Source organism: Streptomyces sp. CB01580, from assembly GCF_001905795.1.
GTDB lineage: Bacteria > Actinomycetota > Actinomycetes > Streptomycetales > Streptomycetaceae > Streptomyces.
Genome location: NZ_LIXJ01000007.1, coordinates 229,250 through 285,369, shown reverse-complemented (window position 1 = coordinate 285,369; position 56,120 = coordinate 229,250). Strand labels below are relative to the sequence as shown.

The 56,120-nt window shown below is 71.2% G+C and carries 53 protein-coding genes and 1 pseudogene (1 of these 54 cut by a window edge); 11 read left to right on the top strand and 43 right to left on the bottom strand.

All coding sequences use genetic code 11. The features are described 5' to 3' along the window. Positions 1-536: 536 nt before the first annotated feature. The gene (locus AMK22_RS14100) at positions 537-1,223 is read right to left on the bottom strand and encodes an HAD family hydrolase (RefSeq protein WP_073784921.1); all 687 of its coding nucleotides are present in this window, start codon (positions 1,221-1,223) and stop codon (positions 537-539) included. Next, positions 1,220-2,068, bottom strand: coding sequence for a winged helix-turn-helix domain-containing protein (locus AMK22_RS14095; protein ID WP_073784919.1), 849 nt, complete (start codon positions 2,066-2,068; stop codon positions 1,220-1,222). Before AMK22_RS14095 ends, AMK22_RS14100 begins: the two co-directional genes overlap by 4 nt. Positions 2,069-2,275: 207 nt before the next feature. Between AMK22_RS14095 and AMK22_RS14090 the strand changes: the two genes are divergently transcribed. From AMK22_RS14090 to AMK22_RS14070, 4 genes are all read left to right on the top strand, one after another. Continuing rightward, complete coding sequence (locus AMK22_RS14090; RefSeq protein ID WP_143203559.1) at positions 2,276-3,073, top strand: hypothetical protein; 798 nt, start codon at positions 2,276-2,278, stop codon at positions 3,071-3,073. Continuing rightward, positions 3,070-3,909, top strand: coding sequence for a hypothetical protein (locus AMK22_RS14085; RefSeq protein WP_242433968.1), 840 nt, complete (start codon positions 3,070-3,072; stop codon positions 3,907-3,909). The genes AMK22_RS14090 and AMK22_RS14085 overlap by 4 nt, the downstream gene beginning before the upstream one ends. 418 nt (positions 3,910-4,327) lie before the next feature. Continuing rightward, positions 4,328-4,561 (top strand): helix-turn-helix domain-containing protein, encoded by a 234-nt coding sequence (locus tag AMK22_RS14075; RefSeq protein ID WP_073784913.1) that lies wholly within the window; start codon positions 4,328-4,330, stop codon positions 4,559-4,561. A gap of 652 nt (positions 4,562-5,213) precedes the next feature. Further along, the gene (locus AMK22_RS14070) at positions 5,214-6,473 is read left to right on the top strand and encodes a tyrosine-type recombinase/integrase (protein WP_073784911.1); all 1,260 of its coding nucleotides are present in this window, start codon (positions 5,214-5,216) and stop codon (positions 6,471-6,473) included. A gap of 193 nt (positions 6,474-6,666) precedes the next feature. Here AMK22_RS14070 and AMK22_RS14065 read toward each other — a convergent pair whose 3' ends face one another. The 5 genes from AMK22_RS14065 to rpsB form a co-directional block, all read right to left on the bottom strand. Beyond that, the gene (locus AMK22_RS14065) at positions 6,667-7,752 is read right to left on the bottom strand and encodes a phosphatidate cytidylyltransferase (protein ID WP_073784909.1); all 1,086 of its coding nucleotides are present in this window, start codon (positions 7,750-7,752) and stop codon (positions 6,667-6,669) included. After that, positions 7,752-8,309 (bottom strand): ribosome recycling factor, encoded by a 558-nt coding sequence (frr, locus tag AMK22_RS14060; RefSeq protein WP_073784958.1) that lies wholly within the window; start codon positions 8,307-8,309, stop codon positions 7,752-7,754. Before frr ends, AMK22_RS14065 begins: the two co-directional genes overlap by 1 nt. Before the next feature lie 180 nt (positions 8,310-8,489). Continuing rightward, a complete protein-coding gene (gene pyrH, locus AMK22_RS14055) occupies positions 8,490-9,266 on the bottom strand; it encodes a UMP kinase (RefSeq protein WP_073784907.1) in 777 nt (258 codons plus the stop codon). 160 nt (positions 9,267-9,426) lie between these two features. Next, entirely contained in the window at positions 9,427-10,263 is an 837-nt protein-coding gene (gene tsf / locus AMK22_RS14050) for a translation elongation factor Ts (protein WP_073784905.1), read from the bottom strand. A gap of 99 nt (positions 10,264-10,362) precedes the next feature. Further along, entirely contained in the window at positions 10,363-11,274 is a 912-nt protein-coding gene (rpsB, locus tag AMK22_RS14045) for a 30S ribosomal protein S2 (RefSeq protein WP_073784904.1), read from the bottom strand. A 355-nt stretch (positions 11,275-11,629) separates the two neighbouring features. On the opposite strand from rpsB, the pseudogene AMK22_RS14040 reads away from it, so the two are divergent. Continuing rightward, a pseudogene (locus AMK22_RS14040) lies at positions 11,630-12,262 on the top strand (peptidoglycan DD-metalloendopeptidase family protein); the annotation flags it as partial. 103 nt (positions 12,263-12,365) lie between these two features. Here AMK22_RS14040 and AMK22_RS14035 read toward each other — a convergent pair. From AMK22_RS14035 to AMK22_RS13955, 17 genes are all read right to left on the bottom strand, one after another. Beyond that, positions 12,366-12,932: a TetR/AcrR family transcriptional regulator gene (locus AMK22_RS14035; RefSeq protein ID WP_073784902.1), complete on the bottom strand. Its 567-nt coding sequence runs from the start codon at positions 12,930-12,932 to the stop codon at positions 12,366-12,368. Positions 12,933-13,048: 116 nt separating this feature from the next. Further along, the gene (whiG, locus tag AMK22_RS14030; protein ID WP_073784900.1) at positions 13,049-13,885 is read right to left on the bottom strand and encodes an RNA polymerase sigma factor WhiG; all 837 of its coding nucleotides are present in this window, start codon (positions 13,883-13,885) and stop codon (positions 13,049-13,051) included. 248 nt (positions 13,886-14,133) lie between these two features. Continuing rightward, complete coding sequence (gene dprA / locus AMK22_RS14025; protein WP_242433967.1) at positions 14,134-15,291, bottom strand: DNA-processing protein DprA; 1,158 nt, start codon at positions 15,289-15,291, stop codon at positions 14,134-14,136. A gap of 83 nt (positions 15,292-15,374) precedes the next feature. Continuing rightward, complete coding sequence (locus AMK22_RS14020) at positions 15,375-17,000, bottom strand: YifB family Mg chelatase-like AAA ATPase (protein WP_073784896.1); 1,626 nt, start codon at positions 16,998-17,000, stop codon at positions 15,375-15,377. Then, positions 17,000-17,356: a YraN family protein gene (locus tag AMK22_RS14015; RefSeq protein WP_073784894.1), complete on the bottom strand. Its 357-nt coding sequence runs from the start codon at positions 17,354-17,356 to the stop codon at positions 17,000-17,002. The genes AMK22_RS14020 and AMK22_RS14015 overlap by 1 nt, the downstream gene beginning before the upstream one ends. Before the next feature lie 292 nt (positions 17,357-17,648). Next, on the bottom strand, positions 17,649-17,957 hold the full coding sequence (locus AMK22_RS14010; RefSeq protein ID WP_043444228.1) for a DUF2469 domain-containing protein: 309 nt from the start codon (positions 17,955-17,957) through the stop codon (positions 17,649-17,651). A gap of 63 nt (positions 17,958-18,020) precedes the next feature. Continuing rightward, on the bottom strand, positions 18,021-18,509 hold the full coding sequence (locus AMK22_RS14005) for an NUDIX hydrolase (RefSeq protein ID WP_073784892.1): 489 nt from the start codon (positions 18,507-18,509) through the stop codon (positions 18,021-18,023). After that, positions 18,499-19,317 carry a signal peptidase I gene (gene lepB, locus AMK22_RS14000; protein WP_079186137.1) on the bottom strand — a complete coding sequence of 273 codons (819 nt, stop codon included), beginning with the start codon at positions 19,315-19,317 and terminating at the stop codon, positions 18,499-18,501. The genes AMK22_RS14005 and lepB (AMK22_RS14000) overlap by 11 nt, the downstream gene beginning before the upstream one ends. A gap of 52 nt (positions 19,318-19,369) precedes the next feature. Then, the gene (gene lepB, locus AMK22_RS13995) at positions 19,370-20,275 is read right to left on the bottom strand and encodes a signal peptidase I (RefSeq protein ID WP_073784890.1); all 906 of its coding nucleotides are present in this window, start codon (positions 20,273-20,275) and stop codon (positions 19,370-19,372) included. Next, positions 20,175-21,248 carry a signal peptidase I gene (gene lepB / locus AMK22_RS13990; RefSeq protein ID WP_073784888.1) on the bottom strand — a complete coding sequence of 358 codons (1,074 nt, stop codon included), beginning with the start codon at positions 21,246-21,248 and terminating at the stop codon, positions 20,175-20,177. The genes lepB (AMK22_RS13995) and lepB (AMK22_RS13990) overlap by 101 nt, the downstream gene beginning before the upstream one ends. Then, positions 21,241-22,011: a signal peptidase I gene (lepB, locus tag AMK22_RS13985; protein ID WP_073784886.1), complete on the bottom strand. Its 771-nt coding sequence runs from the start codon at positions 22,009-22,011 to the stop codon at positions 21,241-21,243. Before lepB (AMK22_RS13985) ends, lepB (AMK22_RS13990) begins: the two co-directional genes overlap by 8 nt. 45 nt (positions 22,012-22,056) lie before the next feature. Continuing rightward, positions 22,057-22,407, bottom strand: coding sequence for a 50S ribosomal protein L19 (gene rplS / locus AMK22_RS13980; protein WP_073784884.1), 351 nt, complete (start codon positions 22,405-22,407; stop codon positions 22,057-22,059). A gap of 162 nt (positions 22,408-22,569) precedes the next feature. Beyond that, positions 22,570-23,391, bottom strand: coding sequence for a tRNA (guanosine(37)-N1)-methyltransferase TrmD (trmD, locus tag AMK22_RS13975; protein WP_073784882.1), 822 nt, complete (start codon positions 23,389-23,391; stop codon positions 22,570-22,572). Continuing rightward, positions 23,391-24,008, bottom strand: coding sequence for a ribosome maturation factor RimM (rimM, locus tag AMK22_RS13970; protein WP_073784880.1), 618 nt, complete (start codon positions 24,006-24,008; stop codon positions 23,391-23,393). The genes trmD and rimM overlap by 1 nt, the downstream gene beginning before the upstream one ends. A gap of 131 nt (positions 24,009-24,139) precedes the next feature. After that, entirely contained in the window at positions 24,140-24,379 is a 240-nt protein-coding gene (locus AMK22_RS13965; protein ID WP_005311361.1) for an RNA-binding protein, read from the bottom strand. A gap of 2 nt (positions 24,380-24,381) precedes the next feature. Further along, positions 24,382-24,819: a 30S ribosomal protein S16 gene (gene rpsP, locus AMK22_RS13960; RefSeq protein WP_073784878.1), complete on the bottom strand. Its 438-nt coding sequence runs from the start codon at positions 24,817-24,819 to the stop codon at positions 24,382-24,384. Positions 24,820-24,975: 156 nt separating this feature from the next. Further along, positions 24,976-25,569, bottom strand: a complete 594-nt coding sequence (locus AMK22_RS13955) for a hypothetical protein (protein ID WP_073784876.1) — start codon at positions 25,567-25,569, stop codon at positions 24,976-24,978. A 629-nt stretch (positions 25,570-26,198) separates the two neighbouring features. Between AMK22_RS13955 and AMK22_RS13950 the strand changes: the two genes are divergently transcribed. Further along, a complete protein-coding gene (locus AMK22_RS13950) occupies positions 26,199-27,059 on the top strand; it encodes a class I SAM-dependent methyltransferase (RefSeq protein ID WP_073784874.1) in 861 nt (286 codons plus the stop codon). A gap of 200 nt (positions 27,060-27,259) precedes the next feature. Here the strand turns inward: AMK22_RS13950 and ftsH are convergent, their stop codons facing one another. From ftsH to nsdA, 6 genes are all read right to left on the bottom strand, one after another. After that, positions 27,260-29,173, bottom strand: a complete 1,914-nt coding sequence (ftsH, locus tag AMK22_RS13945; RefSeq protein WP_199883210.1) for an ATP-dependent zinc metalloprotease FtsH — start codon at positions 29,171-29,173, stop codon at positions 27,260-27,262. A gap of 319 nt (positions 29,174-29,492) precedes the next feature. Beyond that, entirely contained in the window at positions 29,493-31,040 is a 1,548-nt protein-coding gene (gene ffh, locus AMK22_RS13940) for a signal recognition particle protein (RefSeq protein WP_073784870.1), read from the bottom strand. Positions 31,041-31,351: 311 nt separating this feature from the next. Continuing rightward, positions 31,352-33,934, bottom strand: a complete 2,583-nt coding sequence (locus AMK22_RS13935; RefSeq protein ID WP_073784868.1) for a [protein-PII] uridylyltransferase — start codon at positions 33,932-33,934, stop codon at positions 31,352-31,354. Between the two features lie 138 nt (positions 33,935-34,072). Next, positions 34,073-34,411: a P-II family nitrogen regulator gene (locus AMK22_RS13930; RefSeq protein WP_073784866.1), complete on the bottom strand. Its 339-nt coding sequence runs from the start codon at positions 34,409-34,411 to the stop codon at positions 34,073-34,075. Further along, positions 34,408-35,766, bottom strand: coding sequence for an ammonium transporter (locus tag AMK22_RS13925; RefSeq protein ID WP_073784864.1), 1,359 nt, complete (start codon positions 35,764-35,766; stop codon positions 34,408-34,410). The genes AMK22_RS13930 and AMK22_RS13925 overlap by 4 nt, the downstream gene beginning before the upstream one ends. Before the next feature lie 505 nt (positions 35,767-36,271). Continuing rightward, the gene (gene nsdA, locus AMK22_RS13920; protein WP_073784862.1) at positions 36,272-37,747 is read right to left on the bottom strand and encodes a transcriptional repressor NsdA; all 1,476 of its coding nucleotides are present in this window, start codon (positions 37,745-37,747) and stop codon (positions 36,272-36,274) included. 444 nt (positions 37,748-38,191) lie between these two features. Between nsdA and AMK22_RS13915 the strand changes: the two genes are divergently transcribed. Further along, positions 38,192-38,851: a bifunctional DNA primase/polymerase gene (locus AMK22_RS13915; protein WP_073784860.1), complete on the top strand. Its 660-nt coding sequence runs from the start codon at positions 38,192-38,194 to the stop codon at positions 38,849-38,851. A 179-nt stretch (positions 38,852-39,030) separates the two neighbouring features. On the opposite strand, the gene ftsY is transcribed toward AMK22_RS13915, so the two are convergent. Continuing rightward, positions 39,031-40,242, bottom strand: coding sequence for a signal recognition particle-docking protein FtsY (gene ftsY / locus AMK22_RS13910; RefSeq protein ID WP_073784858.1), 1,212 nt, complete (start codon positions 40,240-40,242; stop codon positions 39,031-39,033). 145 nt (positions 40,243-40,387) lie between these two features. Between ftsY and AMK22_RS42040 the strand changes: the two genes are divergently transcribed. The 3 genes from AMK22_RS42040 to AMK22_RS13895 are packed head-to-tail and all read left to right on the top strand — an operon-like array spanning position 40,388 to position 42,300. Next, complete coding sequence (locus tag AMK22_RS42040; RefSeq protein WP_073784857.1) at positions 40,388-40,936, top strand: cytosine permease; 549 nt, start codon at positions 40,388-40,390, stop codon at positions 40,934-40,936. Positions 40,937-40,946: 10 nt separating this feature from the next. Then, complete coding sequence (locus AMK22_RS42035; protein WP_073784855.1) at positions 40,947-41,273, top strand: hypothetical protein; 327 nt, start codon at positions 40,947-40,949, stop codon at positions 41,271-41,273. A 58-nt stretch (positions 41,274-41,331) separates the two neighbouring features. Beyond that, positions 41,332-42,300 (top strand): LLM class flavin-dependent oxidoreductase, encoded by a 969-nt coding sequence (locus tag AMK22_RS13895; protein ID WP_073784854.1) that lies wholly within the window; start codon positions 41,332-41,334, stop codon positions 42,298-42,300. Between the two features lie 54 nt (positions 42,301-42,354). Here AMK22_RS13895 and AMK22_RS13890 read toward each other — a convergent pair whose 3' ends face one another. The 4 genes from AMK22_RS13890 to AMK22_RS13870 all read right to left on the bottom strand — a co-directional run bounded on the left by AMK22_RS13890 (position 42,355) and on the right by AMK22_RS13870 (position 49,019). Continuing rightward, positions 42,355-43,773 (bottom strand): sugar porter family MFS transporter, encoded by a 1,419-nt coding sequence (locus tag AMK22_RS13890; protein WP_073784852.1) that lies wholly within the window; start codon positions 43,771-43,773, stop codon positions 42,355-42,357. A gap of 248 nt (positions 43,774-44,021) precedes the next feature. Beyond that, entirely contained in the window at positions 44,022-47,618 is a 3,597-nt protein-coding gene (gene smc / locus AMK22_RS13885; RefSeq protein WP_073784851.1) for a chromosome segregation protein SMC, read from the bottom strand. A gap of 466 nt (positions 47,619-48,084) precedes the next feature. Further along, a complete protein-coding gene (locus AMK22_RS13880; protein WP_073784849.1) occupies positions 48,085-48,297 on the bottom strand; it encodes a hypothetical protein in 213 nt (70 codons plus the stop codon). Between the two features lie 440 nt (positions 48,298-48,737). Continuing rightward, positions 48,738-49,019 carry an acylphosphatase gene (locus AMK22_RS13870; protein WP_073784847.1) on the bottom strand — a complete coding sequence of 94 codons (282 nt, stop codon included), beginning with the start codon at positions 49,017-49,019 and terminating at the stop codon, positions 48,738-48,740. 168 nt (positions 49,020-49,187) lie between these two features. On the opposite strand from AMK22_RS13870, the gene AMK22_RS13865 reads away from it, so the two are divergent. Beyond that, a complete protein-coding gene (locus tag AMK22_RS13865) occupies positions 49,188-50,129 on the top strand; it encodes a CAP domain-containing protein (RefSeq protein ID WP_073784845.1) in 942 nt (313 codons plus the stop codon). A 49-nt stretch (positions 50,130-50,178) separates the two neighbouring features. Here AMK22_RS13865 and mutM read toward each other — a convergent pair whose 3' ends face one another. The 8 genes from mutM to recG all read right to left on the bottom strand — a co-directional run. Beyond that, positions 50,179-51,039 carry a bifunctional DNA-formamidopyrimidine glycosylase/DNA-(apurinic or apyrimidinic site) lyase gene (gene mutM, locus AMK22_RS13860; RefSeq protein WP_073784843.1) on the bottom strand — a complete coding sequence of 287 codons (861 nt, stop codon included), beginning with the start codon at positions 51,037-51,039 and terminating at the stop codon, positions 50,179-50,181. Positions 51,040-51,120: 81 nt separating this feature from the next. Beyond that, entirely contained in the window at positions 51,121-51,939 is an 819-nt protein-coding gene (rnc, locus tag AMK22_RS13855; protein WP_073784841.1) for a ribonuclease III, read from the bottom strand. A 19-nt stretch (positions 51,940-51,958) separates the two neighbouring features. After that, the gene (gene rpmF / locus AMK22_RS13850) at positions 51,959-52,132 is read right to left on the bottom strand and encodes a 50S ribosomal protein L32 (RefSeq protein WP_003965982.1); all 174 of its coding nucleotides are present in this window, start codon (positions 52,130-52,132) and stop codon (positions 51,959-51,961) included. A 2-nt stretch (positions 52,133-52,134) separates the two neighbouring features. Then, positions 52,135-52,806, bottom strand: coding sequence for a YceD family protein (locus AMK22_RS13845; RefSeq protein WP_073784839.1), 672 nt, complete (start codon positions 52,804-52,806; stop codon positions 52,135-52,137). A gap of 184 nt (positions 52,807-52,990) precedes the next feature. After that, positions 52,991-54,079, bottom strand: coding sequence for an ATP synthase F0 subunit B (locus AMK22_RS13840; RefSeq protein ID WP_073784837.1), 1,089 nt, complete (start codon positions 54,077-54,079; stop codon positions 52,991-52,993). Positions 54,080-54,177: 98 nt separating this feature from the next. Further along, positions 54,178-54,657, bottom strand: a complete 480-nt coding sequence (coaD, locus tag AMK22_RS13835) for a pantetheine-phosphate adenylyltransferase (protein WP_199883214.1) — start codon at positions 54,655-54,657, stop codon at positions 54,178-54,180. Positions 54,658-54,683: 26 nt separating this feature from the next. Further along, positions 54,684-55,268, bottom strand: a complete 585-nt coding sequence (gene rsmD / locus AMK22_RS13830) for a 16S rRNA (guanine(966)-N(2))-methyltransferase RsmD (RefSeq protein WP_073784833.1) — start codon at positions 55,266-55,268, stop codon at positions 54,684-54,686. A 170-nt stretch (positions 55,269-55,438) separates the two neighbouring features. After that, positions 55,439-56,120, bottom strand: partial view of an ATP-dependent DNA helicase RecG gene (gene recG / locus AMK22_RS13825; protein WP_199883209.1) — the final stretch only. It continues 1,571 nt past the right edge of the window; only the last 682 of its 2,253 coding nucleotides appear in the window; its start codon lies off the right edge, out of view; it ends in the stop codon at positions 55,439-55,441.

The window sequence follows — 56,120 nt, the reverse complement described above, 5'->3', positions numbered from 1 at the left end:
TCAGTGCAGGTCAGAGGGGGTGTATCTGGGACGGGCGTCGCGACTCAACGCGGCTCACATCGCGACTCAGGGCGATGCCGAACCCGCTGAGCGCCCGGCCGCCCCGGCTGCGCGGCGGTCTGATGAAGAGACCACCCGTGCCCGGGGCCGAGTGGTCTCTTCTGCCAGCAGGCGACTGCGGGGGGCGTGAGTCGCGACGTGAGTCAGACGGATACCCCCTCTGACCTGCACTGAGACGCTTGAGTCGCGATGTTCTGAAATGTAGGGCGAACTTGTACCGAAGTCTCGATTTAAGAGCCGTCTGTCGAAGCTGCGGCCCAAGGTCGCCCGGCGGCTGGGCCCCGGACGAGCCTGGCGCGCCGAAGTCGTCCGCCCCGCAGGCGGTCCTTTCAGCTCTTCCGCTCTGACCCGCGCCCACCCCGAAAGGGGGCCCATCTGCCCAGAAAACTAGACAGCCCACACGCTGTCCTGCTGCTGAACCAGCGTTGCTCTGAGCCGTGATGAGCCACGCCTCAGGGCAACGCTGGTTGCGCCTGCTAGCCGTCGGTGAGAGCTTCCGCCAGGTCACCCATGCTGCTGATCACTGCTGTAGCACCCGCATTGGCCAGTCGGGCGCGCTTGCCGTCCTTGTTGGCGTAGCCCACGGGCCGCACCCCGGCACCTATCGCAGCTTGAACGTCAGAGGGCGAGTCACCAACCAGCACAGCCTCTTCCGGGCGGGCCCCGAGCTGTTGGAGGGCTTGCCTCACAGGGAAGGGGTCCGGCTTCATCAGCGCGACGTTTGAGGAACGCCCGATGACGGGCGTCACGAGGTCAGCCACGCCGTGGCGTTGCAGGAAACGACGTACTGCCTCTTCGCCGTTGTTGCTGACGATGCTGACCGTTCTGCCGGACCTCTGGCATGCTGCGATCGCCTGAAGAGCGCCGGGCGTCAGCTCTGCGGTTTCGACTGCCCGCAGTTCAGCCGCAGTCAGCGCGTCGGCAAGCATCCGTAGGTGCGGGTCGTCGTTCTGGCCGGCGGCCTGCACCACCTCCAAGGGGTCGCCATGACTGGAGACGTGCCACGGGAACGCCGCTCCTGCGCGCTCTTGGTAGAGCTGGTTCAACTCCTGAGCAACGCGCGGCGCGGGCAGGGCAGCGAACACGTGGCATACGGGGCCGTCGAAGTCGAGCAGTACGTGCTGGACGCCTGACAACGCCCCGCGCAGAACCGAGACGCTCATGGCGTGAGCTCCTCGCCCAGCATGGTCCATACGCTGTCGTACCACTTCCGGGCCTGTTCCACGAAAAGGCCGCCAGGGGCCCCTTGCCCGTCGGTAGTGGCGAACGGGAAGAGCGTGGCGTCCAGCCCGAAGACGTCCACGATGTCGACCGCTTCGCCCTGAACGGCCACCGTGTTGGAGCCGAGCGGGTAGAAGCCGAAGAACACTTCGGCCCCATTGAGGACATACAGCTTGAACGACGGCGTGATGCCGTGAGTGCGGACCTCTACGCGGGCCTCTTTGACGAGCCCCAGTGTCTTGAGTTCCTCCACCAGGCGCTTTATGCCACGAGAGTGGGAGAGCATGATGTCCCGTGCGCGCTCGGTCACCCGCGGGTCATGGGCGCGGCCGTCGACCAGAACGGGCACCGCCTGAGAGTCGGCCATGTTCGGCACCAAGAGGCGCACGATGATGCTCTCCGGCGTGAGGCGACCGTCGCGGATCTTGTCGACAGGTTCTTGTAGGGCCGCGTAAAGCGTCTCCCCGGAGAATCCTGCGAAATCGATCGTCACGCGCGGCTGCTCAAATGCCCGCTCAATGTGCGTGCGCACCCCTACCGGCCGCTCGGTGCGGCTGCGGACGAACACGCCGCTGCCCTGCCGAGCGACTAGCAGGCCTTCGTCTTGGAGGTCCCGCAGCGCCCGCTGCACGGTCGCGCGGGAAACGTCATATCGCTTCGTCAGTTCGCTCTGAGAGGGCAACCGCTCTCCAGGCTGCAGCTTCTTGGTGAGGATCGCCGCCCGCAGCGCGTTCGTGATCTGCATGTAGGGCGGGCGGGGGTCATCTGGGTCCAGAGGAAAGCTCATGCAGCCATGCTAGCCGAGTCGGTCATGTTAGACATCTACGCCGACACGATTGACATGGCTAGCCATGTTGCCTATGTTGGTCGTGTCGGGCCGCAGGGAACGCGCCGACAGAAAAAGCCCTGGTCAATGCCAGGGCTCCGCCGGGGAGCGGCCTCCTACCGCCAAGCAGCCGACCGCTCCCCAGACCCACGAAGGGGTGTACCCATCATGCCTGGAACCATTGCTGAACGACGTATCGAGCAGGTCGCGGCAGAGGTGCCGTTGGTTGAGCGTCGGCGTGCGGGTGAGGTCTTCCCCCGCGTGCCGGTCGGGTCGGTTGAGCTGTCCCGTGAGCAGGTGGCGGCTGGTCTGTACGTCCAGTTCGCTGCACTGCCGGAACTCCCGAAGCACTTCACCGACGTCGAGCTGCTGGACGTTCTGGCGCGGGCCCTGGACGCTCACGGGCTGGCCGGGCTGGACGATGCACGGCGGGAGCTGGAAGCCCTGCCGCTGGACGACCGGACCGCCACCCGGGCCTACGCCTGCGCCTACCGGCTGTGCGTCGAACACTGGTACCGCGACGCGCTCTGCGAACAGCTCTCGGCCGGTGAGCTGACCTTGGCTCTGTACGCCTCGGACATCGAGGTCACCCGCGACCGTTCGGCCCTGGACCGGCTGTCGGAGGTCGACGGGCACCTGAGTGAGGGTGTCTCCCGGCTCGGGGCCCGGACGCTGGCCCTGTACGGGGACGAGGTTGAGCGGGAGTTCGACCACCCCGACCACCGCGTCCCGTTCGCGGAGCTGAGCGAGACCTACCGGGCGCTCATGCCGGACGCGCGGCGCCGCCGCTTCTGCCGCGACCTCGCGGTCAGCCGCCAGTGGGCCGCCCCCCGGCCCCTGCTGGTGGTCTTCGACGAGGGCGGATACGCGGTCGGGGCCGTTCCGCCGGAGAACCCGCACCTGATCGCCTTCCACCGCGCCTTCCTGCCCCGCAGCCGCCGCGCCCAGATGGGGAGCGCCGCGTGAGCACTGCCGCCCTCAATGCGCTGTATGCGCGGGTGGCCCCCGCCCCGGCGCCGGTCGTCCGCCTCACCGAGCGGGACCGGCGCCGGGACGGGCAGGACTTCCCCACCGTCCCCGTGGCGGGCCTGGAACTGGACGTGAACGAGACCGCCGCCGCACTCTTCGAGACCTCGGCTGACGAACTCGCCGTGCCGGTCCCGACCACCGACACCCTGTACGCGGCCCTACAGGCCGCCGTCGTCGAACTCGGCCCGGCCGGTATCGCGGAGGTCCGCGAGACCTTCGCCGGGCTCCCCGCGGACGAGTTCGAAGAGGTCGCCGGCTGCCGCCAGTTCGCCTACCGGCTGGCCCTGTCGTTCTGGTACGCCGGGGCCCGCTCCCGGCCCCTGACGGTGGGGGAAGCGGCCGTGGCCCTGTACCTGTCGCCCGCCCACCGCCACCAGGCCGACGCGCTCACCACGCGGGCGCCGCTGCTGGTCTCCCGCTCGATCCGGCAGGGCGCCGCCCTGGTCCCCCTCGAAACCCTCGTGCGCCTCGGCCGGGCCGTGACGGACGAGTTCACCACCCCCGTGACGCGGGGAGTCACGCAGGTCAACCACGGCGCCCCTGGTCCGTCGCGGTCGGGCGTCACGGCCGTCACGCCTGGCCGTGACTGGCTCTGTCGGCAGGCGCTTCCGGACCACCGCCGTCGCCGGTTCTGCTTCGACCTCATGCGCGCCGACACCCACCAGCCGTCCCCGCTCCTGGTCCGGCTCGACGGTGGCGGTCACGTTCTCGGAGCGACCCCGCCGCCCGGACCAGACGGCACATGGGCACGCACCCTGCGGGCGCAGTGGTAGCCGCGCCCCGGCCCCGCCACGTGCGGAGTCGGCTGGTCGAGTCGGGTGGAAGTCGGGTGACTGCCACCCCGTCCCCCTCGATCGACTGGCGACCGCTGGCCCGACTCGTACACACCCGCCACACGGACACCCGATCGGTCACCCGATCGCCTGAACAGTCGGGGGTGACCTGCGCATACACCGTTCCCGCACGGGCACCCACGCGGTCACCCCACACCTGTCCGGCAGTGGAAAGGCCGCCGCGTGAACACCCCTATCGATCCGGTGAACACCGGATCGGTCGCCGTGAACATCCGGGGCCGCCGCGTGAACACCCCTATCGATCCGGTGAACACCGGATCGGTCGCCGTGAACATCCGGGGCCGCCGCGTGAACACCGACCCGAAACCGAGCAGCACGAGACGGAAGGACCGGCGGCATGACCCCGCCCCAGACGACCGACCCCCGATCGATCCTCCGCGCCGGACTCCCGGACCGCTACCTCACCCCCGAAGACCTCGCCGCGATGCTCGCCATCCCGATCGAAACCGTCTACCGCTGGCGCAAGCACCGCATCGGCCCGCCCGGCTTCCGCGTCGGCCGCCACGTCCGCTACGACCCCGCCGCCGTCCGCACCTGGATCGACCAGCAGACCGCCCGAGACGCCGCCTGACTCGCACCCAGGTAAAGCCCTCCCCCCTCTACCCCAGGCCCGATCCAACCCGCGACCTGGTCGCCGCTGACGGCTCTACCCGGGCGCCCGCCAGGTAGAGGGGGCCCTTTACCCCGGTAGAGGGGCAGGTAAGGGCCTCTGACCTGCAAGGTAAGGCCGGTAAAGGGGGGTGCTGCGTCTCTGCGCCAAGCCCCGTCGAGCGGGGCCGGACGCACGGGGAGGGAGTTGGGGAGTCGCGCCCATCCTGGGGAGTTCTCCCCAACCGCCTCCCCAACCCACCTCACCCAGCCTGATCAGCGACAACACCCCAGTTGGGGAGCATGGGGAGGCTGGGGAGGCACCGGCAAAAGCCCCCGGAATCCCGGCAGAAAGCCCCCCGACGCACCCCCTGCCCCGCCTCCCCACCGGACCGCGAAGAACGCGACAGCAGGCCAGGGAGGCGGCCCCGCCGGGCGAGGGAGTCAGGGAGAACTCCCTGACCGCCTCCCTGGCCCGCCTCCCTGGTCCTGACCTGTGCAAACACCCATCCAGGGAGGCAGGGAGGCGCCTCCCTAGACCGCCCCGAAACCCCCTCCACAGCCACTTCCACGGCCCCCCCTTGCCTCCCTCCCTGACACGGGCAGGCACCACCAACCGAGAGGACACAGCCCACATGGCTGGCCACATCCAAGACCGCTGGTACAAAACCGAGACCGACGCCAACGGCAAGGAGAGCCGGGTCAAGACCGATCGTTACGGCACCGGACTCCGCTACCGCGCCCGCTACGTCGGCCCCGACGGCGCCGAGAAGTCCAAGAGCTTCCCTGACAAGCAGAAGCGTCTCGCCGAGAAGTGGCTCACCCACATCGCGTCCGACATGTCGCGCGGCCAGTACATCGACCCCCGCGCAGCCCGAATCACCTTCCAGACCTACGCCGAGAAGTGGCTCACGGCTCACACCGCCGACGTGTCCAGTCAGATCGTGACGGAGCAGCGGTTGCGGCTGCACGCGTTCCCTGTTCTCGGCACTCGTCCGCTCGACTCGTTCCGTCCCGAGCACATCCGCGGACTCGTCAGCGTTCTGGAAGCGAACCCCTCTGTGAGTGGTGCGTACGCGCGCAACATCTACGGCGACGTACGAGCGGTGCTGAGCGCGGCCGTCGACGACAGCCTCTTGTCACGCAACCCGTGCTCCGTGAAGTCCGTCCGCCCGCCGGCAGTCGAGCGGCGCCGCGTAGTGCCGTGGTTGCCCACCCAGGTACGCGCCGTTCGCGCGGCGCTCCCCGAGCGGTACCGGACCATGGTCGACACCGGGGCGGGGTGCGGGCTCCGGCAGGGTGAGATCGTGGGTCTCGCCGAGGACGCGGTCGACTTCGAGGGCGGCATCCTGCGGGTGGTCCGACAGGTGAAGCTCATCCGAGGGAAGGCGGTGTTCGCCCCGCCCAAGTGCGGCAAGGAGCGAGACGTACCGCTGCCGCCGTCGGTGGCGGAAGCCCTCCGTGTCCACGTCGACGCCTTCAAGCCGGTGGAGATCACGTTGCCGTGGCGGAAGCCCGACGGCCCGAAGGTGTCGGCCCGGCTCCTGTTCACGAACACCGCGAGCGGCGTCGTGTGGCGCAGCAACTTCAACATCCAGGAGTGGAAGCCCGCGTTAGCGGTCGCTGGCCTGATCCCGGACGCCGACGACGGCAAGTTCGAGTCGGCACGCGAGCACGGCATGCACGCTCTGAGGCACTTCTACGCCTCGGTGCTGCTGGACGCTGGAGAGAGCATCAAGGCCGTGAGCCAGTACCTGGGGCACACGGACCCCGCGCTGACGTTGCGGGTATACGCGCACCTGATGCCGTCGAGTCAGGAGCGCACACGGAAGGCCGTCGACCGGGTGTTCCTGCCCGTGCCTGACGGGTCTGACGGCCCAGATACGGCCCAGTAGTACGGAATTGGCCCCCTGTCAGCGCCAAACGCGCTGGTAGGGGGCTTGTTGCTGCCCGATCACTGCCAGTTCTCCGGGCTTAGGCATGGTTCATCCAGTGTCGCAGACGCAGCGGCGAGGGCCCGCCGTCCTGTGGACAGCGGGCCCTCGCCTGAGAACTCCCTGGTCGGAGCCGGGCGGACCGGTCCTGGGCTCAGCCGGAGCCGACGAACAGCACCAGCAGCAGCCAGACCACCGGAGCGGTCGGCAGCAGCGAGTCCAGCCGGTCCATGATCCCGCCGTGTCCCGGCAGCAGCGTGCCCATGTCCTTGATGCCGAGGTCCCGCTTGATCATCGACTCGCCCAGGTCGCCGAGGGTGGCGCTGGCCGCGACCGCGAGCCCCAGCAGCAGCCCCTGCCACCAGGCACCGCCGTCGATCAGGAACTGCATGCACAGGGCACCCGCGACCATCGCGAAGGCGACGGCCCCGAAGAGGCCCTCGCGGGTCTTCCCGGGGCTGATGCGCGGCGCGAGCTTGTGCTTGCCGAAGCGCCAGCCGACGGCGTACGCCCCTGTGTCGCTGACCACGGTCAGCAGCAGGAAGGTGAGCACCCGCTGCGGCCCGTCGTCCGCGGTCAGGAGCATGGCGACGAACGTGGCGAGGAACGGCACGTAGAACGCGGCGAACACACCGGCCGTGACGTCCTTGAGGTAGCCCTCCGGAGGCTGGGCCATCCGCCAGACGAGAACCGCGAGCGCGGTCAGCGCCACGGCCACCCAGGCGCCCTCGGCGCCCTTCATGTACCCGGCCACCACCATCGCTGCACCGCCGACCGCCAACGGCACGAGCGGCGCGTTGATGCCCTTGCGCTCCGACAGCCGTGAGGTGAGCTCCCACAGGCCCACGACGACGGCGACGACGATCACCCCGACGAAGACGGCCTTCACGACGAACAGCGAGGCGACGATGACGGCGCCGAGCCCCACCCCGACCCCTATGGCGGCTCGCAGATCGCGGCCCGCACGCTTCTTCTGCGGGGACGGTGGCGCGGTGGGCATGGGCTCCTGCGGCTTCTCGTCGCGGAGCAGGGGGCCGCCGTTCGGGCGTGCGCCCCCCTGCTCCCGGTCGTCACGGTCGTCAGCGTCTCCACCTGCGTCAGGGGCGTCCGGCACGATGGGCATGGGCCGAGTCTGCTGGGCGTCATGCACATCGTGCGCGGGACCCACCGGGGCAGCACGCATCTCGGGCGCAGCCCACGGACCGGCTCCCGGCGTGGCGCCCCAGGAAGAGTCGTTCATCAGACTTCGAGCAGCTCGGCTTCCTTGTGCTTGAGCAGCTCGTCGACCTGTGCGACGTACTTCGCGGTGGTGTCGTCGAGCTCCTTCTCGGCGCGACGCACCTCGTCCTCGCCGGTCTCCTTGTCCTTGACCAGCTTGTCGAGTGCTTCCTTGGCCTTGCGGCGCACGGCCCGGATGGAGATGCGGGAGTCCTCGGCCTTGGTCCTCGCGACCTTGATGTAGTCGCGACGGCGCTCCTCGGTGAGCTCCGGGAAGCTCACCCGGATGATATTGCCGTCGTTGCTCGGGTTGACGCCGAGGTCCGAGTCGCGGATGGCCTGCTCGATGTTGCGCAGCGCGCTCTTGTCGAACGGCGTCACGACGGCCATGCGGGGCTCGGGCACCGAGAACGAGGCAAGCTGGTTGATCGGGGTCAACGCACCGTAGTAGTCGGCGACGATCTTGTTGAACATCGCCGGGTGGGCGCGGCCGGTCCGGATCGCGGCGAAGTCCTCTTTCGCGACGACGACGGCCTTCTCCATCTTCTCCTCGGCCTCGAGGAGGGTTTCTTCGATCACCACGTGCTCCTGCGTGTCTTGAGTGGGCCCGGCGTGCTCGGGCCCGCGGATCTGCGTCGCGTCCTCACCTGCACGGTGTCCGACCGGCAGGCCGTTGTCCATCCTCCGGGGCGCCGTGCCGGGACTTTCCCCGCAGGTCCCGGACCCTGCCCGCGGCTTCCCGGGGACGTTTCCCGGTCCTCAGGCCCGGGTGCCCTGGTCACTCACGAGCGTGCCGATCTTCTCACCCTTGACCGCGCGGGCGATATTGCCCGTGGCCGTCAGCTCGAAGACGAGGATCGGCAGCTCGTTGTCACGGCAGAGCGTGATGGCGGTGGCGTCGGCGACCTTGAGATCGCGCGCGAGCACCTCGCCGTATTCGAGCGCGTCGAACTTCACCGCGTCGGGGTTGGTCTTCGGGTCGGAGTCGTAGACCCCGTCCACACCGTTCTTGCCCATCAGCAGGGCCTGGGCGTCGATCTCCAGGGCCCGCTGGGCGGCGGTGGTGTCGGTGGAGAAGTACGGCATGCCCATGCCCGCGCCGAAGATGACGACGCGCCCCTTCTCCAGGTGCCGCACGGCGCGCAGCGGAATGTACGGCTCCGCGACCTGACCCATGGTGATGGCCGTCTGGACGCGGGAGTCGATGCCCTCCTTCTCCAGGAAGTCCTGGAGCGCCAGACAGTTCATGACCGTGCCGAGCATGCCCATGTAGTCGGACCGGGCCCGGTCCATACCGCGCTGCTGGAGTTCGGCACCGCGGAAGAAGTTCCCGCCGCCGATCACGACCGCGATCTCTGCGCCGTCACGGACGACCGCCGCGATTTCCCGGGCGATGGCGTGCACGACGTCGGGGTCGACACCGAGTCCCCCGCCGCCGGCGAACGCCTCTCCGGACAGCTTCAGCATGAAGCGTCCAGGTACCTTGTCGTCATCGCGCTTGTGGTCGCCTTTGGCTGCGTCCGCGCCCTTGTTCATGGAGATTCTCCTCGTGCACATACCAAGAAGGCCATTGCCGGTGGGTCTGGTGTCCCTCAGCGGCAATGGCCTCCTCGTCAGATCTGCGGTCGTACGGCATGGGTGCGGCCGACGACTGCACCGGACCCCCTGAGGGGTCCACCGTTGTTCGCGGACGGACTCAGATGCCGACCTTGATGCGCGAGAAGCGCTTCAGGGTGACACCGGCCTCGTCCAGAACCTTCTGGACCGACTTCTTGTTGTCCTTGGCGAACGCCTGCTCCAGAGCGACGACCTCCTTGAAGAAGCCGTTGACCCGCCCCTCGACGATCTTCGGGAGAGCGGCCTCGGGCTTGCCCTCCTCGCGGGAGGTGGCCTCGGCGACACGGCGCTCGTTCTCGACCGTCTCGGCCGGGACGTCCTCGCGGCTGAGGTACTTCGGGGCGAAGGCGGCGATGTGCTGCGCGACGTCCTTGGCGACCTCGGCGCTCTCCTTGTCCAGCTCGACCAGGACGCCGACCTGCGGCGGGAGGTCGGGCATGGTGCGGTGCATGTACGCGGCCACGTAACCGCCGGTGAACTGCGCGAAGCGGTCCAGGACGATCTTCTCGCCGAGGTTGGCGTTGGCCTCGTCGACGTACGCCTGGACGGTCTTGCCTGCCTCGATCTCGGAGGCGAGCAGCGCGGCCAGGTCGGCCGGGGAGGTGGCGGCGACGTGCGCGGCGAGCGTGTTGGCGACGCTCTGGAACTTCTCGCCCTTGGCGACGAAGTCCGTCTCGCACTTCAGCTCCAGCAGGACGCCGGAGGTCTTGTCCTCGGAGATGAGGGAGACGACGGCACCGTTCTCGGCGGAACGGCCCTCGCGCTTGGCGACGCCCTTCTGGCCCTTGATACGGAGCGCCTCGACGGCCTTCTCGACGTTGCCCTCGGCCTCGTCCAGCGCCTTCTTGCAGTCCATCATGCCGGCGCCGGTCAGCTCGCGGAGCTTCTTGACGTCAGCGGCGGTGTAGTTCGCCATGAGTCTGTGTTTCTCTCTCGAAGTCTGAAAGATCTACGGGTCAACGGCGGGGGCGGTGCTCGTGGCACCGGCCCCCGCCGTCATCAGCCGTGACGGGTGTCAGGCCTGCTCGGCGTCCGCGGCCGGGGCTTCGGCCTTCTCGGCGTCCGCGGCCTTCTCGGCGTCCGCGGCCTTGTCGGCGTCCGCGGCCTTCTCGGTCTCGGCGGAGGACTGGACCTCGGCGTCGGCCTTCTTGTCGCCCTCGAGCAGGTCGCGCTCCCACTCGGCGAGCGGCTCACCGGCGGCCTTCTCGCCCGGCTTCGAGTCACCGGTGGCGGCACCGGAGCGGGCGATGAGGCCCTCGGCGACGGCGTCGGCGATCACACGGGTGAGCAGGGTGACGGAGCGGATCGCGTCGTCGTTGCCCGGAATCTTGTAGTCGACCTCGTCGGGGTCGCAGTTGGTGTCGAGGATCGCGACGACCGGGATGTTGAGCTTGCGAGCCTCGCCGACGGCGATGTGCTCCTTCTTGGTGTCGACGATCCAGACGGCGCTCGGCACCTTCTGCATCTCGCGGATACCACCGAGGGTCTTCTCCAGCTTGGCCTTCTCGCGCGAGAGGACCAGGAGCTCCTTCTTGGTGAGGCCGGAGGCGGCCACGTCCTCGAAGTCGATGAGCTCCAGCTCCTTCAGGCGCTGGAGGCGCTTGTAGACGGTGGAGAAGTTGGTGAGCATGCCACCGAGCCAACGCTGGTTGACGTACGGCATGCCGACGCGCGTCGCCTGCTCGGCGATGGCCTCCTGGGCCTGCTTCTTGGTACCGACGAACATGATGGAGCCGCCGTGGGCGACGGTCTCCTTGACGAACTCGTAGGCGCGGTCGATGTACGACAGCGACTGGAGCAGGTCGATGATGTAGATGCCGTTGCGCTCGGTGAAGATGAAGCGCTTCATCTTCGGGTTCCAGCGACGGGTCTGGTGACCGAAGTGGACGCCGCTCTCCAGCAGCTCCCGCATCGTGACGACGGCCATGGCCGTACTCCTTGGGGTACTCGGTTGTCGCGACCGCAGGATTGCTGTCGCGCCTGACGCCCCGACGCGCCGTGCCACGAAGGACCGAGGAGCGCGGCCACCGTCCGCGAAGAGGGAGGTGGCGGGGCGTGCGAAGTCGACCCGGTGACCCGGATCGCCATAGGAAGTGTACGGGACGGGCCGGGTGCCGGGTGACGGCGCTGTCCACAACCGGTCGGTAGTCCACAGATCCGGTTCATGATCCCCGCGGATCCGGACGGTGCGGGACGGTTCTGCCATGCGACCCGCACCTGATCCGACGGCTTCCCGCCGCGCGCCCGTCCGTGGGCGCCGACTCCGTGCCGCGCCTGCCGCGATGGCGACGGCCGGCCTTCTCGCGCTGCTGTACGGTGCCGCGAGCGGGGCACCGCTGTCCATGCGCCCGGCCGCCCCCGCCGTGGCGGCGTTCCCGGCCGCGCCCGCGCGCGACCCCGTTCCCGGGCCACCGCCCGCACCTGATCCCGTGCCCGAGCCCCTCCCCGCCCCGCCGTCGCAGTCGGACGGCGCCCGGAGCCGGCCGCTCGCCGGACGTCTCGCGATCGTCCGGGGCTGGGAACCACCGGCCGACCCCTACGGGCGTGGCCACCGCGGAGTGGATCTCGCCGCGGCGCCGGGCACGGCGGTGCTGGCGGCGACCACGGGACGTGTCTCCTTCGCGGGGCGGGTCGCGGGGCGCGGGGTGGTGACCATCGAGGTGGCCGACAGCGGCGACCCGCCGCTGCGGACCGGCTACGAGCCGGTGCGCGCGCTCGTCACCGCAGGCGAGGGGGTGGCGGCCGGTCAGCGCGTCGGGGTGATGGAGGCCGGGCCGTTCCACTGCCCGTCGGGCTGTCTGCACTGGGGGCTGCGGCGCGGTGACACGTATCTGGACCCGCTGTCGCTGCTGCCGCCCGAGCTGCTGCGGCGAGGGCCGTCCCGTCTGCTGCCGGTGTTCGGCGTGCCGGAACCGGGCGGGTCGGCCGAGAGGGCCGGGGACGGACTCGCCGCCCCCGGCGTTCTGTTCGCCGCCTCACGACGCGCCGTTCCACCGCGCGCCACCCGACGGCCCGCTGTCAGTCCCGTACGCCCTGTACGCCGCGCAGAACCATGGCCACGGCGGTGTCCGCGATCACGGCAGGCTCCTCCGCCACGCCGAGCTCGATACGGCGGACCGCGGCGTCCACGGAGCCCTGTACCAGCATCGCCGCCAGCCGCGGCTGCTCGTGGCCCAGCTCGCCGAGCGCCTCGACGATCATGGCGATCAGGCCGCCGTGCGCGGCTCTGATCTTCTCGCGGGCCCCGGCGTCCAGCTCGCTCGCCGAGATCGCGACGACCGCCCGGTGGCGGCGGTCGCCGACGAGGTCCAGCTGCCGACGCACATACGCCTCGATCTTCCCCTCGGGCGTGCCGGCCTGCTCCATCGCGCTCTCGACCTCCGCCGCCCAGACGGGGAAGTCGACGGCGCACAGCTCCTCGACGACCGCCGCCCGGGAGCGGAAGTACTCGTAGACGGAGGACCTGGCGAGGCCCGTGCGCTCGGCGAGGGCGGGGAAGGTCAGCGCCTCCGTACCGCCCTCGGACAGCAGGGAGCGGGCGGCGTCCAGGAGGGCGCCGCGCTGCATGGTCCGGTGCTCGGCCACCGAGGCCGCTCGAATCCTGGGCACGGGTCCACTTTACGGCGAGCTGTGTTCGAGCGGGGGTGCGCGGCCCCGATCAGTGGCCGAAGCCATGCGTGCGGCACGGGCCGACGGTGGCCTCAGCGTCCGGCGTCGGCCAGTTTCGCCCGCAGTTGCAGCACCGATTTGGTGTGGATCTGGCTGACCCGGCTCTCGGTGACGCCCAGCACGTTGCCGATCTCGGCGAGGGTGAGGCCCTCGTAGTAGTAGAGCGTGACCACCGTCTTCTCCCGCTCCGGGAGGGTGTTGATCGCCCGGGCGAGCAGCCGTCTGAGCTCGCGGTCCTCGGCGACCTCGACCGGGTCGTCGGCGGTGGTGTCCTCCAGCGTGTCCATCAGGCTCAGCCGGTCGCCGCCCTCGCCGCCGACGTGCAGCAGTTCCTCCAGCGCGACCACGTTCGCCAGGGACAACTGACTGAAGACCGAGTGCAGTTCCTCCAGCGTGATACCCATCTCGGCGGCGACCTCCGGCTCGGAGGGGGTGCGCCGCAGCTGCGCCTCCAGGGTGGCGTAGGCACGTTCCACGGCCCGCGCCTTCTGACGCACCGAGCGCGGGATCCAGTCCAGCGCCCGCAGCTCGTCGATCATGGCGCCCCTGATGCGCGTGATCGCGTACGTCTCGAACTTGATCGCACGCTCGATGTCGAACTTCTCGATCGCGTCGATCAGCCCGAACACCCCCGAGGAGACGAAGTCGGCCTGCTCGACGTTGGAGGGCAGGCCCACGCTCACCCGGCCCGCCACGTACTTCACCAATGGCGAGTAGTGCAGGATCAACTGCTCCCGCAGCCGCTCGTCGCCCGTGGACTTGTAGGAGCGCCACAACTCGTCGAGCGAGGAGGGGGCGGGAGGGCGCACAGTGCCACGCGCAGCCGGTGGTACTGCCGCGCGGTCAGACCCGGAGGTGTGCTGGGGCATGTGGTGCCTTGAGCCGTTCTGCCGTGAAGTGGTGGGGCCGGGAGACTTGTGTCGGATGCGGAGTCGTTGTGAGCGTAGCGTGATTACGGCGTCGCGGTCCGCGCAGGGCTACGGATCGGCGCCGTGCGATTCCGGCCGATCGAGCACGACTGCGGTCCGGGACCGTCACCGCGTGCGGCGGCCCCGGACGTGCCGCTGAAGGGCCGACGAGGGTCATCGGCCTCACCTTTTCACCCGAATGCGCCAGGTCAAGAACCGCCTCGCCGCGCGTCGTCATTGCATGTCCGCCTCCGCGTCAACTGCCATCCGTCGCCATGTCGTTCGACGAACCCCAGTGAGTGCAGTTCGTACAACCGGCCGAAGGCTTCGTCGGTACTGGTTCCGGCCGCACGGGCGACGTCACGGCCAGTGACGATGCCGCCGTACGGCACCGCGTCGAGAACCCGCGCGGCGTCGGCGTCCAGCAGGTCCCGCGGGTGGACTCGAACCTGCGCGAGAGGGGCGAGAGCGCCGATGTCACCCACCAGTTCGACGACTTCCGCGGCACTGGTCACCAGGACGCCCTCGCCGCGCAGGAGTTCGTGGACGCCCGCGGACAACCCGCTGGTGGCCGGGCCCGGCACGCCCATCGTGAAGCGGCCGAGCCGCTGTGCGGCGCGTGCGGTGACGAGCGAACCGCTGCGGTGCTCGGCCTCGACCACGACGGTCCCGCGCGTCAACGCGGCGATGACCCGGTTCCGCAGAATGAATCTGCTGCGGGTCGGATGATCGGACGGCGGCAATTCGCCGACGACGAGTCCCTGTTCCGTCATACGTCCGATCAACTCGGCGTGTCCCCGGGGATAGGCGACGTCCACCCCGCAGGCCAGGACCGCCATCGTCGCCCCGCCGACGGCGAGCGCGCCGCGGTGCGCCGCCCCGTCCACGCCGAAGGCCGCTCCCGACACGACGATCCACCCCAGCTCCGCGAGCCCCGCGCCGAGGCTCGCCGCCATGTGGGACCCGTACGGCGTACAGGCCCGGGCACCGACCACGGCGACCGAGCGCAGCGCCCAGAGCCGCAGGTCACGCGGTCCCCGCACCCACAGGCCCGTCGGTCTGGCGTCCCCCAGGTCGTCGAGCTGACCGGGCCACTCCAGCTCGCCGGGGCAGACGAACCGCCCGCCGAGCGCGGCGATCGCCGCCAGGTCCCGCTCCGGTTCGACGCCCTCGGCCCGTAGGCGGTAGCCGCCGAGGCGTTTCGCGGTCATGCCCTCCAGCCGTTCCGCACTGCCGTCCCCGGCCCTGATCCGCCGCAGCAGCTCGACGGCCCCGTGCTCGCGCAGCCATCGGCCGCCCCGCTCGTCGCCCGGCTCCAGAATGCGGGTCAGCGCGACCCGCGCCAGTCGTTCCCCGTCGTCGAGCACCGTTCCCGTTCCCCCGCCGTGCTCCGGCGACCGGTCCGAAAGGCGGCGCGGCCCCTGCGGCCGGCCGCGGTCCGCCCGGGGCGTCACGCCGCACCGGCCTTCACCGGAGCACCCCGCGGAATACCGGTCCGCAGCTCCAGCGCCACCGCGACGTCGAACACCTCCGGGCGGTCGACGCCACGCAGATCGGCCACCGTCCACGCCACTCTGAGGACCCGGTCCAGGCCCCGGGCGGTGAGCAGTCCGCGCTCCATGTCCTGTTCCGCCTCCAGGAGCGCGCCCGGTGCCGGGGTCAGCCGGGTGCGCAGCTCATGGCCGGGGACCTCGCTGTTGGTGCCCCATCCCGTACCGGCCAGGCGGTGCGCCGCCCGCGCCCTGGCCTCCCGGACCCGGTCGGCAACGACGGCTGTCGGCTCCCCTCTGCCGTCCTGCCCCATCAGGTCCTCGCGCCCGACCCGGTCGACGGACACCCGCAGATCCACCCGGTCGAGCAGGGGGCCGGAGAGCCTCGCCCGGTAGCGCCGGACCGCCGAGGGCGGGCATTCGCAGCCGGCGCCACCGAGGGAGTGCCGACCGCACGGGCAGGGGTTGGCGGCCAGGACCAGCAGGAATCTCGCGGGCAGCCGCACCACTCCGGCGCTCCGCGCCACCACCACATGCCCGGACTCCAACGGCTGGCGCAGCGCGTCCAGCACCCGTACCGAGAATTCCGGGGCCTCGTCCAGAAAGAGGATGCCCCGATGGGCCAGGGAGACCGCGCCGGGCCGCGGCAGACCGTTGCCCCCGCCGACCAGCGACTGCATCGTCGCGGAGTGGTGCGGCGCGCAGTACGGCGCGCGGGTGACCAGCGGCTCCCCCGGCGGCAGGAGCCCCGCCACGGAGTGCACGGCGGTGACCTCCAGGGCCTCCGTCCTGGTCAGCTCCGGCAGGATGGCGGGCAGCCGCTCGGCCAGCATCGTCTTGCCCGCGCCCGGCGGGCCGGTGAGCATCAGATGGTGGCCGCCCGCCGCGGCGACCTCCAGTGCCCTGCGGGGCAGCTCCTGTCCCGCGACGTCCGCGAGATCCGGCACGCCACCGTCGCCCCGGCCGGAGCCTCGCACGAGGCCGGTGCCGGTCCCGGCGCCGGGCACCAGCAGCCCGGCCAGCATCGTGTCCGGGCGCCCCTCGGTGTCGTCCCTCGGTTCGTCCGGCACCGGCTCGTCGCAGAGCACCGCGATCAGCTGCCGCAGACTCCGCACCCCGAGCACCGAGACGCCGGGCACCAGCGCCGCCTCCCCCGCGGTCTGCTCGGGCACCACGACCTGGCGGTAACCGGCCTCCGCCGCGGCCAGCACGGCGGGCAGCACGCCCCGGACCGGCCGCACCCGGCCGTCGAGACCGAGCTCCCCGATCATCACCACATCGGCGATGGACGCCGGGTCGATCCGCTCCGCCGCCCCCAGCACCGCGCAGGCCACCGCCAGGTCGAAGCCCGAGCCGCCCTTGGGCACGGAAGCCGGCGAGAGCCCGACCGTGAGCTTCTTCTGCGGCCATTCGGCCCCGGAATTCACCACTGCGGCCCTGACCCTGTCCCGGCTCTCCACCAGGCTCTTGTCCGGCAGGCCCACCAGGGTGAACGCCGCCACCCCCGCCTCCAGGTCCGCCTGGACCTCCACCACCACGCCCTCGACACCCACCAGCGCCACCGAGCACGCCCGCGCGAACCCCATCAGGCCACCCCCCGTACGTGCTCCACGACGGGTGCCCCGCGCCGGGGCAGCACCACCCCGACCAGATCGATCCTGACTCCGCCGGACGGCCCGCCGTGCCGGTGCAGCCAGACCTCCGCCAGATGGCGCAGCCGTTCCGCCTTGGCCGGTGTGACAGCTGCCATCGGATGCTCGAACGGCCCCGCTCTGCGCGTCTTCACCTCGCACAGGACGAGCACGTCGCCGTCCAGCGCGACGATGTCGATCTCACCGGCGCGACAGCGCCAGTTCCGTTCCCGTACGGACATGCCGACGTCGGTCAGCAGCCGTGCCGCCAGGTCCTCGCCGTACCGCCCGAGCGCTCCCCGTGCGTTCATGTCGGAACCACCTCCGGGACCGACTCTGACGCGTCCGGCCCCGGCTTGTGGATCTTGGTGGACAACTCCGGGATTGTGGATATCCCGGCCACTCGTGCGAGGGAATCGGCCCCGAGGAGGGATCACGGTCCTGCGAAACGGGCAGTTCCTGGAACGGGCGGTCCCTGGCCGAGGACGAGCCCTCGTCGGGGACGAAACCCTGGGCGAGGACGTTCTCCGCGCGGAGGGTCCCCGCGGACAGCCCCGCCTCCTGGGGGCGAAGAGCAGGATCAGCCGCCCTCTGAGAGCGGGCTCAGCCGCCCGGGAGTTCGAGATCGCTCTTGTTGAGCTCCTCGATGTTGACGTCCTTGAACGTCAGCACGCGTACCTGTTTGACGAAGCGGGCGGGCCGGTACATGTCCCAGACCCACGCGTCCGCCATCGACACTTCGAAGAACACCTCGCCCTGGACGGAGTGCACCTGCATCTCGTAATCGTTGGTGAGGTAGAAGCGCCGTTCGGTCTCGATCACGAATTTGAACAGACCGACGACGTCTCGGTACTCCCGGTAGAGCTTCAGCTCCATCTCGGTCTCGTACTTTTCGAGGTCCTCGGCGCTCATTGGCATGTTCCCCTTCAGCCGTGCGTCCCCCTATTGTGCGCCAGGGCCCGCTCCCCCGGGCGCTCAGGCGAATTCGGGGGACAGAACCACCGGCGTACACGGAGGACCCTCGTCGAGCAGCGTGCGCAGCAGCTCGGCGAGTCTGGTCGGGTACACCGTCTCACGCGCCGCCGACAGTTCGGCGGAAGTCCACCATCTCAGCCCCGCGACGCTGCGCTGTTCCAGCCCGGTCAGCCCACGGGTGTCGGTGGCGGTCTGCGTCGTACGGGCCAGGTAGTACCACTCGTCCTGCTCCCAACGGCGCCCGTCGAAGGGGAACGAACACATCCGCCGCCAGAGCAGCGGACCCAGCCGGACATCGCTGATGCCGGTCTCCTCCGCGAGCTCGCGCAGCGCGGCCTGCTCCCGGGTCTCCTCGCCCTCCAGGCCGCCGCCCGGGGTGAACCACCAGGTGGACGTGGGGTCCGCCGGTTCGTACCCGTGAATCAGGAGGATCCGGTCCTCGGGGTCCAGCAGCACCACACGGGCGACCTTCCGCTTCTCAACGCGCATCCGTCGCCGTCCCTTCCCGCCGTTCCGGTGCCGGTCGCCCGCCCGGTGCCGACCGCGTCCCCGGTACCGACCGCTCCTTCCGAGCCGATCGTCGCTTCCGGGCCACGCGTGCGGACCGTGCCGCGATCGGGCCGTACGCGGCACCGCCGAGGATGAGCACCATACCCGCCACGACGGCGGCCAGTTGCAGGCGCAGAGGGCCGGGCGACGAGACTCCGCCGGGCAACGAGGCGAAGGCCGCCGGCCGCTCGACCATGCCGTCCATCGGCCAGGCGATGGCGTCGACCCGGGCTCGTACCGCACCCCGCGGCACGGACCCCTGTCCCGGGTCGTCCAGATGGACCCGCGAGTCGAGGGAGGACCGGCGTTCGTCGCCGAGCAGAAAGAGCTGCCCCTCGGGCACATCGGCCGAGAAGCTGTTCCCCGAGGCGGGCTCCTGCCGCTGCAGATACGGTTCCTCAACGGCCTGGCCGTTGATGGTGAGCCGGCCCTTGTCGCAACAGGCGATCGTGTCCCCGCCGATTCCGACGACCCGCTTCACCATGGGCATGTCGCCCCAGGCCGGATCGGTGAAGACCACCACGTCGCCGCGGCGCACCTCGTCGCCGTCGATCCGCTGGGCCAGCACCCGGTCACCGGCGTGCACCGTCGGCGTCATGGACTCGGTCGGCACCGTGTACGGCTGGTACACCACGGCTCCCCAGGCGAAACCGCCGAGGAAGAGCACACAGCCGACGGCCACGGCCAGCCCCGACAGCGTGCTGCCGAGCCGCCCGTGGCCGTCGCCCGTGCGTCCTGTTCCACTCATCCCAGCGTCCCTCCCCGTCGGAGATCGGCAATCGCTGATCCGAGTCGGCACCCTACCCGGCGGTACGCCCCCTGGTCAGCCTCCTGCGGCGCCACAGGACGAGGGGCACGGCACCGGCCAGGCCGAGCGCCCCGGGGGCCAGGCTCATCGCCGTGTTCACCGTCGCGTTGATCCCGGGCTGGTCGAAGGTCTTCGGGACGGGCAGGGTCGCCCAGCGGTTGATCGGCCACGCCACGACGATGGCGCGTCCGACGACCTCGTCGTTGGAGACCGTGCCGCCTCCGGGCAGCTCCTGGTGGTAGCGGGAGTCGAGGGAGTTCTGGCGGTGGTCGCCCATCACCCAGATCCGGCCCTCGGGAACCGTGATCGGACCGAACGGCTCGTCGTTGCAGGGCGTGTTCCCCGGGAAGATGAAGGACTTGTCGTCGAGGGCCGTGCCGTTGACCACGACCGGGCCGTCCTTCTTGCACTCGACCGTGTCGCCCCCGACCGCGACAACCCGCTTGATCAGGTCCTTCTCCTCGGCGGACGGCATCAGTCCGATGAAGCTGAGGAACTTCTGCACCACGTTCGGCTCGGGTGCCTGGGTGTCCTCCAGCCAACCGCCCGGGTCGTGGAAGACCACGACCTCGCCGCGTTCCGGTTCCGCGCCGAACCAGGGCGTCAGCTTGTCGACCAGCACCCGGTCGCCCCGTTGCAGCGTGTTCTGCATCGAATCCGAGGGGATCGAGAACGCCTGCACCAGAAACGTCTTGATCAGCAGCGCGAGAACCAGTGCGATGCCGATGAGCAGGGGCAGCTCCTTCCAGAAGGAGCGCGGCTTCTGCTGTCCCGTACCACCGCGCGAGGAGTCGCCGTCAGCCCCCGCTCGGTCCGCCGTCGCCCCGTCGGACCCGACGTTCTCCGGCTTGTCCGGCCGGTCCTCGGGTTCGTGTCCGGATCGTGCGCCGACCGCCAAGTCCCCCACATCCACTCCTTACTCCGTGCCACCGCCCGCGTCCCAGCCGACGCAGGCCCACCACTCCCATAACGAGCGGGAGTTCCGCAGGGGTCGGGAGAGGGATCACTCCGTCGGGATCCCTGGACGACACACTATTCGACGGGCCCGATACGGGGGCCGTCCCGGCGCGCGCGTCAGATACCGAGTCGAATGTCGCCGGTTCGTCCAGCTTTCGCCAGTGGGAGAAGGGCCAGGCGATCACCACGGCCCGTCCCACGACGCTGTTCTCGGACACCGTGCCGTGCTCCGGCTCGTCCAGGTGGTAGCGGGAATCGGCCGAATCCGAACGGTGGTCGCCCATCACGAAGATCCGCCCGGCCGGAACCTTTACCTCGAATTTGATGAGGGAGGGCGGGTTGCCGGGGTGCAGATAGGGCTCGTCGAGCGGTACGCCGTTGACGGTGATCCGGCCGTCCTCGCCGCAGCACCTCACCGTGTCGCCACCGACCGCGACCACGCGCTTGATCAGGTCCTGTTCGTCGTCGGACGGCAGCAGTCCGACGAACGTCAGCGCCTGCTCCACCTGCGCCACGCCGACGGGCGCGTCCTTCTTGCCGGTGTCCTCCTTCCGCAGCCAGCCGCCCGGGTCCTTGAAGACGACCACGTCGCCACGCTCGGGCCGGGAGCCGAACCACGGCGTCAGCTTGTCCACCAGTACCCGGTCGCCGGTCCGGATGGTCTGTTCCATGGATCCCGTGGGAATCACGAACGCCTGCACCAGGAAGGTCTTGAGGACGAGCGCGATCAGCAGCGCCACGAGGACGAGCAGCGGGATCTCCCGGACGGCCGCCCCGCGCCGTCGCCGCTGTACCCTGCGGGCCCGCTTCCGGCGCTCCGCCCTGGTCGGCAGGGGGTGTGCGGGCGCAGACGGTATGCCGTCCGGGCCCGATGCCTCCGGAGCGTCGTCCCGTTGTCGGCCGCGGTCACCCATGGGCTCCACCCGTCGGTGCCCGTACGCCGGTGAAGGCGCCGCTGCCCGGCAGTGAGCCCGTCCGGCCCGGCGGCCAGCCGATCCAGTCCACCCGGCCGACCACCATGTCGACCGGGACCATGCCGCCGCCGGGATCACCCAGATGGTCGCGCGAGTCACGGGAACGGGAACGGTGGTCGCCCATCATCCACAGCGTGCCGTCGGGGACGACGATGTCGAAGCGCACCCGGGACGGCTCGTCCCCCGGATGCAGATACTCCTCCGTGACGGAGTTGCCGTTGACCTCGATCCGCCCGCGCCGGTCGCAGCAGACCACCCGGTCCCCTCCCACGCCCACCACCCGCTTCACGTAGTCGGTCTCGGCGGGCTCCGCCAGCCCCAGGGACGCCGCCGCTCCGTGCAGCAGACCGGTGACCGGATTCTGCCTCGGTGGTTCGCGGACGAAGGATCCGGTGCCGTCGAAGACCACCACGTCACCGCGGCTCGGTGCGGAGCCGAAACGATACGCCAGCTTGTTCACCAGCACCCGGTCGCCCACTTCGAGGGTGGGTTCCATCGAGCCGCTCGGGATGAGATAGGGCTGCACCACGAAGGTGCTCAGGAGCAACACGAAGACCGCGCAGACGGCTCCGGTCACCGCGGTGCGCCGCCATGACATCGAGGCGGTCAGCCGGGAGATACGCGCGAAGCGCGGCCGTTCCTCCGACCCTGCTGTGGGTGCGGAAGAGCGGTCGCGCTCCGAGGGCTTGGCTTCCGTGTCCATCGGGGCCAGAGCTTAACCGGCCGACCTGTGGACCCGGGAGTCGGTTCAGTTGTCGCGCTTCTCCTTGATCTTCGCGGCCTTGCCGCGCAGCTCACGGAGGTAGTACAGCTTGGCGCGACGGACGTCACCGCGGGTGACGAGCTCGATCTTCTCGAAGATCGGGCTGTGCACCGGGAAGGTGCGCTCGACGCCGACGCTGAAGGAGACCTTGCGGACCGTGAAGGTCTCGCTGACACCGGCGCCCTGGCGGCGGATGACGACGCCCTTGAACTGCTGGATACGGGAGCGGTTGCCCTCGATCACTCGCACGTGGACGTTGACGGTGTCACCGGGGCGGAACGCCGGGACGTCGGTACGCAGCGACGCGGCATTGACGTCATCGAGCAGGGAAGCCATTTTGTCTGCTTTCTTCGTCGATGCCACAGGTCATCGACGGGAAGTCGTGAGGATGGGGTGCCACGCGCGCCGGGCGGGCGTCTGGACCGCTCCCCCGCGTACGGAGGAGGCGAAGGCCGTTCCCCCTGTGGCAGGGGCGCACGCCGGACGCACAGCAGCGGCCTATTCTTCCACGACCTCGGGCCTGCGCCAAAATCGGCCCCCGGGTTCCGGGGACCAGCCGAGGATGGAGAGGATCTCGCGGTCCTTCTTGTCGAAGCCGCTCGCCTCGCAGCGCTCGATGAGGTCGGGCCGGTTGAGCGCGGTGCGGCGGAACGCCTCGTCCCGGCGCCAGCGCGCGATCCTGCCGTGGTGACCGCTGAGCAGGACTTCCGGGACGCCCCGGCCGCGCCACTCGGGCGGCTTGGTGTAGACGGGACCTTCCAGCAGGTTGGCCATCGCGCCGGGGGCGAAGGAGTCGTCCTGGTGCGACTCCGCGTTGCCGAGCACTCCGGGCAGCAACCGGGCCACCGCCTCCGTGATCACCAGCACCGCGGCTTCCCCGCCGGCCAGCACGTAGTCGCCGATGGACACCTCGACGACCGGTATGCGCGTCGCGTACTCGTCCATCACCCGTCGGTCGATGCCCTCGTAGCGGGCCGGGGTGAAGATCAGCCACGGCCGCTCGGAGAGCTCGACGGCGAGTTCCTGGGTGAACGGACGGCCGCTGGGCGTGGGCACCACGAGCACCGGGACGTGCGCCCCCGCCTCGTAACCGCTCGCGAGGACGTCGTCCAGCGCGTCCCCCCAGGGCTCGGTCTTCATGACCATGCCGGGGCCGCCGCCGTACGGAGTGTCGTCGACCGTGTTGTGCCGGTCGTACGTCCAGCCCCGCAGATCGTGGACGTGCACGTCGAGCCGGCCGCGGGCGCGGGCCTTGCCGACCAGCGAGACGTTCAGCGGTTCCAGGTACTCGGGAAAGATCGTGACGACGTCGAGACGCATCAGGCGTCCTCTCCGGAGCCGGACGCCTCGGCCCCGTCGGCTCCGGTTCCGTCCTCCCGGACTCCGTCCGACGCACCCTCGTCGCGCGAGGAGGCGATCACGGCCTGGGTCTCGTCGATCAGTCCCGGCGGCGGAGCGATCACCGCGCGCTGCTCCTCCAGGTCGATCTCGGTGACGATCTCCTCGACGAACGGGATCATCACCTCGCCGCCGTCCGGCCGCTCCACGATGAGCAGGTCCTGGGACGGCAGATGCGTGATCTCGGCGATCCGGCCGATCGCCGTGCCGTCGGCGAGGACGACGTCGAGGTCGATCAGCTGGTGGTCGTAGAACTCCTCGGGGTCCTCGGGGAGCTCGGCCGGGTCGACCTCGGCGATCAGGAGCGTGTTGCGCAGCGCCTCGGCGGCGTTGCGGTCGCGCACGCCCTCGAAGCGCAGCAGAAGCCGCCCGCTGTGCACCCGGCCGGTCTCGATCGTCAGCGGTCCGGCGGAGGCCGGATCGGTGGCGAGCACGGCCCCGGGCGCGAGCCTCAGCTCCGGCTCGTCCGTACGCACCTCGACCGTGACCTCGCCCTTGATGCCGTGGGCACGGCCGATCCGCGCGACTACCAACTGCACCTTGTGTTTCTCCTGTCCCTACGACCCTGTTCCACCCGACCCCGTCCTACGACGCCCCGCACCCCTGTCGTACGACGACGGGCCGGGGCGGGCGCATGGCCCTCCCCGGCCCGTGCCGGTGTTCAACTCTCTCAGCGAACCTGGTCCACATCGACGAGGTCGACGCGGATACCACGACCGCCGATGGCGCCCACGACGGTACGCAGCGCGCGTGCGGTGCGGCCGTTGCGGCCGATCACCTTGCCAAGATCATCGGGGTGGACCCGGACCTCCAGCACGCGGCCACGGCGCAGGTTGCGCGAGGCGACCTGCACGTCGTCGGGGTTGTCGACGATGCCCTTCACGAGGTGCTCGAGAGCCTCCTCGAGCATGCTCAGGCCTCGGTCGACTCGGCGGGAGCGGCCGCGTCAGCAGCCTCGTCCGCCTTCTTGTCGGACTTCTTCGCCTTCTGCGTGATGGCCTCGCCCTTGGCCTCCTCGCCGTCGCCCAGGCTCTCGAAGAGGGCCCGCTTGTCGGCCTTCGGCTCCGGCTGCAGCAGCGGCGCGGGGGCCGGGAGACCCTTGTGGGCCTGCCAGTCACCGGTGAGCTTCAGGATCGCGAGAACCGGCTCGGTCGGCTGGGCGCCGACGGAGAGCCAGTAACGCGCGCGCTCCGAGTTGACCTCGATGCGCGAGGGGTTCTGCACCGGGTGGTACAGGCCGATCTCCTCGATGGCCCGGCCGTCACGGCGGGTACGGGAGTCGGCGACGACGATGCGGTAGTGAGGCGAACGGATCTTGCCCAGACGCTTCAGCTTGATCTTGACTGCCACGGGAGTGGTGTCTCCTGGTCTATGACGTGATTGGGCACGACGAAATGCCACGTGGGGTTGCGGTACTCGGGTGCCCGATGGACGCGTCAGCCGGAGGAGAGAGGGGTCCTGTGCGGCTGTCGAGTACAGCTAGTCATTCTGCCACACCCCATGAGGTCACCTCACAGCGACCGCCGGTTCCGGAATGCGGAACGGCTTTCCGCAGCCACCGCAGACGATCGGCGCCTGCGCCAGGACCGACGGGACGACCCGCACGTTGCGACCGCAGTCGCAGACGGCCTTGACGCGGACACCTCCCCCGGAGGAGCCGTGCCGGGCGGCGGGCCCGCGGAACGAACGCTTGGTGTCGGCGGCGGTGGCGACGGTGTGCGCCTTGAGGGCGCGCTGCAGCCGCTCGATCGTCGGGCGGTACCGGCGCTTGGCCTCGGGATTGAGCGTGACCAGCGAGAAGCCGCTGCTGGGGTGGGGCTCCTCGGCGTGGTCGAGCCCCAGTTCCTCGGCGATCGCGAGGAACCGACGGTTGTGATAACGGCCGGCCCGCGAGGTATCACGCACACCTCGCGCGGCGGCGATGCCATGGACTGCCTCGTGCAGCAGTCGCTCGAATGAGAGTTCGGCGCCACAGGCGGACGAGGACTCTCCGATCAGGGACTCGGGAGCGGCGAGATCCGGCAGCTCGGGGTGGTACCGCTGAATGTCGGCCCACGCCTGCGCCAGCTCCGCGGCAAGTACAGGTGGTGTCGTGCTCACGTCGTGACAACGAGCGCGAGTGCCCCGGTGTTCCGATTCCGGGCCATCCCAAATAATTTGCACGTACCAGTCAGTTGCCGTTGATGCGTCCTGACGAGGGCGGGTGCGCAGATCTGTGGAGAACTCTCACAGCTCACACCAAGGTGGTACGTAGCGACTCGTACGCCTGGACGTGTAGACGGGTGTGTAGACGGCAACCGTACGCGGGCCGCCGAGCGGCCTCCGAGGCGGGTGCGTGTTCCCCGGGACGGACATGGCACCGCCGACGGGCGCACCGCCGGCGAGGACTCCTGTCGGCCGGGGTGGGACGGCCGGGCGGGTGCGCGCCGGCGGCGCGGCGTCCTCGACGTGCCCGGTTCCGCGTGTCGGGTAAGACTGGGGTGAGGAACGGGCAACAGGCGTACGGAACACCCGCTTTCCGGTGTCCGCCTGTCGACGCCCGTCTTCCTGCGCCCGCGCGCCGACGGGGCGGCTGTTGCGCGTGCCCTCGACGAGGAGGCCGCCTCCCGGAGGCGAGTGGCGGGCGCGCGGTTCCCCGGCCCGTGGAGGGCGGCGCGGACGCGACGGGGGCACCACTCGGGCACGACCGATCGGACAGGACCGACCTCTCGGCGGATTGGGGCGCTTCCATGACACGTACGCTCGTCCGGCACCACGGCCACGCGGACACGACCGGCACGGTGGCCCCCGGTACTCGCGCCCGGGACTGGGCGGAGATCCAGGAGCGGATGCTCGCACCGCTGTACGAGGCGGTGTACGAGCGGCTCGAAGTGGGAAAGGGCACCCGATTGCTCTCGCTCGGCTGCGGCTCCGGTCTCGCGCTGCTGATCGCCGCCGGACGCGGGGCGCGCGTCACCGGCGTCGACACCGACCCGGACCGGCTGGAGCTCGCACGGGCCCGGCTGCTGCCCGGTGCGTCGGGCGACGAGGGCCCCGGCAGGGCGCGGCATCGGCTCATGGCCGGTGATCCCTCGGAGGCGACCCCGGTGGACGGAACGCCGTACGACCTGATCACGGCGTTCACCCCGCTCGGGTGCTCGGACGGCGACGACGAGCGGCTCGTGGCGACGCTGCGCGCAGCCGTACCGCTGGCCACCCGGGGAAGCGCGGTCGTCCTGACCGGGTGGGGCCCGCCGGAGCGGTGCGCGACGACGCCGGTGCTGCGGGTGGCGGGCCGGGGTTCCGACGGGGGCCGGGCGTCACGTTCCGGCGGCTGGCGTCCGCCGCGCCGGGACGACCTCGAAGAAGTGGCGTTCCGGGCGGGTCTGATGCCGGACGGTTCCGGGCGGGTGGCGTGCCCGTTCGGTTACGCGGACATGGAGAGCGCGGTCCGGGGACTGCTGTCCACCAGGCTGTTCGACAGGGCGGTGCGGTCGAGGGACCGACGCCGGGTGGAGAGCGAGGTGGCACGGGCCCTGCGTCCGCACCGGCGGCGGGACGGCAGCGTCTGGATGCCGAACGTCTTCCGCTACCTCGTGTGCACCGTCTGAGGCGGCTGTCCTGCCCGCGCGCGGCTACGACCTGCCGGCCCTGTCCGGCCACACCCGTCGAGGCGTCGGTGTCCCGCGCCTGGGAAGGGTCTCCCGCTTCTGTACGCCGCCCCTGCGCGGTCCCTTCCGTACGCCTCCGTACGCGGGCCGGGGCGTCTTGAAACCTCGTCCCCGTGCACACATCCGGGTGATGGCGGTCGCTATGTGCCCAAGCGGGTGATGCCCGCCGCCCGGTAGGCCTCTGCCTCGTCCAGGGTCTCGTTCGCCAGCAGGGCCTCGGCCAGCGCGTCCAGTCGGTCCCGGTTCTCGCGCAGCAGCCCGCACGCCGCCTCGTAGCACTCGTCGACGATGCGCCGCATCTCGCCGTCCACGGCGTCCAGCGTCGCGGGGGCGGCCGACAGTCCGTATGCCTGCTGGGCGTCGCCCGGGATGGCCGTCAGTCTGCCGACCCTGGGGCTCATGCCCCAGCGGCCGACCATGCCCCGGGCCAGTTGGGTGACCTGCTCCAGGTCGCTCTCGGCGCCGGTGGTGACGACTCCGAAGACGACCTGTTCGGCGGCCATCCCGCCGAGCGCGCCGATGATCCGGCCGCGCAGGTACTCCTCCGTGTACGCGTACTTGTCGGCCTCCGGTGTGGAGAGGGTGACGCCCAGGGCCCGGCCGCGCGGCACGATGGTGACCTTGCGGACCGGGTCCGCCCCCGGCTGGACCATGCCGAGCAGGGCGTGGCCGCTCTCGTGGTAGGCGGTCCTGCGGCGTTCCTCGTCGGACATGACCAGCGAGCGTTCGGCACCGAGCTGGATCTTCTCCAGGGCGTCCGAGAGGTCGGAACGGTTCACCTCGGCCTGCCCGCGCCTGACGGCGAGCAGCGCGGCCTCGTTGGCCAGATTGGCGAGATCGGCGCCGGTCATGCCGGGGGTCGTGGTGGCCACCTGGCCCAGGTCCACGTTGTCGGCGAGCGGGATCCGGCGGGTGTGGATCTCCAGGATCGCCTCCCTGCCGTTCCGGTCGGGCGGGCTGACCTGGACGATCCGGTCGAAGCGGCCGGGCCGGGTCAGGGCGGGGTCGAGGACGTCCGCGCGGTTGGTGGCGGCGAGGACGACGACGCCCTCGGAGCCGGAGAAGCCGTCCATCTCGGTGAGGATCTGGTTCAGTGTCTGCTCGCGCTCGTCGTGGCCGCCCATGCCGGCGCCGCCTCCCCGGGCCCGTCCGATGGTGTCGATCTCGTCGATGAAGACGATCGCCGGGGCGACCTTGCGCGCCTCCTCGAACAGTTCCCGGACCCGGCTCGCGCCGACGCCGACGATCATCTCGATGAACTCGGAGGCCGATGCCGAGAAGAACGGCACCCCCGCCTCGCCCGCGACGGCCCGGGCGAGCAGGGTCTTGCCGGTGCCGGGCGGTCCGACGAGAAGCACGCCCCCGGGCATGCGGGCGCCCATGCTCCGGTACGCCTGCGGATTCTTCAGGAAGTCCACGACGTCGTCGAGTTCGCCCTCGACCTCGTCGATCCCGGCCACGTCCTTGAAGGTGGTTCGCTTGTCGGCCTCCAGCTCGACGGGCTTGGGCGGGGCCTTGCGGCCGAGGCCGCCGAGCCCGCCGCCCATGCCCCGGGTCATCCGCCGGGCGACGAACACCCAGAGCAGCACGAGCAGCAGCATCGGGGCCAGCGAGATCAGCAGGTTCGCGAGGAAGCTCCGCTGGTGCACGACCGGCTCGGCCGTGACCGTGACATCGCTCTTGACCAGTTCGGCCCAGAGGTTGTCGTCCGCGAAGGCGGGGCGCTGGGTGACGAACCTGGTGTACTTGTGGTCGGTCCCCGGGGCCTTCGCCTCCTTCTTGAGCTGCCCCTCGATGGCATCGCCCTTGGAGTAGATCTTGGCCACGTTCCCCGAGGTGACCTGCTTGCTGAACTCCGTGTAGGAGATCGACCGTTCCCCGGCGCCGTTGAAGAAGGACAGCACCAGGTTGGCGAGCAGGTAGACGGCGAGCGCGGTCAGCAGCAGTCCGCCCCAGCCTCCCGGCATCTTCCGGCCCTGCGGCGGGGGCGGCGGGGCGCCCTCGGAACGCCACGGCTGGTCGGTGCGATCGCGCGGAGGTACGGGACTGGTCACGCATGCTCCTCTTCCGGCAGCCGTTAGACGTGACATTAGATGAAAAATCGGATCATGGCTCCTCGTGAGTCCGTCCGGTCGGCCCGAGGGGGAAGCGTCACGGAAGAACACCACGGAGAACGCCGCGCGGCACGCCGGCCACAGGAAGGCGTCCGTAGGCGACGGCCGGAAGAAGGCGGCCGCAGCGGACTTCGGAGCACATGCGCGAGGGGCGCCCGCCGTCCTCGGGTTCCAGGAGTCGTTCGCTGGAAACCGGGGTCGGCGGGCGCCCCTCGCATACGGGCCGTCAAACGGCCCGCGTCCACGGTCGGCGGTGCGGTCAGCCCATGAACTTCTTGAACTCGTCCGGCAGCTCGAAGCTCTTGTCGCCCTGGGCCGGAAGGCCGGGCGCACCGCCCTGCGCGGCCTGGGCACGACGGGCGGCGGCGGCCTGCTCCTCGGCCTTGCGCTTCATCGGGTTGCCGCTCTTGCGCTTGCCCTTGGCCTGCTTGACCTGCTTCTTCTGACGGCCGGGGCCACCACCCATGCCGGGCATCCCCGGCATACCGGGCATCCCGCCGCCCTGCGCCATCTTCGACATCATCTTGCGCGCGTCGAAGAACCGCTCCACCAGGTTCTTCACCGCGCTGACCTCGACGCCGGAACCCTTGGCGATGCGCGCCCGGCGCGAGCCGTTGATGATCGTCGGCTCGGCCCGCTCCTTCGGGGTCATCGACTTGATGATCGCGGCGGTGCGGTCCACGTCGCGCTCGTCGATGTTGTTGATCTGGTCCTTCATCTGACCCATGCCGGGCAGCATCCCGAGCAGCTTGGAGATGGAGCCCATCTTCCTGACCTGCTCCATCTGGGCCAGGAAGTCGTCGAGCGTGAAGTCCTGCCCCTTCTTGGACGCCAGCTTGGAGGCCATCTTGGCGGCCTCTTCCTGGCTGAAGGTCTTCTCCGCCTGCTCGATCAGGGTGAGCAGGTCGCCCATGTCGAGGATGCGGGACGCCATGCGGTCGGGGTGGAAGGCGTCGAAGTCGTCGAGCTTCTCACCGTTCGACGCGAACATGACCTGCTTGCCCGTGACATGGGCGATCGACAGGGCCGCACCACCGCGGGCGTCGCCGTCGAGCTTGGAGAGCACCACGCCGTCGAAGCCGACGCCGTCGCGGAACGCCTCGGCGGTGTTGACCGCGTCCTGACCGATCATCGCGTCGACGACGAAGAGGATCTCGTCGGGGCTGACGGCGTCGCGGATGTCCGCGGCCTGCTGCATCAGCTCCTGGTCGATGCCGAGACGGCCTGCGGTGTCGACGATCACGACGTCGTACTGCTTGGACCGGGCGTGCTCGATCGAGTCCTTGGCGACCTGGACCGGGTCGCCGACGCCGTTGCCCGGCTCGGGGGCATACACCGCGACACCGGCGCGGTCGGCGACGACGCTGAGCTGGTTGACGGCGTTGGGGCGCTGGAGGTCACAGGCGACGAGCAGCGGGGAGTGGCCCTGGCCCTTGAGCCAGCGGCCGAGCTTTCCGGCCAGGGTGGTCTTACCGGCACCCTGGAGACCCGCGAGCATGATCACGGTCGGCGGGTTCTTGGCGAACCGCAGCCGTCGGGTCTCGCCACCGAGGATGGAGACGAGCTCCTCGTTGACGATCTTGACGACCTGCTGGGCCGGGTTCAGCGCCTGGGAGACCTCGGCGCCGCGCGCCCGCTCCTTGACGTTGGCGATGAAGGCCCGGACGACGGGGAGGGCGACATCCGCTTCGAGCAGGGCGATACGGATCTCGCGTGCCGTGGCGTCGATGTCCGCCTCGGACAAGCGGCCCTTGCCCCGGAGGTTCTTGAAAGTCGCGCTAAGACGGTCGGAGAGAGTATCGAACACGGCGCTCGTCGGTCCTCGGGGTCGGGGGCATAGCAGATCGCTCTCTAGAGTATCCGGCTCGGGCAAGCGGCAGCCCTTGCCCGCCCTCTCCGGCCGACGAGGGCCGCAGCGCGGCCGGGGCGGGGAGCGGTGTCCGTCCCGGCAGGGAGCGAGATGTCCGCCCCGGCAGGGAGCGGGATGTCCGCACCGGGCGCGCACACGGTGGACGCTGGAACGTCCTGCGGCCGACGGGGAGCATGGCCATCGGCATCCGCCTGATGTCCACCCGGACGAGCACGCCGTCCACGCGGGCGAGCGCGCTCCTTCACGCCTCACCGCAAGGCGTCCTCCAGAGCCTTCGCGAGGGTCGCCGCCTCCTCGTCCGCCAGCACCGAGCCGTCCTCCCGTGTGACGTAGACCGTGTCCACCGCGTTCGCCCCCAGTGTCGACACACGCGCGCCGCGCACCCGCACCGCGTTTCCCTCGAGCGCGCGGCCGATCCGGTGCAGTAGCCCGGGGGCGTCCTGTGCCCGCACCTCGATCACCGTCGCCAGCCGTGAGGCGACCTGCGCGACCGTCACCCTGGGCGGCGGGGCCTGCACCCCGCGCCGCCTCGGCCGGGCCGCCTCGCGTTCGGCCAGACGGGCGCCGAGGTCCAGGCCGCCGTCCAGGGCCCGTACGAGGTCGGCGCGGAGCCGGGCGGCCTGCGGCAGGGAGCCGTACTCGGCCGCGACCCGCCAGCGCAGCAGGAGCAGGCGCGGGCCGCCGGGTGCGCCGAGGGCGGCCTCGGCGCACCCGGCGGGGAGTTCCAGGGTGCGCAGGTCGGCGGCGCGCACGGTGAGCCGGTGCAGAGCGAGGACACCCGCGGTGGCGGGAAGCACGCCGGGGCGGTCGGGCAGGACGACGAGGAGTTCGGCACCGACCGGTTCCGGTGTGCCGTCCGGATCCGGTACGTGGCCCCGAGCCGGATCGACGTCCGGATGCGGTGTGCCGTCCCGAACCGGTTCGCCCTCCCGGGCCGGGGTCCCTGTCCGGGCGTGCAGGGCGAGAACCGGCCCGCCGGTGCGCAGGGTCTCGACGGCGAGCCGTTCCTCCTCGGCGTCGGGCCCGGCGGGTTCCGGTTCCTCGGGCTCCCGGCCGGCGAGCACGGCGGCGACGCGCCCGACGAGGTCGTCGACGAGCCAGGCACGCCAGGCGGACCAGGCGGCGGGGCCGGTGGCGAGGGCGTCCGCCTCCGTGAGGGCGTGCAGGAGCTCCAGGGTGGACGGGGTGGATACGGCCTCGGCGACGGAGCGGACGGTGGCGGGGTCGTCGAGGTCCCGCCGGGTCGCGGTCTCGACGAGCAGCAGGTGATGGCGTACGAGGGTGGCGATCACGCCCACGTCGTGACGGTCGAATCCGACCCGGGCCGCCGTGTCGCGGGCGATGACCTCACCGGTGACCGAATGGTCGCCCGGCCGGCCCTTGCCGATGTCGTGCAGGAGCGCGGCGACGAGCAGGAGGTCGGGCCGCCCGACGCGGCGGGTGAGCGAGGAGGCCCGGACCGCCGTCTCCACGAGGTGGCGGTCGACGGTCCAGGTGTGGACGGGGTTGCGCTGGGGGCGGCAGCGGACGCGTTCCCAGTCCGGGAGCAGTCGGCCGATCAGCCCCTCGGCTTCGAGCGCCTCCCAGACGGGGACGGCGGCCTCGCCCGCGCCGAGGAGGATGACGAGTTCCTCGCGGGCCTCAGCCGGCCAGGGCACCGGGAGCGGGCGGACGGTGGCGGCGAGGCGGTGTACGGCGTGCCGGGAGAGCACGAGCCCGGAACGGGCCGCCGCGGCGGCGGCGCGCAACGGCAGCACCGGGTCGCGTTCGGGGCGGGCGGTACGGGCGAGGACGACCTCGCCCTCGGCCTCGACCACGCCGTCGGCGAGCGGGGTGCGCTCGGTCCCCGCGGGCCTGCCGCCGCCGAGGAGGGCACGCGGCCGGGTGCGGGTGGAGCGGGCGCGCAGGACGCGGTCGACCTCGCGCCAGGTGGTGTCCGCCGCGTACGAGACCGTGCCGGCGGCCTCGTACACCTGCCGGAGCAGGGCGTCGGCGTCGAGGAGTCCGAGGGCGGCGGCGACCTGGTCCTGTTCCTGGAGGACGAGACGGTCGGTGGCGCGGCCGGTGGCGAGGTGCAGTGCGTCCCTGGTGTCGAGGAGGACGCGGCGGGCCCCGGCGAGGCCCTCGCGCGGGGCGTCGGCGATCCACGAGGCGGCCACGGCCCGCAGGGCGGTCAGGTCGCGCAGTCCGCCGCGCGACTCCTTGAGGTCGGGTTCGAGGAGGAAGCGCAGCTCGCCGTGGCGTTCGGCCCGTGCGCGGCAGAGTTCGGCGAGGGCGGGGAGCCGCCCGGGAGCCTGGTCGCGCCAGTCGGCGAGGACCGCGGTGCGCAGGGCGGCGACGAGGCCCGGGTCCCCGGCGACCGGCCGGGCGTCCAGCAGTCCGAGCTGGACCCTGAGGTCCTCGCCGGCCGTCCGGCGGGCTTCCGCGGGCGTGCGTACGGAGTGGTCGAGCGCGATGCCGAGGTCCCAGACGGGGTACCAGAGGTGGTCGGCGAAGGCGGCGACGGCTCGGGCCTCGGCCCTGCCGTCGTGCAGGAGCAGCAGATCGAGGTCGCTGCGCGGGGAGAGTTCGCCGCGTCCGTAGCCGCCGACCGCGACGAGGGCGGCGCCCCCGACGCCGGTCCGCCCGGCGGCGGTGGTGAACAGCGCGGTGAGCCAGTCGTCGGTGAGCGACGCGAGGGCGGTGCGACGCCGCGGCCCGGACCGCTCCGCCGCCCGGAGGAGGCGCAGCCGGGCCGCCGCGTAGCCGCCGTGCCCCGAGGCCGTGGATCCGGTGGTCGCATCGGTGGTCGCACCGGCGTTCACGTCGGGGGTCGCTTCGGTGCTCGTCATCCGGGTGCCTTTCGTTTCGGGGCCCCGGGGAGGCCGTGCGGGCCGCCCCGGGGTCCGGGCCGGTCCCGGGCGGCGTCGCGCCCGGTCCTCGGCCGGCCGGGACGCGCCCCAGCACGCGCCCGGTCGGAGATGGTCCGCTCAGAGCGCGTCCGGGCCGCGTTCGCCCGTCCGGACCCGGACGGCGGTGTCGACCGGCACGCTCCAGACCTTGCCGTCGCCGATCTTGCCGGTCCGGGCGGCCTTCACCACGACGTCGATGAGCTGTTCGGCGTCCTCGTCCTCGATCAGGACCTCGATGCGGATCTTGGGGACGAGGTCGACGGTGTACTCGGCGCCCCGGTAGACCTCGGTGTGGCCGCGCTGCCGTCCGTACCCACTGGCCTCCGTGACCGTGAGTCCCTGGACGCCGAAGGCATGCAGGGCCTCCTTGATCTCGTCGAGCCGGTGCGGTTTCACGACCGCCGTGATGAGCTTCATGCGTCCACCTTCCTGGTGTGCCGTACCGCCGTGGAGCCGGATCCCGGGGCCGTGGCTGCGGCGAGCGGCGACGTTCCGCCGCCCGCTCCACCGAAGTCGTACGCGGTCTCGGCGTGTTCGGCCCGGTCGATACCGGAGATCTCGTCGTCCTCGCCGACCCGCATCCCGATCGTCCGGTCCAGGAGGAAGGCCAGGGCCGCGGAGACGACCAGGGAGTACGCGAGGACGGAGAAGACCCCGACGGCCTGCTTGCCGAGCTGTTCGAGGCCACCGCCGTAGAAGAGGCCCTTGGCGTGGGACTGGACGCCGCCGGTGGCGAAGAGACCGACGAGGAGGGAGCCGACGACACCGCCGACGAGGTGGACACCCACGACGTCCAGGGAGTCGTCGTAGCCGAACCGGTACTTCAGTCCGACGGCCGTGGCACACAGCACCCCGGCGACGGCCCCGACCGCGAGGGCACCGAGCGGACTGACGGCGCCGCCGGACGGTGTGATGGCGACGAGGCCCGCGACCGCGCCGGAGGCCGCGCCGAGCGTGGTGAAGGAGCCGTGGCGGAGCTTCTCGTAGGCGAGCCAGGAGAGCATCGCGGCGGCGGCGGCGACCTGGGTGTTGACGAACATGACCGCGGCGACGCCGTCGTCGTTGCCCAGCCACGATCCGGCGTTGAAACCGAACCAGCCGAACCAGAGCAGTCCGGCGCCGAGCATCACCAGCGGCAGGCTGTGCGGCCGCATCGGGTCCTTCGCGAAGCCGACGCGCCTGCCGATGACGAGGACGACGCCGAGGGCGGCGGCGCCCGCGTCGATGTGGACGGCCGTGCCGCCCGCGAAGTCGATGACGCCCATCTCGTAGAGCCAGCCCCCCGAGCCCCAGACCCAGTGGGCCACGGGGAAGTACACGACGGAGGCCCACAGCGTGATGAACAGGGCCCAGGAGGTGAACTTCACCCGGTCGGCGAGGGCGCCGCTGATCAGTGCCGGGGTGATGACGGCGAACATCAGCTGGAAGACGGCGAAGACGTACACGGGGATGGTGCGGCCGTCCCAGAGCTGGTTCGGGCCGATCCCGCTCAGACCCACGTAGTCCGAGGCCCAGCCGACGACCGAACCGACGTCGTTGCCGAAGGCGACGCTGAACCCGTAGAGCACCCACAGGACGGTGACGATCCCGAGGCTGATGAAGCTCATCATCAGCATGTTGAGGGTGCTCTTGACCCGGACCATTCCGCCGTAGAAGAAGGCCAGGGCCGGGGTCATGAGCATCACCAGGGCCGAGCAGACGAGCATGAACCCGGTGTTGGCGGCAGACAGGCTCGGGGGGTCTGCGGCGAGCGTCGTGATGCCTGGGGGCATCGGCGCCTCCTCGTCGTCGGAGCGGCCGCGGCGGGACGAACGGGCCGTGTGCGCAACCGCTGGAAAGGCCCCGTGCGGGACCGCCGGGAAGGGCAGGTGCGGACCGCGGGGAAGGGCGCGGGCCGTCGTGCACCACGAGACTCGCGCGGCGCGGTTTCCGGCGATGCCGCACGGTGTTTCACGACGGTGACGAACGAGTCCGGTGTGTTAAGTCCCCATGAACCGACGATGGCGCCCGCGCCCCGGGTACGTGCGACGCCCGGCGCCGCACACGGGCCGCACCGGCGCCCGCGAGCAGGGCCCGGCCGGGCCCGTTCCGTGTCCCGTCGGGCTCACGCACCGGCTTCGCGCGCCGGCCTCCCGTGCGCGCGCTTCGCGTCGGCTCCCGCACCGGGGGCGGGAACGCGAACCGGCCACGCCGGCCACCCCGCGACTTGGCGATTGGGGGAGCCGAAGTCGATGTGTGCGGGGCGGCCGTCGTGGCCGGTGTCCGGGGCGCCGCCCGTCAAACCGCCTCGGCGGTTTCGGGCAGCTGCTCGGTGAGGAGGTCGGTCAGCCTGGCGACCTCGGGGATGTCCCCGAAGTCCCTGGCCGCGGTGTCGACGGTCTTGCGGAGCCGGGTGTTGACGCGTTCGGAACGGATCTTCCTGGCGATCCGGAGCGCCTTCTCGGCGAGCGTCGTGGACTCCTCGGGCTCGCGTTTGAGCAGATGGACGGTGGCGAGACCGATCAGGTTGAGCGCGTAGGACCGCTGATGCTCGTCGTCCTCGCTGAACAACTGGACCGCCTTGCGCATGCGCGGTTCGGCGAGCCCGGCGTACGTGGGCCTGCGGCCCGCGATGTAGGCGAGGTCGCGGAACGAGTGGGAGTTCTCGCCGTTGAGCTCGGCCTCCGAGAAGAAGCGGATCCAGTCGGGTTCGGGCTCGCCGTCGATCCCGACGTCGAGGAACGTGTCCTCGGCCATCCGGACGGCCCGCTTGCACTTGGCCGCCTGGCCCATGTTGGCGTACGCGCGGGCCTCCATCGCGTACAGCATGGCCTGGGTGCGCGGGGTGGCGCAGTCGCGGCTGCCGTACTGGGCGAGGTGGATCAGTTCGAGGGCGTCGTCGGGCCGTCCGAGGTGGATCATCTGTCGGCTCATGCTGGACAGAACATACGAACCGAGCGGTTTGTCCCCGGCCTCTTTCGACGCGTGCAGCGCCAGAACGAAGTACTTCTGGGCCGTGGGCTGGAGACCGACGTCGTAGCTCATCCAGCCCGCCAGCTCGGCCAGCTCGGCCGCGCAGCGGAAGAGACGCTTGGCGGTGGCCTCCGGCTGGGGCTCCTGCAGGAGGTCGGTGACCTCGTGGAGCTGGCCGACGACGGCCTTGCGGCGCAGACCGCCACCACACTGCGCATCCCACTGGCGGAACATCGCCGTGGTCGACTCCAGCAGGTCGAGCTCGGGCCCCGAGAGCTTGGAGGGACGACGGGCCGCCGCGGCCGGCTCGGGCTCCGCGGGTCCGGAGGCCGCCACGGGCACCAGCCAGCGCTGCATGGGTTCGACGAGGGCGGGTCCGGCGGCGAGGGTGAGCGAGGACCCGAGGAATCCGCGCCGCGCGAGCATCAGATCGCTGCGGGAGAACTCGCTGAGCAGGGCGACGGTCTGCGGTCCGGCCCAGGGCAGATCGACCCCGGACACGGAGGGCGACTGGTGTGCGGAGCGCAGTCCGAGATCCTCGACCGCCACGACCGAGCCGAAACGCTCCGAGAACAGCTCGGACAGAATGCGCGGGATGGGCTCGCGCGGCTGCTCGCCGTCGAGCCAGCGCCGCACCCGGGAGGTGTCGGTGCTGATGTGATGCGCGCCCATTTGCCGCGCCCGCCGATTGACCTGCCGCGCCAGCTCGCCCTTCGACCAGCCGCTGCGCACGAACCACGAGCTCAATTGCCCGTTGGGGCGCTTACCGGCATTCGTATCGCCTGCGCCGCTGCCACTCACTGGAACGCCCCCATCCCGCTGAAACCGTCGCGATCCCGACGAACGCTGTCGCGCGAACCGCTATCAGAATGCCCTGATCCGATGACGCCCATACGGAGATTGCGCGCGATCGAACAGGGAATCGGGTTGCCTCCGGCATACCCATGCGCACACATACTTCCATGGTTCGTGTACCGACGGTAATCCTACGATCACCACCTCGGCGAGGGTGTCCACGGAAACGCCACCATTCGCCACCCCTTCGGATGAACGCGAACGCCACGGGGCGCGATTCACTTGACACACGGTCGATCAATTGCGGTTGCAGCGACGCACGAAAGGGGCGCACGGCTCACGCCGCGCCACCGCGTGCGCACCGGCGCATCACGGATCGCGACGACGACGGGATGTCATGCCGTCATTCCGCGTCGTAACCACCGGCGAGTCGGACCCGTTGGAGGGGGCATGGGCTTCACGATCGGCGGCATCCGCGAGATGCGCACCGGCTCACGACGCCGCGGCCGTACGGCCGAGAGCACGGCGGTGGCCGAGTACACAGCACTGTGGGGCTGGGCCGTGGCACCCGGAGCGCGCGTCGTGGACGGCCGCTGCTCGTGCGGGAAGGACCGGTGCCCCTCCCCCGGCGCCCATCCCCTCGACTTCGCGCCCGAGATCCCGCCGGGCACCTCGCTCGACGCGGCGGTGGAGGCGTGGGCCCGGGTGCCGGGCGCCTCGCTGCTGCTGCCCGTGGGGCGTGGTTTCGACGTGCTGGACGTCGCGGAGGCCGCCGGGCGCCGGGCCCTGGCGCGCATGGAACGGATGGGGCTGCCGCTCGGCCCGGTCGTGCTGACGCCGTCGGGGCGGGCGCGGTTCTTCGTCGCCCCGGGCGCCGCCGCCGAGCTCCCGCGTCTGCTCTACCGGATGGGCTGGGACGACGCGGGGCTGGACCTCCGGGCGCTGGGCCCGGGCCACCACATCACGGCCCCGCCGTCCGACGAGGGTGGTCTCGGCCCCGCCCGGTGGCTGCGCCCGCCGGTGCTGGACACGGCCGCCGCGCCGCCCCCGGCCCGGCTGCTGCTGGGCACGCTGGCGTACAGCTGCCATCGCGCACCCCTGCGCGGCTGACGTCGGCGCCCCCGCGCATTCGGGCGACTCGCGCGCATTCGGGCGTCCCCACGCAAGGGGGTCCGACACCCGAAAGGATTCGGCACGAGATCGGACCCGGGAGAGCATCCGGCACGAAGAAGCCCGACCGCCGGCGTTCCGGCGGTCGGGCTTCTTCGCGAACCAGGACGGTGCGGGCGTCAGTCCCCGATCAGGGCGTCCACGAACGCCTCCGGCTCGAACGGCGCCAGGTCGTCCGGTCCCTCGCCGAGGCCGACCAGCTTCACCGGTACGCCCAGCTCGCGCTGCACGGCGACGACGATGCCGCCCTTCGCGGTGCCGTCCAGCTTCGTCAGCACGATGCCGGTGATGTCGACGACCTCGGCGAACACCCGGGCCTGCACCAGGCCGTTCTGCCCGGTCGTCGCGTCGAGGACGAGCAGGATCTCGTCGAGCGGCCCGTGCTTCTCCACGACCCGCTTGACCTTGCCGAGCTCGTCCATGAGGCCGGTCTTGGTGTGCAGCCGCCCGGCGGTGTCGATGAGGACGACATCGGCGCCCTCGGCGATGCCCTCCTTCACCGCGTCGAAGGCGATCGACGCCGGGTCGCCGCCCTCGGGGCCCCGGACGGTACGGGCGCCGACGCGCTCGCCCCAGGTCTGGAGCTGGTCCGCGGCGGCGGCGCGGAAGGTGTCGGCCGCGCCGAGCACGACGCTGCGGCCGTCGGCGACGAGCACCCGGGCCAGCTTGCCGGTGGTGGTGGTCTTGCCGGTGCCGTTGACGCCGACGACCATCACCACACCGGGGGTGTCCAGGCCGCTCTCGGTCTTGACCGCGCGGTCGGCGTCGGTGCCGATCAGCGTGAGAAGCTCCTCACGCAGCAGGGCGCGCAGCCCTTCGGGGGTACGGGTGCCGAGGACGCGGACGCGCTCGCGGAGCCGTTCCACCAGCTCCTGGGTGGGGGCGACGCCGACGTCCGCGGTGAGGAGGGTGTCCTCGACCTCCTCCCAGGTCTCCTCGTCGAGGTTGTCCCGGGACAGGAGCGTGAGCAGCCCCTTGCCGAGGGAGTTCTGCGAGCGGGCGAGCCGGGCGCGCAGCCGGACGAGCCGGCCGGCGGTGGGCTCGGGTACTTCGAGTGCGGGGACGGCGAGCGCCTCCGGCCCGACCTCCTCGACGGCCTCCGCGGCGGGCGCCTCGGCCGTGGGGGGAGCGACCTCCTCGATGGTGCGGCGCGGTTCCTCGCGCGGCGTCTCGGCTTCCTCGCCGACTTGGGGCTCGGCGGGAGGAGTGATGGTCGGCGTGCTCGGCGGCGCCGGGGGCAGCTGCTTCTTCTTGCGGCCGCTGACCACGAGCCCGCTGATCACGCCGACCGCGACCAGGGCGATGACTACAGCAAGGATGACGAATTCCATAACCCGTCCAGTATCAGCCACACCCGGCCGTGCGGGCCGCCCCGAGGAGCGGGCCGCGCGAGGCGCCACGGAGAATCACCCGCACCCCCACATGGCCGTTATGCGCTTTTTCATGGCATCTGCGGCAAAGATTACGATCCCGTTCGTGGAGACCCGCGGCCTGGAGCCCGTCCCCGACAGCGAACGCACCGGCCGGGTCCGGGCCCTCTTCCCCACCCGGGTCGGCGCGAACCCGACCGTGCTGTCGCTCACCATCGGCGCCGGACTCGTCGTCTTCGGCGGGCCGAACCTCGGGCAGGCGCTCACCGTCGCGCTCGCGACTCCGGCCATCGGCTTCGGACCGGTCGGACCGATCTCCCTGGCGGGCCGAAGCGGCGGGGCCCCGGGCATGGCACTCTCGCGCGCCGCCTTCGGGCCGCGCGGCAATCCGCTGCCCGGCGCGCCGATCCGGATCGCCCGCCGGGCCTGGGAGAAGGTGAACGCGGTCACCGGCACCTACACCGTGCTGCGTCTGCTGTTCGGCATCGCGAGCGACGACGAACCGGTCCTGGTGACCCTGGTCTGCTTCGCGAGGAGCAGCTTCCCGGTGTCGGGGGTGGGCGTGCGCACGCTCCGGGTGTGCTGCACCTGGGCGACCTGCCCGCGACGGGCTTCATGGACGCGTTCGCCTCCTTCCTGTCCCCGCTCGCGGTGACGTTCGCGGCGTGGATCGGGGTCCTCGGCGCGGACCCGTTGCGGGGCGCGCGTACGACCCGGCGGCGCTCCTGGACACCGGCCCGGGCGGCGGCTCCTGGTGCACCGGCGGATTCTCCGTAGCGGCGGTGGCCGCGTGGGCCGCGGGGCCGGCGGCGGGACTGCTCCCGACCGGCATGGAGTGGCCCTCCGGCCCGCTCGCCGGCACCTGGGCCGGGCGGCACGGGCTGGGGCGGGTGGCCATGATCGCCGTCTCCGGGGCGCTGTACGCGGCCCTGCCGCTGCCCGTCGCCGGGCGCGCGGGCGGACGGCGGGGCGACGCACCCCTACACTTCTGACGATACGTCAGATAGTGTCCTGCCTCGCCGAGTCCGACCGACGAAGAGGACACGCGTCATGGCCTTCACAGTGGTCCGGTTCAATCTCGTCGATCCCGCCGCAGGCCCCGAGTCGCTCTCGGCCCGCTACCGCGCCTCGCTGGAGATGGCCGCGTACGCCGACGAGCACGGGATCGACACCGTGCAGACCGAGGAGCACCACGGCGCCGAGAACTCCTGGCTGCCCTCCCCCTTCGTCTTCGCCGGGGCGGTCCTCGGCTCCACCCGCCGGATCGCCGTCACCGTCTCGGCGATCATCGGACCGTTGCACGACCCGCTGCGGCTGGCCGAGGACATCGCGGTCCTGGACCTGCTGAGCGCGGGCCGCCTGATCACGGTGGCGGGGATCGGATACCGGCCGCAGGAGTACGAACGGGCGGGCGTCGAGTGGACGAACCGCGGCAGGCTCCAGGACGAGCTGCTGGAGACCCTGGTGCGGGCGTGGACCGGGGAGCCGTTCCCGTACCGCGGCCGTACGGTCCGGGTCACGCCGCGCCCGTACACCCGGCCGCACCCTCCCTTGCTGGTGGGCGGCAGTTCGCGGGCGGCGGCGCGGCGTGCGGCGCGGTTCGGTCTCCCGTTCTTCCCGAGCGCGCATCTGCCGGAGCTGGAGGCGTACTACCACGAGCGCCGGGCGGAGCTCGGGACGGACGGGTTCTGCATGATGCCGTCGGCCGAGACACCCCTGCTGCACGTGTCCGAGGACCCGGACCGGACGTGGGCGGAGCACGGCGAGCACTTCCTGCACGAGGCGCGCACGTACGCCTCCTGGCAGTCCGCGGGCATCCGTTCCGCCGTGCGCTCGGCGGCGGGCACGGTGGGCGCGCTGCGGGACGAGGGCGTCTACCGGGTCGTCACCCCGCGGGAGTGCGCCGCTCTGGCCGGGAAGCTCGACAGTCTGGTGCTGCATCCGCTGTGCGGCGGGATGCCCCTCGACGAGGGGTGGCGCAGCCTGCGGCTGTTCTGCGAGGCGGTCGCGTCGCGCTGATCCGGCGCGCGGGCGGTCCGCGCCCGGGGCGGGGCGCGGCGGAACGGGCACGGGTCAGCCCATCTCCTCCAGCGCCTTGCCCTTGGTCTCCCGCACGAACCTGAGCACGAACGGGATGGAGAGCGTGGCGAAGCACGCGTAGATGATGTACGTGCCCGAGAGGTTCCAGTCGGACAGGCTCGGGAAGCTCGCGGTGATCAGCCAGTTGGCCATCCACTGCGCGGAGGCGGCGACCCCGAGCGCCGCCGCGCGGATCCGGTTCGGGAACATCTCGCCGAGGAAGACCCAGACGACGACGCCCCACGACAGGGCGAAGAAGAGCACGAACACATGGGCCGCGACGAGCGCCACGACGCCCTGGGTGTGCGGCAGCTTCCCGCCGACGAGCGGGGCGGAGAAGGCCCATGCCTCAAAAGCGAGGGCGACGGCCATGCCGGTGGAGCCGACCAGCGCGAGCGGCTTGCGCCCCACCCGGTCCACCAGCGTCATCGCGATGACGGTACCGATGATGTTGATGATCGACGTGGTGAACGAGTAGAGGAACGACTCGCTCGGGTCGATGCCGACGGACTGCCACAGCGTCGCCGAGTAGTAGAACGCCACGTTGATGCCGACGAGTTGCTGGAAGACCGACAGACCGATGCCGATCCAGACGATCGGCAGGAAGCCGAGGCGCCCGCCGAGCAGGTCCTTGAACGTGGACCTGTGCTCCCGGTGCATGGCGGTCTCGATATCGGCCACCCGCGCGTCGAGGTCGACGCCCTTGCCCTCGACCTCCTCCAGGATCTTCCGGGCCCGGTCCTTGCGGCCGATCGAGATCAGGAACCGGGGCGATTCCGGGATCGCCAGCGACAGCAGCCCGTACAGGGCGGCGGGGACGACCATCACACCGAGCATCCACTGCCACGCCTCCAGACCGCCGATCCGGCCGCGCTGATCCCCTCCGGCGAATTGCAGGATGCCGTAGTTGACCAGCTGCGAGATGGCGATGCCGACGACGATCGCCGCCTGCTGGAAGGAGCCGAGGCGGCCCCGGTAGGCGGGCGGCGAGACCTCTGCGATGTATGCGGGGCCGATCACGGACGCCATGCCGATGGCGAAGCCTCCGATGATCCTCCACATGGCCAGGTCCCAGAGCGCGAACGGGAGCGCGGAACCGACGGCGCTGATGGTGAAGAGCACGGCGGCGATCTGCATGCAGCGGATCCGGCCGATGCGGTCGGCGATGCGTCCCGCCGTGGCCGCGCCCAGCGCACAGCCGATCAGGGCGATGGCGATGACCTGGGCGAGTGTCGCCGAGCCGATGGCGTACCGGCTGCGGATCGCCTCCACGGCACCGTTGATGACCGAACTGTCGTAGCCGAAGAGGAAGCCGCCCATGGCGGCGGCGGCCGTGATGAAGACGACATGGCCGAGGTGATCCGGTTGGGCGGCACGGGCTCCGGACGCCGGTCCCTGCGCGGTGTCGGTCACATGAACTCCTGATGCCTGGACGCGCGTCGTCAGGTGCGGGCGACGAGCCGTGCGGGAAGCGTGCTCCCCACAGGGGACACACCCCAGTGGGGCACAACTTTCCGGCTGCCACCACTTGAAGGGGTGGAGCGGACCTGCGGCCGTCGCGTTCGGCTCCCGAAGACGTCGTCGCCGCATCGGCACCCGCCCGTTCAGGACAACGCGCGAGAGGGGTCGGAGTGTCGAAGACCGACAAACCCTGGCGGGGCTCAGCGCAGCCGCTGGCTGATGACCTTGGAGACCCCGTCCCCCTGCATCGAGACGCCGTACAGCGCGTCGGCGACCTCCATCGTCCGCTTCTGATGCGTGATCACGATCAGCTGCGAGCTCTCCTGGAGCTCCTCCATGATCCGGATCAGCCGCTGCAGATTGGTGTCGTCGAGGGCCGCCTCGACCTCGTCCATCACATAGAACGGGCTGGGCCGGGCCTTGAAGATCGAGACCAGCAGGGCCACCGCCGTCAGCGAGCGCTCCCCGCCGGACAGCAGCGAGAGGCGCTTGACCTTCTTGCCCGGCGGCCGGGCCTCGACATCCACCCCGGTCGCGAGCATGTTGTCCGGGTCGGTCAGGACGAGCCGCCCCTCACCGCCCGGGAACAGCCGCGAGAACACGCCCTCGAACTCCCGGGCCGTGTCCCGGTACGCCTCCGTGAACACCTGCTCGACCCGCTCGTCGACCTCCTTGATGACCTGCACCAGATGAGCTCGGGTCTTCTTCAGGTCTTCGAGCTGCTCGGAGAGGAACTTGTGCCGCTCCTCCAGGGCCGAGAACTCCTCCAGGGCGAGGGGATTCACCTTTCCGAGTTGCTGATACGCCCGTTCGGCCGCCTTCAGCCGCTTCTCCTGCTCGGCCCTGACGAACGGCCTCGGCCGGTTGCGCGGGTGTCCGGGATCGTCCGGCACCTCCTCGCCCACCGCTGCGGGCGAGGGGGGTACGGGCTGGTCGGGGCCGTACTCGGCGACCAGGGCGGCCGGCTCGACGCCCAGCTCCTCCAGCGCCCTCGCCTCCAGCTGCTCCATCCGCAGCCGCTTCTCGGCGCCGAGCACCTCCCCCCGGTGGACCGAGTCGGTGAGCTTGTCCAGCTCGTCCTTGAGCGCGCGGTCCCGGTCGCGCTCGGCCGTCAGCTCGCGCTCGCGCTCCGCCTTCGCTTCCTCGGCCGCGGAACGCTCACGCTCGGCCCGTACGACGGACACCTCGACGTGGGCGAGCAGCTGACGCGCCCCGGACGCGACGGCGGAGGCCACGTGGGCCTCGTGCCGCCGCCGGGCGCGGCGCCGCTCGGCACGGGCCCGGGCCTCGCGTTCGGCGCGGGCCGCCCGGTCGAGGGAGTCCGCGCGGCCCGCGAGCCCCTTGACCCGTTCCTCGTGGGTACGGACCTGGAGGCGGGCCTCCATCTCGGTCTGGCGGGCGTTGGCCCCGTCGGCGGCGAGCCGGTCGCGCACGGAGGTGTCCGGCTCCTCCTCGATGGGCGTCTCCTGGGCGACGAGCAGCCGTTCGGCCAGCTCCTCGGCCTCCTCCGTCGCCCGGTCGAGGGATTCCTGGGCACGCGCGGCGGACGCGGTCGTGCGCTCGGCCTCACCCGCCGCGCCACGCGCCTGCCCGGCGAGCCGTCCCAGCCGCTGGGCCACCCCGGACTTCTCCCGTTCGGTGGCCCGGCGCCGTTCCCCCAGCTCCTCGACCTGTCGGGCGCACGCCTCGCGCCGCTCCCCCGCGAGCCGCTGGACCTCGGCCAACTCCGCACACCGCAGGGCCAGTTCCTCCATCTGGGCGGCGGCCTCGTCGACCGACGCCTGCACCTCGAGGAGGCTGGGCGCCCCGGCGGAACCGCCATGCGCGAAGTGGGCCGAGAGGATGTCGCCCTCGGCGGTCACGGCGGTCAGTCCGGGATGCTCGGCGACGAGGTCCTCGGCGTCCTCCAGCGTGCCGACCACCACGGTGTCCCGCACCAGTCCGCGTACGGCGTCCACCAGTTCGACGGGGCCGCGGACCAGGTCGGCCACGGCCGGCGGCCCGACCGATCCCGCGCCGGCCCCCTCGGCCGGTCCCGCGCCGGACTCCCCGGCCGGCCCCGCCGCCGGGCCTCCGACGGGGGCGCCCAGCAGCAGGGCCGCCCGCCCCGCGTCCTGCTTGCGCAACAGCCGGATCGCCTCCGCCGCCGTGGCCGGATCGGTCACCGCGACCGCGTCCGCCGCGGCGCCCAGGGCCGCCGCCACCGCCACCTCGTACCCGGGCTCCACGGACAGGAGCTCCGCGGCCGGCCCGAGCAGGCCGGGCAGCCGGCCCCGTGCGCCGAGCAGCGCGCCCGTGCCGTCCTTGCGGCGCAGCCCGAGGGCCAGGGCCTCATGACGTGCCGCGACGGCCGCCCGCTTCCGTTCGGCGGCGGTGGCGGCCTCCCGGGCCGCGGCGAGCGCCGCCTCCGCCTCCGCGAGTTCCCGCCGGGCGTCCTCGTACCGCTCACCGAGCTCCGCGTCGCCCTCGTCCAGGCCCTCGACCTCGACCCTGAGCTGCTCGTACTCCTCCTGAGCGGCGACCGCCCGTTCCTGGGCCTCGTCGCGTGCGGCGGCGAGCCGGTCGATCTCGGCCTGGGCCGAAGCGGCCCTGCCACGGGCTGCGTTGACCTGTCCGCCGAGCCGGGCGAGCCCTTCGCGGCGGTCGGCGATGGCCCGGGCGGCATCCTTGAGCCCGCGCTCCTCGGCGGCCAATCGCCGTTCCAGCTCGGCGCGGTGGGCGGCGGTGTCCTCCAGCGCGTGTTCCGCCGCTTCCAGGGCGGCCGTCAGTTCCGCCTCCTGCTCACGGATGCGGGTGGCCTCCCGTTCCATGTCCTCCGGATCGCGGCCGCGCCTCTCCTCCTCGACGGGCGCGGTGGCGCTCTTCACCCGGGCGTCGGCCAGCGAGATCGTGCCGCGCACCCGTTCGGCCAGCTGCGACAGCTCGTACCAGGTCCGCTGGGCCCGCTGGAGTCGCGGCGCCAGCCGCCGCACCTCGTCCTCCAGGCCCGCCTCACGCGCCAGAGCCGCCTTGAGCTCCGCCTCCGCGGCCTCCCGGCGCTCCTTGAGCGCCACCTCGTCCGCGAGCTCGCTGCGCAGCGCGGCACGCAGCGCGACCAGGTCGTCGGCGAGCAGCCGCAGCCGCGCGTCGCGCAGATCAGCCTGGATGACGGCGGCCCGCCGTGCCACGGCCGCCTGCCTGCCCAGCGGCTTCAACTGCCGTCGCAGTTCGTCGGTCAGATCCTGGACGCGGGCCAGATTGGCTCCCATCGCGTCCAGTTTCCGCAGGGCCTTCTCCTTCCGCTTACGGTGCTTGAGCACACCCGCGGCTTCCTCGATGAACGCGCGTCGCCCTGAGGGGTCGGCGTGGAGCACCGAGTCGAGCCGGCCCTGACCGACGACGACGTGCATCTCCCGGCCGATACCGGAATCCGAAAGGAGTTCCTGGATGTCCAGGAGCCGGCATGTGTCACCGTTGATCTGGTACTCGCTGCCGCCGTTGCGGAACATGATCCGAGTGATCGTCACCTCGGCGTATTCGATGGGCAGTGCGCCGTCGGAATTGTCGATGGTCAGCGAGACCTCGGCCCGCCCGAGCGGCGGCCGACCGGTGGTGCCGGCGAAGATCACGTCCTCCATCTTGCCGCCGCGCAGGGATTTGGCCCCCTGTTCCCCCATGACCCAGGAAAGCGCGTCCACCACATTGGACTTGCCCGACCCGTTCGGGCCGACGACACACGTGATACCGGGTTCGAACCGCAGCGTCGTGGCGGAGGCGAACGATTTGAAACCACGCAGGGTCAGGGCCTTGAGATGCACGCCGCCGGACTCTACCTTTCGCGGCCGGTTTCACCGATGAGGGTGCAGGGCACATCAGACGGTAAGGGAAGGGGTGTATGCCGGGGGGATCGGTCCCGTGCAGCCTCCGGCCACCACGGTGGTCCGGGCCCGGCACACGCGGGAGCCGGGGCGAGAAGCCCGGCCGGGGACACCGAAAAGGCCCGGCCGCGGGGACCGGAAACCGGGCGCGGAGAAAAAAAACCGGGCGCGGAGAAAACCGGTCACGGAGACCGGGAAGAAAGAAGGGACGCCGGGGCGCCCCTTGTGAAATCTTGCCGCGTTGTTGCGTATGCGATCTCGCTGGTGCAGCGGCACATGGTGGACCACGGACTTGTCACGCAGGTGACAGATCAAGAGCGATGATCTTCAATGATCCGGCGACGATCCGGGTGATGATCTCGAACGGTTGACGTGAGCGTCCCGACCGGGCCCCGTGGGCCATCGGTCAGGTCAGCGCCGGCTCCGCCCGAGGTACGTCGATGTCCATGCTGTCGAGCAGCGACTCTTGGTGCTGGGCGGCGGCGTTGAGCGCGTCGTTCTCGTGCTGAATCCGTACGAGCTCGGATTCGAGGTCCTGCACGCGCTGCTGGAGCCGTCGCATCTCGGCGAGGAGTCGCGGGTCGGAACCGCCGACGTAACCGAGAAGCGCCTTTGCCATGATGGATGGTCCTCCACACTGAGTGACCGACCGATGCGGTGTGGGTCGTGAGGGATTCGCACCCGCGGCGCTCGGCAGTGCTTCCATTCACTGCTGTTCTGCTGCCAAACAGCTCTACCGAACAGCTCAGGTGCGCGGGGATTTCAGCGTCTCACCAAAAAGTTTGACGGTCAACACGATCACACCCTGCGGAGCCGGGCGGCCCCGGGGCGCGCGGCTCGGGCGATCATGCGGCGCGACTCTCCTGCGGGGCCCTCGGGGGCGTGGAGATCATCCTTACTGCCGCAGCCTGGCACGCCAACCGAATCTTGGCAACCATCTGGTCATTCCGCAGGTCATTTCATGTGCACGGAGATTGAGTACGCCCTCCGTCACCGCACGCCGTTTATCGAACACGGACCGAACACCCGCCCTCGAAGGAATGACGGACGGGGGCCGGGTCAGCGGATCTCGAAGCCTTCGTAACCACCGCGCGACGTGTCCCATATCTCAGTCACTCCGTCCACGTGCCCGGGTGTGTCGTCCGAGCGCAGCCACTCCAGCAGACGGTGGCAGTTCTCACGCCCGCCCTCGGCCACGACCTGCACCCTGCCGTCGTCGAGGTTGAGGGCGAACCCGGTGAGCCCGCCGATCTCCAGGGCGTTCTCCCTGGTGAACCAGCGGAAACCGACCCTCTGCACCCGACCGCGCACCCATGCGGTGAGCCGTACGTCTTCGTCCATGCACGAACGCTAACCGGTCCATCGCCCACCACCGACCGGCCGATCGTCCTCGGAGCGCCTGTGGCCGAACGGCCATGGCGTACAGTCCCCCACGCACCTGACCTCACTCCAACGGGTGAAGCGCGTTGACGCCGAGGGTGGCGTCCATACCCCAGAAGGGCTCGGCAGATGGGACGCCATCGACGCTCCGCCGCAACTCCTGTCGTCCAGGACCGCACGACGGGCGACCCGGACCGGCACCGGAGCGCGCACCGCGGAAAGCGGCGCGGCGCTCCCGTCCGCACGGGACTGATCGGCGTCTCCGCCGCCCTCGCGGTGGGAGCGGTCGCGGTCGCCTCGGGTCTGCTGCCCGGCGGCGACACCGACACGGTCGGGGGCGCGCCCTCGGACCGGGTGCGTACCGAAGGAACCTCGGACCCGCTGGGCCGGGGCGGATCCCCCACCGATCGCTCCGATCCGGCCGTCGGCCGTGGTGCCGGGCGTACGGCAGCCCCCGAGGCGCAGTCCCCCACCGCCTCACCGTCCTCCGCCTCCCCGTCGGCCCCGTCCCTCGCCCCAAAGACGTCCGCACCGGCCGGCCGTACGGATCCGTCCCGTTCCCCGGGCCCGGCGGGCTCCGGCCGGGGCTCCGCCCCGAGCGAGGCCGGAAGGTCGTCGGCCGCGACGCGGCCCCCCGCCTCGTCCGCCCCGTCCGCCCCGTCCGCCCGGAGGTCGAAGGCTGCCTCTCCCGCCGCCGACTCGGCCCGGTCCGGGGTCCTCGCCCTGGTCAACGAGGAACGGGCGAAGGCCGGTTGCAGCCCGGTCACCGCCAGCGCCTCGCTCACCTCGCTCGCCCAGGACTTCAGCGAGGACATGGCCGCCCGCGGCTTCTTCGACCACACCGACCCCGGCGGCCGGTCCCCCTGGGACCGCGCCTCGGACGCCGGGGTGCGCGGGCTGGCGGCCGAGAACATAGCCCGCGGCCAGGCCGACGCCCGCGCCGTGATGAATGCCTGGATGCACAGTGAGGGCCACCGCAGGAACATCCTCAACTGCGACTACAAGACCCTCGGCGTCGGCGTGCACCGTGGCCCCGGCGGCCCCTGGTGGACCCAGGAGTTCGGCTTCTGAGCACACCGGAAACTGGTCCCCCGCGCCCGGAGCGCCTTGCCGGGCGGGGTCAGGCAGCGGCGCGCGGGGGCCGCTGGCAGCGCGGGCAGAAGTAGCTGGAGCGGTTCATCCACGCCCGGCGCCGTATCGGCGCACCGCAGCGCCGACAGGGCTCGTCCTCCCGGCCGTAAGCGTCCAGCGAGCGGTCGAAGTAGCCGGACTCGCCGTTCACGTCCACGTAGAGGCTGTCGAAGCTGGTGCCGCCCTGGTCGAGCGCCGCGTTCATCACCTCGCGCACATGGCCGAGCAGCTCGGCCGACTTCGGGCGGGTCAGGGTGGCGGTCGGCCGGTCGTAGTGGAGCCGGGTGCGCCACAGCGCCTCGTCGGCGTAGATGTTGCCGACCCCGCTGATCAGCGACTGGTCGAGCAGGGCGCGCTTGATCGTCGTGCGGCGCAGGCGCAGGGCCGTGTGGAACGCCGCTTCGTCGAAGGAGGGGTCCAGCGGGTCGCGCGCGATGTGCGCGATGGTGTCGGGCAGCCCGTCGGCGGTGTTCCCGTGGACCGAGAGGCCGCCGAAGGTGCGCTGGTCGACGAAGCGCAGCTCGGTGCCGAGGTCGTCGTCGAAGCGGATCCGTATCCGCAGGTGCTTCTCGTCGGGGGCGTCCTGCGGCTGCACGAGCAGCTGGCCGCTCATGCCGAGGTGACCCAGCAGCGAGCTGGAGGCTTCGTCCAGCGGGACCCAGAGGTACTTGCCGCGGCGCATGGCCGTGCCGAAGCGGGCACCGCCGAGCCGGGCCGCGAAGTCCACCCCGCCCGCGAGGTGGCGCCGGACCGCGCGCGGATGCAGCACCTCGACGTCCGTGACCGTGCGGCCGGATACCCAGCGCTCCAGTCCCCGTCGTACGACTTCTACCTCGGGCAGCTCGGGCACGGTATGGCTCCTCAGGGACTTTTCCAGGGTATCCGGACAGGGAGAACCCCCCGGTGCGCGGGGCACCGAGGGGTTCTTGGGTCAGACCGGAGCGATGCCCGCGGACGACGGGTCGGCAGGGGTGTCGGCGGCCCCTCCGTCGGCGGATCCGGCTGCCGCCTCCCGTGCCTCCACGGCGGCGCTGATCTCGCGCCAGGCGGACTCCGCCGCCTGCTGCTCCGCTTCCTTCTTGCTACGGCCGGTGCCGGTGCCGTACGAGACACCACCGACGCGGGCGGCAGCGGTGAAGGTCTTCTCGTGGTCCGGGCCGGTCTCCGTGACGAGGTACTCGGGAACGCCGAGGTTCTCGCTCGCGGTGAGTTCCTGGAGGCTGGTCTTCCAGTCCAGGCCGGCGCCGAGGTTCGAGGACCTGTCGATCAACGGGTCGAAGAGCCGGTGGACCAGCTCCGAGGCCGCGTCGAGGCCCTGGTCGAGATAGACCGCGCCGATCACCGCTTCGAGGGTGTCGGCGAGGATGGACGCCTTGTCCCTGCCGCCCGTGCCCTCTTCACCGCGGCCGAGCCGGATGAAGGAGCCGAGTTCGAGGCCGCGGCCCACTTCCGCAAGTGCACGCGAGTTGACCACCGCGGCCCGCAACTTGGCCAGCTGCCCCTCGGGCAGATCGGGGTGGGTGCGGTACAGCGTGTCCGTGACCACGAGACCGAGCACCGAGTCCCCGAGGAACTCGAGCCGTTCGTTGGTGGGCAGACCGCCGTTCTCGTACGCGTACGAACGATGGGTCAGCGCACGCACCAGAAGGGCGGACTCAAGGTGATACCCGAGCCGCCCTTCCAGAAGCGTGTGGGACGAGGCCGTGTTGACGTTGTCTGTCTGCTTCTTGCCGTTCGACAACTCAGACATCGAGCCTCTCACCAGCCGCTCAGACCTCGAGGACCTGGCGCTTGTTGTACGTGCCGCAGCTGGGGCACGCGATGTGCTGCAGCTTCGGCTCCTGGCAACGCTCGCACGAAACCAGGGTGGGGACCGCAGCCTTCCACTGCGACCGGCGGTGGCGCGTGTTGCTGCGCGACATCTTCCGCTTCGGAACAGCCACGGCTACTTCTCCTGCTTCTTGTCGACGCCCGCTTCGGCGCCGCCCATGTTGTCCTTCTCGCCGTCCTGAACGGTGTCGGCGAGTCCTTGCAGTGCCGCCCAGCGAATGTCGACGGCATCGTGGTGGTGACCGGGGTTCTCGTCCAGCCTGACTCCGCATTCGGAGCACAGACCGGCGCAGGACTCCCGGCACACCGGCTGCATCGGCAGTGCGAGCACCACCGCGTCACGCAGCACTGGTTCGAGGTCGAACAGGCCGTCCTCGAGGAAGAGCCTGCCCTCGTCGTCCTCGGCGTCGTCGCCCGGTTCCGGCTTGATCGCACGGCCCCGGTCGTCGGCGTCAGGGTACGAGAACAGCTCCTGGAAGTCCGCCGCGACCTCCTGGCGCAGCGGCTCCAGACACCTTACGCACTCCCCCTCGGCCGACGCACGGGCGGTGCCTGTGACAAGCACCCCTTCCATGACCGATTCGAGGCGGAGCTCAAGCTCCACGGGCGAGCCTTCCGGCACGCCGATGACTCCGTCGATGCCGAGAGCCGGTGAACCGGGTGCGTCCACCGTGCGGGTCAGCCGCTGGAGCGCACCTGGCCGCCGGCCCAGCTCGTGCGTGTCGAACACGAGGGGACTGCGGTGGTCGAGGTGGCCGTTCAGGGCTTTTCCTGCTTTCGAGATCATGAGCGTCACGCATCGTGGGAGGGCCGACCGGTTCCGGATCCGAAACGGGCAGCCGGGATCGCGGACATAGCGCGACCGAGGAGCCAGGATACTGGACACACCGCCCAGCTCCCAATCCGGTCCGCCCCGCCGAAGGCCCCTCCCGCTCCGCGGGGCACACCGGGCGGGGCTCCTCACCGGCCGGTCAGCGGTCCTGCTCGTACTGCCGGAGCCGGTCCAGATCGATCATGCTGGTGTCGAACAGGCTGGTCTCGTCGAGGGCGCTCCCGCCCTGCGCCTGCTGGGGCCGACCGGGCTGCTGCGCGGGCTGGTGCTGCTGCCAGCCGTCGTAGCCCTGGCCGGGCAGCTGGGCCCCGTTCTGGTCGTAGCCCTGCTGCTGGTGCTGCTGGTAGGCGGCGTACGGGTCCGGCTGCTGCTGGTACCCGTAGGGGTCCTGTTGCGGCTGTTCCTGGTACCCGTACGTCTCCGCGTAGGCCGGCTGGGCCTGCGCCGGGAAGTGCGACGGGGTCTGCTGCGCGCCGGACTGCGGCTCCGGGGGTGCCAGCTCGGCGAGGCCGGCCCAGTGGTCCTCGTCGCTGACGTGCACCGGGTTGCCCGCCGCGTCCTGGGCCGCCATGTGCGCGCCGAGCTCGTCGGTGGCGACCCGGCCGTGCAGTTTCTGCCTGCCCCGGCCGACCGCCTCCAGGGTCTTGGCGAGCACCGCCTCGAAGGCGCCGAACTTGGTGTCCACGTACTCGTCCGCGCGGCGCCGGAGGGTGTCCGGGTCGGTGCTGCGCTCGGGGGCCTCGGCGAAGTCCGGGTCCTCGTACCCCTGCGCGTCGTACGCCTGGCCGCGGCCGAGGAGCTTCTCGCGCCCCCGGTCGACGGACCCGATGGTCTTGGTGAGGACGACCTCGAAGTTGGCGAGCTTGCTGTCGACGTATTCGTCGGCCTCGGCGCGGACCTCGGCGGCCTCCCGGCGGGCCTCTTCGAGGATGCGGTCGGCCTCGGCCTGCGACTGCCGGGCGATCTCCGTCCCGGAGATCAGCGAGCTGCGCTCGGCGTGTGCGGCCTCGACGATCCGTCCGGCCTCCTGGCGGGCCTGCTCGACCATCTGTTCCTGGCCGCCGATGAGCTCCCGTGCCTGGGCGAGCGAGCCCGGCAGGGCCTCGCGCACCTCTTCGAGCATCGCGAGCAGTTCGGCGCGGTTGACCACGCACGAAGCCGACATGGGCATGGACCGGGCACTGCCCACCACCTCGACGATCTCGTCGAGTCTCTTCTGCACGTCCACCGTGTGCTCGCCACTCTCTACAGCCGATTGGAGACGGACGGGACGACTGTACGGCCAGTCGGCGCCCACCCGACACCTGATGACGGGCCGTCAGTCGATCAGCGGGACCGCAACCGTTCGGCCAGGGCCTCCTGGACCACCGGGGGAAGCAGGTGGGAGACGTCGCCACCCCAGGCGGCGACCTCCTTGACCAGGGAGGACGACAGGAAACTGTAGGCGGGATTGGTCGGCACGAAGAGCGTCTCGACGCCGGACAGGCCGATGTTCATCTGGGCCATCTGCAGCTCGTAGTCGAAGTCGCTGACCGCGCGCAGCCCCTTCACGATCGCCGGGATCTCGCGCTGCTTGCAGAAGTCCACCAGGAGGCCGTGGAAGGACTCGACCTGGACGTTGTCGAACTCGGCGGTGGCCTGGCGGATCAGGTCGATGCGCTCGTCGACCGTGAACAGCCCCTGCTTGGATTTGTTGATCATCACCGCGACGTGTACGACGTCGTACAGCTTCGAGGCGCGGCCAATGATGTCGAGATGTCCGTTGGTGATGGGGTCGAACGACCCCGGACAGACGGCGCGGCGCAACGTGATTCCCTCGCTCTCCGGTGCGGTCATCGTGCGTCTTGGCACGTAGAGGCGGCGTGACCGTACCAAAGCGTGCCCTCGCCGTAGCGACGGGACCGCAGTGGCTCGAATCCCGTGGGCCAGCCGAATTCTCCGCCTCGGGTGCTGCGTTCCACGGTGACGAGTGCGTCCGGCGTGAGCCACCCCTGAGTACGGAGTGTGATCAGGATCTCGCAGAGGTCGCCGTCGGTCACGGCGTAGGGCGGGTCGAGGAACACGATGTCGTACGGCACCGCGGGCGGGGGGCCCGAGACGATCTGCTCGGCCCTGCCGGTGCGGACCTCGGCGCCGGGCAGCCCGAGGGCGCGGGCGTTGTCCCGGACGACGCGGACGGCCCTGGGGTCGGCCTCGACGAGCAGGGCGTGGGCCGCGCCCCGGGAGAGCGCCTCCAGGCCGACGGCGCCCGACCCCGCGTACAGGTCCGCGACCCTGGTGTCGTCGAGACCGCCCAGGAGGGATTCCCAGGTGGAGAAGAGGCCCTCGCGCGCACGGTCGGAGGTGGGGCGGGTGCCGGTGCCGGGCGGGACGGCCAGGAGGCGTCCGCCGGCCGCGCCGGCGATCACGCGGGTCATGGGTGTCTGGTCCTCGGTTCGTGGGTGGTCCGCAGGGTGCCGCGGTGCCGTGCCACCCACGATATGGCGTCGCGACGGATCGGGCCGCGCGCCCGTGCTCGCCCGCCTCCTCGTCGCCCGGCCTCGTCCCTCGGCCCGCTCTCCCGTCCCCCGGCCGGGCTCACCCCCCCTCAGCCCTTGTCCAGGTACTGCTCGCGCTCCTTGTCCAGCAGGGCGTCCAGCGCGGTCCGCAGCTCGGGCAGGTGCTCCAGCTCCGGGTCGGCGGCGACGATGGTCGAGGCCTCCTCGCGGGCGGCGGCGATGACCTCCTCGTCGTCGATGACGGTGAGCACCCGCAGGGAGGAGCGCACCCCGGACTGGGCCTGGCCGAGGACATCGCCCTCGCGCCGCTGCTCCAGGTCGATCCGGGACAGTTCGAAACCGTCGAGGGTGGACGCGACCGCGGAGAGCCGGGCACGGGCGGGACCGGCCTCGTGGGCCTCGGTGACCAGCAGACAGAGTCCGGCGGCCGATCCGCGGCCGACCCGGCCGCGCAGCTGGTGCAGCTGGGAGACGCCGAACCGGTCGGCGTCCATGATCACCATGACGGTGGCGTTGGGGACGTTGACCCCGACCTCGATGACGGTGGTGGCGACGAGGACGTCGGCCTGCCCCGCGGCGAACCGGCGCATCACCTCGTCCTTGTCGTCGGGGTTCATCCTGCCGTGCAGGACCTCGACGCGCAGACCGGTCAGGGGGCCCTTGGCGAGCTGTTCGGCGATGTCCAGGACGGCGAGCGGCGGGCGCTTCTCGCCGTCGTCCCCGCCGTCTTCGCCGTTCTCTGCGCCGTCCGCGCCGTCGGCGGCCTTCTTC

Bases quoted from the DNA above. Each gene is read 5' to 3' on its own strand.
- AMK22_RS14100 (WP_073784921.1), bottom strand. From the start codon at position 1,223: ATGAGCGTCTCGGTTCTGCGCGGGGCGTTGTCAGGCGTCCAGCACGTA.
- AMK22_RS14095 (WP_073784919.1), bottom strand. From the start codon at position 2,068: ATGAGCTTTCCTCTGGACCCAGATGACCCCCGCCCGCCCTACATGCAG.
- AMK22_RS14090 (WP_143203559.1), top strand. From the start codon at position 2,276: ATGCCTGGAACCATTGCTGAACGACGTATCGAGCAGGTCGCGGCAGAG.
- AMK22_RS14075 (WP_073784913.1), top strand. From the start codon at position 4,328: ATGACCCCGCCCCAGACGACCGACCCCCGATCGATCCTCCGCGCCGGA.
- AMK22_RS14070 (WP_073784911.1), top strand. From the start codon at position 5,214: ATGGCTGGCCACATCCAAGACCGCTGGTACAAAACCGAGACCGACGCC.
- AMK22_RS14065 (WP_073784909.1), bottom strand. From the start codon at position 7,752: ATGAACGACTCTTCCTGGGGCGCCACGCCGGGAGCCGGTCCGTGGGCT.
- pyrH (WP_073784907.1), bottom strand. From the start codon at position 9,266: ATGAACAAGGGCGCGGACGCAGCCAAAGGCGACCACAAGCGCGATGAC.
- tsf (WP_073784905.1), bottom strand. From the start codon at position 10,263: ATGGCGAACTACACCGCCGCTGACGTCAAGAAGCTCCGCGAGCTGACC.
- rpsB (WP_073784904.1), bottom strand. From the start codon at position 11,274: ATGGCCGTCGTCACGATGCGGGAGCTGCTGGAGAGCGGCGTCCACTTC.
- whiG (WP_073784900.1), bottom strand. From the start codon at position 13,885: ATGCCCCAGCACACCTCCGGGTCTGACCGCGCGGCAGTACCACCGGCT.
- AMK22_RS14020 (WP_073784896.1), bottom strand. From the start codon at position 17,000: ATGGGGTTCGCGCGGGCGTGCTCGGTGGCGCTGGTGGGTGTCGAGGGC.
- AMK22_RS14015 (WP_073784894.1), bottom strand. From the start codon at position 17,356: ATGAACGCACGGGGAGCGCTCGGGCGGTACGGCGAGGACCTGGCGGCA.
- AMK22_RS14010 (WP_043444228.1), bottom strand. From the start codon at position 17,957: ATGAGCGCCGAGGACCTCGAAAAGTACGAGACCGAGATGGAGCTGAAG.
- AMK22_RS14005 (WP_073784892.1), bottom strand. From the start codon at position 18,509: ATGCGCGTTGAGAAGCGGAAGGTCGCCCGTGTGGTGCTGCTGGACCCC.
- lepB (WP_079186137.1), bottom strand. From the start codon at position 19,317: ATGAGTGGAACAGGACGCACGGGCGACGGCCACGGGCGGCTCGGCAGC.
- lepB (WP_073784888.1), bottom strand. From the start codon at position 21,248: ATGGGTGACCGCGGCCGACAACGGGACGACGCTCCGGAGGCATCGGGC.
- lepB (WP_073784886.1), bottom strand. From the start codon at position 22,011: ATGGACACGGAAGCCAAGCCCTCGGAGCGCGACCGCTCTTCCGCACCC.
- rplS (WP_073784884.1), bottom strand. From the start codon at position 22,407: ATGGCTTCCCTGCTCGATGACGTCAATGCCGCGTCGCTGCGTACCGAC.
- trmD (WP_073784882.1), bottom strand. From the start codon at position 23,391: ATGCGTCTCGACGTCGTCACGATCTTTCCCGAGTACCTGGAACCGCTG.
- AMK22_RS13965 (WP_005311361.1), bottom strand. From the start codon at position 24,379: ATGCTCGAGGAGGCTCTCGAGCACCTCGTGAAGGGCATCGTCGACAAC.
- AMK22_RS13950 (WP_073784874.1), top strand. From the start codon at position 26,199: ATGACACGTACGCTCGTCCGGCACCACGGCCACGCGGACACGACCGGC.
- AMK22_RS13935 (WP_073784868.1), bottom strand. From the start codon at position 33,934: ATGACGAGCACCGAAGCGACCCCCGACGTGAACGCCGGTGCGACCACC.
- AMK22_RS13930 (WP_073784866.1), bottom strand. From the start codon at position 34,411: ATGAAGCTCATCACGGCGGTCGTGAAACCGCACCGGCTCGACGAGATC.
- AMK22_RS13925 (WP_073784864.1), bottom strand. From the start codon at position 35,766: ATGCCCCCAGGCATCACGACGCTCGCCGCAGACCCCCCGAGCCTGTCT.
- AMK22_RS13915 (WP_073784860.1), top strand. From the start codon at position 38,192: ATGGGCTTCACGATCGGCGGCATCCGCGAGATGCGCACCGGCTCACGA.
- ftsY (WP_073784858.1), bottom strand. From the start codon at position 40,242: ATGGAATTCGTCATCCTTGCTGTAGTCATCGCCCTGGTCGCGGTCGGC.
- AMK22_RS13895 (WP_073784854.1), top strand. From the start codon at position 41,332: ATGGCCTTCACAGTGGTCCGGTTCAATCTCGTCGATCCCGCCGCAGGC.
- AMK22_RS13880 (WP_073784849.1), bottom strand. From the start codon at position 48,297: ATGGCAAAGGCGCTTCTCGGTTACGTCGGCGGTTCCGACCCGCGACTC.
- AMK22_RS13870 (WP_073784847.1), bottom strand. From the start codon at position 49,019: ATGGACGAAGACGTACGGCTCACCGCATGGGTGCGCGGTCGGGTGCAG.
- AMK22_RS13865 (WP_073784845.1), top strand. From the start codon at position 49,188: ATGGGACGCCATCGACGCTCCGCCGCAACTCCTGTCGTCCAGGACCGC.
- rnc (WP_073784841.1), bottom strand. From the start codon at position 51,939: ATGTCTGAGTTGTCGAACGGCAAGAAGCAGACAGACAACGTCAACACG.
- AMK22_RS13845 (WP_073784839.1), bottom strand. From the start codon at position 52,806: ATGATCTCGAAAGCAGGAAAAGCCCTGAACGGCCACCTCGACCACCGC.
- rsmD (WP_073784833.1), bottom strand. From the start codon at position 55,268: ATGACCCGCGTGATCGCCGGCGCGGCCGGCGGACGCCTCCTGGCCGTC.